This window comes from Microbulbifer sp. ABM4_008 (assembly GCF_056311705.1).
The window spans coordinates 2,117,744-2,175,414 of the sequence record NZ_CM149970.1 but is presented as its reverse complement, the minus strand read 5'-3'; the positions used below and the strand labels follow the sequence as shown (position 1 = coordinate 2,175,414).

Annotated in this window: 43 protein-coding genes (2 of these 43 running past the window's edge); 14 read left to right on the top strand and 29 right to left on the bottom strand. The window is 47.4% G+C overall.

What is annotated here, in order from left to right:
- Positions 1-1,039 carry the 3' portion of an asparagine--tRNA ligase gene (gene asnS / locus ACYX4J_RS09430; RefSeq protein WP_444897139.1) on the top strand. Its footprint begins 368 nt before the window's first position, so the window shows 1,039 of its 1,407 coding nt (coding positions 369-1,407); the start codon falls outside the window, past its left edge; its stop codon occupies positions 1,037-1,039.
- 46 nt (positions 1,040-1,085) lie between these two features.
- On the opposite strand, the gene ACYX4J_RS09425 is transcribed toward asnS, so the two are convergent.
- On the bottom strand, positions 1,086-3,047 hold the full coding sequence (locus ACYX4J_RS09425; protein WP_476178453.1) for a GMC family oxidoreductase: 1,962 nt from the start codon (positions 3,045-3,047) through the stop codon (positions 1,086-1,088).
- A gap of 682 nt (positions 3,048-3,729) precedes the next feature.
- Between ACYX4J_RS09425 and ACYX4J_RS09420 the strand changes: the two genes are divergently transcribed.
- Positions 3,730-4,107: a Tse2 family ADP-ribosyltransferase toxin gene (locus ACYX4J_RS09420; protein ID WP_476178452.1), complete on the top strand. Its 378-nt coding sequence runs from the start codon at positions 3,730-3,732 to the stop codon at positions 4,105-4,107.
- Positions 4,108-4,190: 83 nt separating this feature from the next.
- On the opposite strand, the gene ACYX4J_RS09415 is transcribed toward ACYX4J_RS09420, so the two are convergent.
- Entirely contained in the window at positions 4,191-4,874 is a 684-nt protein-coding gene (locus tag ACYX4J_RS09415; protein WP_444941879.1) for a hypothetical protein, read from the bottom strand.
- A 616-nt stretch (positions 4,875-5,490) separates the two neighbouring features.
- Between ACYX4J_RS09415 and ACYX4J_RS09410 the strand changes: the two genes are divergently transcribed.
- On the top strand, positions 5,491-5,745 hold the full coding sequence (locus tag ACYX4J_RS09410; RefSeq protein WP_444933074.1) for a DUF1330 domain-containing protein: 255 nt from the start codon (positions 5,491-5,493) through the stop codon (positions 5,743-5,745).
- Between the two features lie 168 nt (positions 5,746-5,913).
- Here ACYX4J_RS09410 and ACYX4J_RS09405 read toward each other — a convergent pair whose 3' ends face one another.
- Complete coding sequence (locus ACYX4J_RS09405) at positions 5,914-6,468, bottom strand: RNA 2'-phosphotransferase (RefSeq protein WP_413665628.1); 555 nt, start codon at positions 6,466-6,468, stop codon at positions 5,914-5,916.
- Positions 6,469-6,505: 37 nt separating this feature from the next.
- Positions 6,506-7,006 (bottom strand): GNAT family N-acetyltransferase, encoded by a 501-nt coding sequence (locus ACYX4J_RS09400; protein ID WP_476178451.1) that lies wholly within the window; start codon positions 7,004-7,006, stop codon positions 6,506-6,508.
- 224 nt (positions 7,007-7,230) lie between these two features.
- Between ACYX4J_RS09400 and ACYX4J_RS09395 the strand changes: the two genes are divergently transcribed.
- Entirely contained in the window at positions 7,231-9,348 is a 2,118-nt protein-coding gene (locus ACYX4J_RS09395; protein WP_476178450.1) for a TonB-dependent siderophore receptor, read from the top strand.
- Between the two features lie 287 nt (positions 9,349-9,635).
- On the opposite strand, the gene ACYX4J_RS09390 is transcribed toward ACYX4J_RS09395, so the two are convergent.
- From ACYX4J_RS09390 to ACYX4J_RS09375, 4 genes are all read right to left on the bottom strand, one after another.
- Complete coding sequence (locus ACYX4J_RS09390) at positions 9,636-10,028, bottom strand: DUF3224 domain-containing protein (RefSeq protein WP_444897130.1); 393 nt, start codon at positions 10,026-10,028, stop codon at positions 9,636-9,638.
- A 603-nt stretch (positions 10,029-10,631) separates the two neighbouring features.
- Positions 10,632-13,769, bottom strand: coding sequence for an efflux RND transporter permease subunit (locus tag ACYX4J_RS09385; RefSeq protein ID WP_476178449.1), 3,138 nt, complete (start codon positions 13,767-13,769; stop codon positions 10,632-10,634).
- Positions 13,766-15,127 (bottom strand): efflux RND transporter periplasmic adaptor subunit, encoded by a 1,362-nt coding sequence (locus ACYX4J_RS09380; RefSeq protein ID WP_444957529.1) that lies wholly within the window; start codon positions 15,125-15,127, stop codon positions 13,766-13,768. Before ACYX4J_RS09380 ends, ACYX4J_RS09385 begins: the two co-directional genes overlap by 4 nt.
- Positions 15,117-15,809, bottom strand: a complete 693-nt coding sequence (locus ACYX4J_RS09375; protein ID WP_444957528.1) for a TetR/AcrR family transcriptional regulator — start codon at positions 15,807-15,809, stop codon at positions 15,117-15,119. Before ACYX4J_RS09375 ends, ACYX4J_RS09380 begins: the two co-directional genes overlap by 11 nt.
- Before the next feature lie 558 nt (positions 15,810-16,367).
- Here ACYX4J_RS09375 and ACYX4J_RS09370 point away from each other — a divergent pair.
- Positions 16,368-17,189 (top strand): alpha/beta hydrolase, encoded by an 822-nt coding sequence (locus tag ACYX4J_RS09370; RefSeq protein ID WP_476178448.1) that lies wholly within the window; start codon positions 16,368-16,370, stop codon positions 17,187-17,189.
- Positions 17,190-17,386: 197 nt separating this feature from the next.
- Here ACYX4J_RS09370 and ACYX4J_RS09365 read toward each other — a convergent pair whose 3' ends face one another.
- The 3 genes from ACYX4J_RS09365 to ACYX4J_RS09355 form a co-directional block, all read right to left on the bottom strand.
- Positions 17,387-17,770, bottom strand: a complete 384-nt coding sequence (locus ACYX4J_RS09365) for a hypothetical protein (RefSeq protein WP_413665620.1) — start codon at positions 17,768-17,770, stop codon at positions 17,387-17,389.
- Between the two features lie 504 nt (positions 17,771-18,274).
- On the bottom strand, positions 18,275-19,162 hold the full coding sequence (locus tag ACYX4J_RS09360; RefSeq protein WP_476178447.1) for an AraC family transcriptional regulator: 888 nt from the start codon (positions 19,160-19,162) through the stop codon (positions 18,275-18,277).
- Between the two features lie 873 nt (positions 19,163-20,035).
- Positions 20,036-21,070, bottom strand: coding sequence for an IS481 family transposase (locus ACYX4J_RS09355; protein ID WP_476178446.1), 1,035 nt, complete (start codon positions 21,068-21,070; stop codon positions 20,036-20,038).
- A gap of 481 nt (positions 21,071-21,551) precedes the next feature.
- Here ACYX4J_RS09355 and ACYX4J_RS09350 point away from each other — a divergent pair, with 481 nt between their 5' ends.
- Entirely contained in the window at positions 21,552-21,878 is a 327-nt protein-coding gene (locus ACYX4J_RS09350) for a hypothetical protein (RefSeq protein ID WP_476178445.1), read from the top strand.
- 1,702 nt (positions 21,879-23,580) lie between these two features.
- On the opposite strand, the gene ACYX4J_RS09345 is transcribed toward ACYX4J_RS09350, so the two are convergent.
- The 4 genes from ACYX4J_RS09345 to ACYX4J_RS09330 form a co-directional block, all read right to left on the bottom strand.
- Entirely contained in the window at positions 23,581-23,781 is a 201-nt protein-coding gene (locus ACYX4J_RS09345) for a hypothetical protein (protein WP_476178444.1), read from the bottom strand.
- Positions 23,782-23,791: 10 nt separating this feature from the next.
- The gene (locus ACYX4J_RS09340) at positions 23,792-30,928 is read right to left on the bottom strand and encodes an FG-GAP-like repeat-containing protein (RefSeq protein WP_476178443.1); all 7,137 of its coding nucleotides are present in this window, start codon (positions 30,926-30,928) and stop codon (positions 23,792-23,794) included.
- Positions 30,929-31,580: 652 nt separating this feature from the next.
- Positions 31,581-31,946 (bottom strand): VOC family protein, encoded by a 366-nt coding sequence (locus ACYX4J_RS09335; protein ID WP_476178442.1) that lies wholly within the window; start codon positions 31,944-31,946, stop codon positions 31,581-31,583.
- A 65-nt stretch (positions 31,947-32,011) separates the two neighbouring features.
- Entirely contained in the window at positions 32,012-33,235 is a 1,224-nt protein-coding gene (locus ACYX4J_RS09330; protein WP_476178441.1) for a CaiB/BaiF CoA transferase family protein, read from the bottom strand.
- Between the two features lie 276 nt (positions 33,236-33,511).
- Between ACYX4J_RS09330 and ACYX4J_RS09325 the strand changes: the two genes are divergently transcribed.
- Positions 33,512-33,829 carry an Mpo1-like protein gene (locus ACYX4J_RS09325; RefSeq protein WP_282932610.1) on the top strand — a complete coding sequence of 106 codons (318 nt, stop codon included), beginning with the start codon at positions 33,512-33,514 and terminating at the stop codon, positions 33,827-33,829.
- A 5-nt stretch (positions 33,830-33,834) separates the two neighbouring features.
- Here ACYX4J_RS09325 and ACYX4J_RS09320 read toward each other — a convergent pair whose 3' ends face one another.
- Positions 33,835-35,262, bottom strand: coding sequence for a TyrR/PhhR family helix-turn-helix DNA-binding protein (locus ACYX4J_RS09320; protein ID WP_476178440.1), 1,428 nt, complete (start codon positions 35,260-35,262; stop codon positions 33,835-33,837).
- Between the two features lie 196 nt (positions 35,263-35,458).
- Between ACYX4J_RS09320 and phhA the strand changes: the two genes are divergently transcribed.
- From phhA to ACYX4J_RS09305, 3 genes are all read left to right on the top strand, one after another.
- Entirely contained in the window at positions 35,459-36,262 is an 804-nt protein-coding gene (gene phhA / locus ACYX4J_RS09315; protein WP_108733440.1) for a phenylalanine 4-monooxygenase, read from the top strand.
- A gap of 268 nt (positions 36,263-36,530) precedes the next feature.
- Entirely contained in the window at positions 36,531-37,001 is a 471-nt protein-coding gene (locus ACYX4J_RS09310; RefSeq protein ID WP_108733441.1) for an Lrp/AsnC family transcriptional regulator, read from the top strand.
- Between the two features lie 96 nt (positions 37,002-37,097).
- Entirely contained in the window at positions 37,098-38,267 is a 1,170-nt protein-coding gene (locus ACYX4J_RS09305) for a cation:proton antiporter domain-containing protein (RefSeq protein ID WP_413665614.1), read from the top strand.
- Positions 38,268-38,336: 69 nt separating this feature from the next.
- Here the strand turns inward: ACYX4J_RS09305 and ACYX4J_RS09300 are convergent, their stop codons facing one another.
- From ACYX4J_RS09300 to ACYX4J_RS09290, 3 genes are all read right to left on the bottom strand, one after another.
- Positions 38,337-39,140, bottom strand: coding sequence for an amidohydrolase family protein (locus ACYX4J_RS09300; RefSeq protein WP_413665613.1), 804 nt, complete (start codon positions 39,138-39,140; stop codon positions 38,337-38,339).
- Positions 39,141-39,241: 101 nt separating this feature from the next.
- Positions 39,242-39,889, bottom strand: coding sequence for a signal peptidase I (gene lepB, locus ACYX4J_RS09295; protein ID WP_413665612.1), 648 nt, complete (start codon positions 39,887-39,889; stop codon positions 39,242-39,244).
- Between the two features lie 209 nt (positions 39,890-40,098).
- Positions 40,099-41,010, bottom strand: coding sequence for a LysR substrate-binding domain-containing protein (locus tag ACYX4J_RS09290; RefSeq protein ID WP_445358475.1), 912 nt, complete (start codon positions 41,008-41,010; stop codon positions 40,099-40,101).
- 119 nt (positions 41,011-41,129) lie between these two features.
- Between ACYX4J_RS09290 and ACYX4J_RS09285 the strand changes: the two genes are divergently transcribed.
- Entirely contained in the window at positions 41,130-41,816 is a 687-nt protein-coding gene (locus ACYX4J_RS09285; protein WP_445358476.1) for a sterol desaturase family protein, read from the top strand.
- 437 nt (positions 41,817-42,253) lie between these two features.
- Here ACYX4J_RS09285 and ACYX4J_RS09280 read toward each other — a convergent pair whose 3' ends face one another.
- The 9 genes from ACYX4J_RS09280 to ACYX4J_RS09240 form a co-directional block, all read right to left on the bottom strand.
- Entirely contained in the window at positions 42,254-42,727 is a 474-nt protein-coding gene (locus ACYX4J_RS09280) for a hypothetical protein (RefSeq protein ID WP_413665609.1), read from the bottom strand.
- Positions 42,728-42,865: 138 nt separating this feature from the next.
- Positions 42,866-43,444, bottom strand: coding sequence for a hypothetical protein (locus ACYX4J_RS09275; protein ID WP_476178439.1), 579 nt, complete (start codon positions 43,442-43,444; stop codon positions 42,866-42,868).
- Positions 43,445-43,880: 436 nt separating this feature from the next.
- Entirely contained in the window at positions 43,881-44,282 is a 402-nt protein-coding gene (locus tag ACYX4J_RS09270) for a hypothetical protein (protein ID WP_476178438.1), read from the bottom strand.
- A gap of 204 nt (positions 44,283-44,486) precedes the next feature.
- Complete coding sequence (locus tag ACYX4J_RS09265) at positions 44,487-44,945, bottom strand: hypothetical protein (protein WP_476178437.1); 459 nt, start codon at positions 44,943-44,945, stop codon at positions 44,487-44,489.
- A gap of 540 nt (positions 44,946-45,485) precedes the next feature.
- Complete coding sequence (locus ACYX4J_RS09260; RefSeq protein ID WP_476178436.1) at positions 45,486-45,788, bottom strand: hypothetical protein; 303 nt, start codon at positions 45,786-45,788, stop codon at positions 45,486-45,488.
- Positions 45,789-45,889: 101 nt separating this feature from the next.
- Positions 45,890-46,240, bottom strand: a complete 351-nt coding sequence (locus ACYX4J_RS09255) for a hypothetical protein (RefSeq protein WP_476178435.1) — start codon at positions 46,238-46,240, stop codon at positions 45,890-45,892.
- A gap of 319 nt (positions 46,241-46,559) precedes the next feature.
- Positions 46,560-47,024 carry a DUF2489 domain-containing protein gene (locus tag ACYX4J_RS09250; RefSeq protein ID WP_282932600.1) on the bottom strand — a complete coding sequence of 155 codons (465 nt, stop codon included), beginning with the start codon at positions 47,022-47,024 and terminating at the stop codon, positions 46,560-46,562.
- Positions 47,024-47,953: an AEC family transporter gene (locus ACYX4J_RS09245; RefSeq protein WP_282932599.1), complete on the bottom strand. Its 930-nt coding sequence runs from the start codon at positions 47,951-47,953 to the stop codon at positions 47,024-47,026. Before ACYX4J_RS09245 ends, ACYX4J_RS09250 begins: the two co-directional genes overlap by 1 nt.
- Before the next feature lie 6 nt (positions 47,954-47,959).
- Positions 47,960-49,336: a DNA recombination protein RmuC gene (locus ACYX4J_RS09240; protein WP_476178434.1), complete on the bottom strand. Its 1,377-nt coding sequence runs from the start codon at positions 49,334-49,336 to the stop codon at positions 47,960-47,962.
- Between the two features lie 257 nt (positions 49,337-49,593).
- Here ACYX4J_RS09240 and murI point away from each other — a divergent pair, with 257 nt between their 5' ends.
- From murI to ACYX4J_RS09225, 3 genes are all read left to right on the top strand, one after another.
- Positions 49,594-50,427, top strand: coding sequence for a glutamate racemase (murI, locus tag ACYX4J_RS09235; protein WP_476178433.1), 834 nt, complete (start codon positions 49,594-49,596; stop codon positions 50,425-50,427).
- A gap of 98 nt (positions 50,428-50,525) precedes the next feature.
- A complete protein-coding gene (locus ACYX4J_RS09230) occupies positions 50,526-53,225 on the top strand; it encodes a PD-(D/E)XK nuclease family protein (RefSeq protein WP_476178432.1) in 2,700 nt (899 codons plus the stop codon).
- A complete protein-coding gene (locus ACYX4J_RS09225; protein ID WP_476178431.1) occupies positions 53,222-56,680 on the top strand; it encodes a UvrD-helicase domain-containing protein in 3,459 nt (1,152 codons plus the stop codon). The genes ACYX4J_RS09230 and ACYX4J_RS09225 overlap by 4 nt, the downstream gene beginning before the upstream one ends.
- A gap of 319 nt (positions 56,681-56,999) precedes the next feature.
- Here the strand turns inward: ACYX4J_RS09225 and ACYX4J_RS09220 are convergent, their stop codons facing one another.
- Positions 57,000-57,671, bottom strand: partial view of a hypothetical protein gene (locus ACYX4J_RS09220; RefSeq protein WP_413665594.1) — the 3' portion only. The gene runs 219 nt beyond the window's last position; 672 of the gene's 891 nt are visible here — the last part of the coding sequence; the start codon falls outside the window, past its right edge; the stop codon is at positions 57,000-57,002.

The following is a 57,671-nucleotide window of genomic DNA, read 5'->3' as shown; positions in this document are numbered from 1 at the left end:
GCGCGAACACGCTCACCTGCGCCCGCGCACCAATGTCAGTGGTGCCGTAGCCCGCGTGCGTAACTGTATCGCCCAAGCAATTCACCGTTTTTATCACGAGAACGGCTTCCTCTACGTGCACACCCCAATTCTCACCGCTTCTGACTGTGAAGGTGCTGGCGAGATGTTCCGGGTCAGTACCCTGGATATGGAGAACTTGCCGCGCACAGATAAAGGTGCGGTGGACTACAGCAAGGACTTCTTCGGCGAAGAGAGCTTCCTCACTGTATCCGGCCAGCTGAATGTTGAGAGCTACTGCCTGGCCATGTCCAAGGTGTACACCTTCGGCCCCACCTTCCGTGCAGAAAACTCCAATACCACTCGCCACCTGGCAGAGTTCTGGATGGTTGAGCCGGAAGTTGCCTTTGCAGACCTGGCAGATGTAGCCGATCTCTCTGAGCAAATGCTGAAGTATGTATCCAAGGCGGTACTGGAAGAGCGTGCCGATGATATGGCCTTCTTTGCCCAGCGCATCGACAAGGAGGCTATCAGCCGCCTGGAGAATATCATCGACAACGATTTCGCCCGCATCAACTACTCCGAAGCGATTGAAATCCTGGAAAGCTGCAAAGAGAAGTTCGAGTTCCCCGTATCCTGGGGTATTGATCTGGCCTCTGAGCATGAGCGTTACCTGGCAGAGAAGCACTTCAAAAAGCCAGTTATCGTGATGAACTATCCGAAGGACATTAAAGCCTTCTACATGCGCATGAACGACGATGGCAAAACCGTTGCCGCAATGGACGTTCTGGCACCGGGAATCGGCGAAATTATCGGCGGTGCTCAACGTGAAGAGCGTTTGGAGAAGCTCGATGAGCGTATGGATGAAATGAATGTACCTAAGGAACACCTGGACTGGTACCGCGACCTGCGCCGCTACGGTACAGTGCCTCATGCGGGCTTTGGCCTGGGCTTTGATCGCATCGTGTCCTACGTAACCGGCATGGGCAACATCCGCGATGTAATCCCCTTCCCGCGCACACCGAAGAACATCTCGTTCTAAATAAAAAGCCCCGCAACGCGGGGCTTTTTATTTCACATACAAATCTTCAAGCGCTCAGCCCAGTTGCTGTAGCAATGATGTCATCGCTCGCCTTTTCACTGATCATATAGACCGGCACCACAATGAAGAAACCGGGGATTCGGGGGAACACCGAAGCATCCACTACCCTTAAGTTATTGGTGCCGTGAACCCGAAATTTACTGTCGACAACTGCCATAGGATCACTGGCAGGCCCCATTTTATTGGAACAGGAAGCGTGATGCCCCCAAGCTTGGTTCTTAACAAACTCACCAATTTGCTGATCTGATTGAACCTCATTACCGGGCAATAATTCCCTGGAGACCTGCTTGCTCACAATAGGGCCCGACATAATATCCCTGGAAATTTTTACCCCCTCAATAACTGCCTGAAGGTCTTCTCCCAGAGCATCATTACCCTCACCAAAATAGTGGAAGTTGATTTCCGGTGTGTCCCTGGGATCAGCAGATTGCAGGGTCACACGCCCGGCGGTATTGTTCGTATGGCCTTTCAGTACAATCCAGGAGAAACGGTCTTTGTAGTCCCGCAACGCCTGGGAGTACCCGGGAAAGTATCCGTGGAAATCGGAGGGCACTCCGAAAATAAACAAGTCGGGATCTTCCAGCTCCGGTTTGGAACGTTTGACCAGAGACAATACTGGACCATTTCCACTGTAGGGCCCCTGATTGAACCAGCCATAGCGATAGCGATTTAAGCAGGGATCATTCCCCTCCCCCCAAGTGCAATCTTTAAGAAGGGCAAGATCCTCACTCATCTCACTAACGATTCCGACCTCATAGCGATCCTGGAGGTTCTCTCCTACCCCAGGCAGATCTACCAGGGGCTCTATGCCGTGATCTCGGAGCTCATGGGCGGGACCAATTCCCGACAACTTGAGAAGTTGCGGGCTATTGAAGGCCCCTCCAGACAAGATAACCTCACGATTTGCCCGCACTTGCCTCAAGACTCCGGCAGTACCACTTTCGTCATGGTAAGGGTCTGCCTTATACAGGCTCGCCCCCTCTAAAAACTCCACCCCAACAGCAGTATTCCCCTCAAACAACACACGAGTTGCCAGTGAATTTGTACGAATATGAAGCAAGTTTGGGTAAATTGACTGGGTATCCAAGAGGTATTCGCGCACACTGGTACGGCGGTTTCGGCTATCTGCTGCCATAGGGGCGATAAAAGGCCCTTCCTGGCCACCGGCCACGTCCCAATGATTGATATCCAGGCGAAGATTGCCGCTGATAATTTTTTCCAAGGCCCCTTCGAGCCCATACTTGGCCAGCGCGGCCTGGGCAACTTTCAAGATCGCCGGGTCTTCCAGCAATAACGCGGGGTTGCCGCGATTCGTAGGCAGCCAACCATCAAAACCGTGGCGGGATGGGTTAGAGAAAATTGGGCGGGGCACATATTCACAACGCTCTAAACGCTCAAAATATCGCCGCATATTTGCGCTATCCCAGGAGATATCCCCTGTATCCCGAGCTATGCGGTCAAAGTCATTATTATGTGGATAGACTGTAATCAATGCGTGGTGCGTGGTACAACCACCGATTGTACTCGCCCGTGGGTAGAGGATTCCCTTCCCAGAAACATATTTTTCGTCCAGTTGCTGCTGATTGATATCCGCATAATGCTTAACAAAAAAGTCCCAGCTCAATTTGGGGTCTTCAGACGCAAAGGGGTGCCATGCTGGAATATTATGGGTGTCATCACTGGGGTCATCAGCACCAGCTTCCAACACCAAAACAGAAAATCCCGCCTTTGCCAAATTTACCGCTAATGGCCCTCCACCCGCACCCGACCCAATAATCACGTAGTCATATTGATCATAGAAATTCCGATCCAACATTGAGAGAGCGGAAACCAATCCTGTTGAAGCCGCGCTGGCAGCAATACCCAGTTGCATCGCCCCTTTAGTGAAATTTCTACGGCTAATTTTTTTACTCGACACTTTTTTGTCAATCGAATCCTTCTCTTCCATAGTGCTTATCCATTTTTATAGGTTGTATCCGAGATAAGCATTATGCACGCCAGCTTTTGCAATTCTGTCTTACAGGAATTGCTTTAATCTAAAACTCGACCTACTTACCAGCGCCAGGATGTATCACATGCCTAAAAGATATATCGACGCAAGACTTCTTAAATGAAATTAAATAAACCTCTCCCATTCTACCTGGAGACCCCAGAAGAGAAGCACCTGTGAGGCATCAAATAAAAGGCAACCAAGTTTTAAAGCTGGCCAAAACCAGAGTTCACGATTCAAAATTCAATCAACCAGATAAACCTTCAAGCACCACATCAAAAAGGAAATATAAATAAATTTGAATAACTGCAAGGCAGTTTATTATTTTAAGCATTACGTCAACGCTTAAAATAATAAATTACCCAGTCCGGCAAGTAACAAACTCAACTCACAATGGCGGTTTTCGTGAATTTTCTACACAATCAGTCGCTGGAATATTCTTAGCCCCCCTATTGAGAGCTTAAAACATTGCCCAAAGTATCAATCTGTCTATATGATGCAATCATCGAATTTGATTGCGATTTTTGGAATAACAACTAGATTAATAAACACTAAAAAATAAAAGCGATCCGATTCAACCCAAAATGCTCAGGAGCATCGGGCACAAGTTTTAGTTGATGACCGTGAGAAGGAGATCAGAATGTCTGGAAAAGAGCTCTATATCACCTACGAAGAACTTTTAAAACTCGAAAGTTTTAGAAAACCTAACTCAACACCAAGAAAACCACAAAACATTGATACCACCCACCTTGATGATATCGAAGTAATCATTGCCAACGGCAAAGGAATTCAAGCTCTCGATAGAGAAGCTATCAACAAACTACCACTAACAGGCTGGGTTTGTAGATTTCCCGCCCACATCCACCCCCCCAAAGGGTTGAAACTCGTTCAAGTCAGCGAGCACCTATTGAATATTGCTCCGGCTAGAAATATGCCGTTGCAAAAATTTGAGACTTTAGTCAAGGAACTCACTATCAGCGCCATCACAATATTCAAGAAGCAAGGTCGAGCCGTCTGATATATGACCCTGATCACGGCCGACTGCAAAACGGTATGCTATTGAGCTGCCGTTTTGCTATCTCTCCACTAAGTACTTACCCCCTAGCCTATTAATTTCTGAAATGCGATTAGCTTCCTGATGTAAGCTCGCATTTCCGGAGTATCAAATTTCCCCTGATAACGATCAGGATCGTTGACTGAGCGCCCCTTAATACCTGGACAGCCGCCAAATCGTATTAGTGTGGAAAAAGCAGGCATTAACTGCAACTCCTCTACCGAAGCCTTGATTTCTAAATCCAAATGATCTGAGTACTCTTCAATATATCTGGAAACCGTCCCCATACCTGAAAGTGTTTGTGCACAAACCATATTCCCAACTGTCCCAAACTTGGGGAATCGATGAACTTCTTTAAAATCCACTTTATCAAAACTGGCCAATAGATTTTCCTTCAATACTAACTCGGCAAACTCCAGGTGCTCCCCCTTTTTGGGTTTCAAGCCTGTCACCTGGTAGTGGAGCGCCTCAAAGGGAACAAAAAGATTGCTCCACCCCTTTTCAATTTTTGAAATTGCATATTCCTTATAAGCAGCTTTTTCCTGATACTTATCGATAGTCTGAAAGATTGAAAGCGCCAGACCAACAACTGCCACCCCGGCTGCAACACCGCCTATCCTGGTTACCCTTTTCAGGCCAATTTGGGTTTCATCCCATGTCTTCCCATGAATTGCCAAAAGAGCCGCGATAGCTGTAAGTGCATGCCCTAAAATAGAAATAGTCAGATCCATAAGCTCTCCCAGAAAAAGCTCAAATTTCAATATGCACTAAAAATCAAATCTTGGTATCACTATCTACCGATACCAGAAAATTTCAACACAGTAGATACACGCCACATTGCGAAAATCACCGCCAAACTATCTATTTTCATTAATGGGCAGGAACAAATAGAAAGATACACTTACTCAGAAAAGCTAATCAATAAGTTAAAATTACTATTTTTAGACTGGAGCCTTATAAGAAACCCAAAACAAAACAATCGTACCCATTTGAATTCACCTCATCGCACAGAATTAAATAGCAATATACGGAGCTTGTACTTTTCCTGTGGATTTAATTAGAAAGTAGGCAGCGCAATAAGGGGCTAAGGTTGACTCACAAGATAGCGCTTTACTAACTATACTATTTAAGTCAAACCCCCTGACTCCATACAATTAATAAATTTAAAGGCCTATTATAACAACCGACCCCCAACTACCCGCCAAACATCTCCTTTGCGACCCAAAGGCTACTATTGGGAACCTTTTTAAAACTTGACCCTGAATAGCTAACTACTATAACTATTCACAAGGTTGTATAACACGCAGCATCTACTGACCAACTGGTATCCATATGATACATCTATTTATGCACGCGAATGTTAAGGACTTCAACGAATGGCACAGAGTGCTAGAAGAGTTTATGCCTATAGTGAAGCAAATGGGCGCTACAGCTACATCTGTATACCGAGAAATTGACAACCATCACAATGTAACAGTGATCCATGAGTTTCCTTCGAAGGAGCATGCTATCAAGTTTGTCAATAGTAGTGAGCTTGAAGAATCTAGAAAAAAGGCTGGCGTGCTTGTGACTCCAAAAATTTGGTATACAGAAAAATTATAATTATTCCTTATTTTGGCATAGAAATTTATAAAGCTATCTTCACCCCCCAATAGGCCTATCCATTCAAGGGGTGTATCTTGATCAATGGCTCTTCCTTTACAAATAAGCTGACTCTAGAGTATCTCTCCACTAACAGTACCCATATAACAATACTGATAACCCCTGCCTTTAAAGTAACTTCATATACTTGACTGGCACATGATCAACCAACCACACATTATTAGCAGAGCGATAAAAATCAAAACCATCTCGATGCATGGATTTAGCCTCCACCCTTAACAGTACGGGCTTGCCATACCTGGCCCCAACAGATCGAGCAACTGCCTCGGATTCTGACAGGTGAACATGGTGCCTTTGCATTTTCTTCAGTCCTTGCGCGAGGATATCTTCAACAAAACGCTCTGCAGTGCCATGGAGAAGCGCACCTGGTGGCTCAAGGGGGCTTAAATGTAAATTAATATCTACAGAATGTCCCTGATTGGCTCTGATAGAAAGACCATCATCACTTATAGAAAACCGCTGCTTATCATTGGTTTCCACAACGACAGAAACCAAATCCCTGTTTAGCTCAAAGTCTACAGTTTTCTGAATCAACTCATCAACTGCCACCCATCCATTCTCATCCATAAACAAGCCGATGGCTTCAGGCTCATGCCTGAGCAGGTAGCTGAAGTATTTTGATATCCTACTCAGCTCTCTACTGAATTCAGTATCTCTGTTCAATTCTAATATTCCACAACTAAGAATATAACTCGAAATTTTATGATGGGACATTCACCTTGGCGAAAATGTACTCATCAAAATAAATACCCCCTTTTTTTACTGAGCAGCTTAAAGTCCCTTCATGCTTATACCCCGCCTTCTGTAAAACCTTCATTGATCCGACATTTCCAGAAAAGACAGAGGCATAAAGCCTAACAATATTTAGTGAAGAAAAAATCTCACGAGTAAACTGAGTCAAAGCAATAGTAGCAATTCCTCTCCCCCAAAATTCTCGCGCAACCCAATATCCAACCTCACCGGAGTGAGAATGCTCAAACAGCTGCTCGCGCATACTTATAATCCCGCAAAAGGCCCCTCTGTACTCTATTGCCTTTACAACCCCTTCCTTCCCACAACCTTTATCAACCCACCAAGCAGCATCTTCCAATGTATAAGGGTGAGGAATTCTCGATGACAAATACTTAAGCACTGACTCATCATTTAAGTACTCAACCAGTAGTGCTTCATCATTCTTTTCAATGTTTCTTAATTCAATCATTCGGACAAACCATCAATTCCTTAACCTATTACTGACACCCTTTCAATGAAAATCAATGCTTTGTTGAAAGCTAGGGTTATCAGCTATCAACTATTCCTGCCTACTCTCCAATCGGCACAATAGCTTTTTAGCTTCCTGCGACTGCTTCACATTTATTACTACATCTCAAAAATGACAGCCATTATCAATTATAATCGACCCTATTTGTACGGAATTCTATCAATATGTACCCTCAACAACTCAACTTGGCAGTATGGGCCTCACTAGCCCCTGCTGCGTTGGTGTCTGCCCAGGAAGTAACTCAAACGGTAGAAGAAGTTGAAGTTATTGGTAGAGCCCAACAATTTTATCTGGACTCTCATACACAAGTTGGAACTAAAACAGACGCAGACTTATTAAATATTGCGATGTCTGCTCAAGTACTAAGTGAACAGCTTATTGAAGACCAGGCTGCCCGCGATATCACTGACTTGTACCGTTCCATCGCAGGAGTTAGTGAATTCAGCTATTCCGGAGTCACATTTCGGGGATTTCGAGACAATAAAAATATATTTTACGATGGAGTCCGCGGCGATCCCTATTCGGGGTTTAGTGTTCCTCAAGTATCAAATGTAGCGCGCATCGAGGTACTAAAAGGGCCATCCTCCGCCCTCTATGGCGGCGGTGAGCCCGGAGGAATGATTAACTACACCTCCAAGAGGCCAACCTTCGATGAAGGCCGTGAATTGACAGTCACTTCCGGAAGCGAATCGCTAAAAGGAGCTTCTATCGAGCTAACAGGCGGTGTAACTGGAAATATCGCCTATCGTTTAGGAGGCTTCTATGAATCTCAAGATAGCTTTCGCAATAATGCGAATAGCGAGAACATTGAACTTGCCGGGGGACTACTATTTGACCTCTCAGCAGACACTCACCTGACAACCACCTTCGAGCACATAGAACAAAACCTAGGCGGTAACCGCTTGCGCGGCGTACCCGTTAATGATGACGGCAAATTCCTGGTAGATCCCTCCTACAACACCAACGAAAAATCTGATTATCAAAACCTAAAAGCCTTGGTTCTTCGAACTAAAGTCAAGCATAAGGTGACAGATAGCCTGAACTTTAACGCAACATTGCGTTACATGGAAAATGAAAGGGAGCAGGCTTATCACGAATCACGCGGTTGGGTAGACATCAATGGTGATGGAATGGCCAATGCTGAAGATGGAACCATCCGCCGTGAGTACCGCGATCAGTACCGGGCAAATGAAGAGCTGAGCCTTACTTTGGACTTTGTGTATGACACAGACATTTCAGGTATGAATCATCAGATTTTGCTTGGTGGTGACTATCATGATGTTGATACAAAATATGACTATTGGCGAGCGCGCCCTGGAGCAGACGGTGTTACAAACCTCAACATCTACGAACTCAACTACGGCATAACTGACCCGTCAACTTACAACCTTATCAATATGAATAAGGATGGTACGGCCAGCATCCGTACCAGCATTTATATCCAGGATACTGTGGAATTGACCAATCAGTGGTTCTGGATGCTAGGTGCGCGCCTTGATCAGTTCGACGAAACTGAAAAAGAAAGCGGCAATAGCTACAAAGATAATGATGCAAGCTACCGTACAGGCATCACTTATAAGCCCGTAGATACACTATCCCTCTATGCAAATTACTCCCAGAGCTTTAATCCGGTGAGCGCAGACGACTTTGAGGGCGGCGCCGAGGAGCTTGAACCCAGTACTGGCAGTCAAGTGGAGATTGGTGTGAAGAAGGAATGGCTGGATGGGCGTATCCTGACCACTCTAGCCTTCTATCAGATAAAAAAAGCAAATATGGCCCAAAGTAACCCCGCCTATATCAGTGCCGATGAGACCCCGAATGAAGCCGAAATTATCAACCTCGGGCAGGTTCAAAGTGGTGGAAGCGAGTTCACCTTAGTCGGTGACATAACTGAGAGACTCAGCATAACAGCTAATTATGCGTACAACGATACGTATATCGCTGAGGGTGACTCACGCAACGTGTCAGACTCAGGTCAGTTCGTAAATGCACCCAAGCACCAAGCAGGCTTGTGGGCCCGCTATGACCTCAGTATATGGGACTCAGCATTTGCCATTGGTGCCGACTATGTGAGCGATCAAATAAGCTTCGATGATCAAAAAATAAAGGCCTACACTGTACTCGATGCCAGCTGGGCAACTCGCTGGGATGATATTCAGCTGAGTATTAACGTAAACAACCTTTTGAATAAAACGTATGCAGTGAGCGGTTTTAATGAGCGGCAAGGACATTTTCCCGGCCAACCACGAGAGCTAATCGCCCAGCTTTCCTATGACTTTTAGCAACCTAGTAATTTATCGTCAGCGGATTTCCACTGGCGATATCATCTTGTTTTATACAGGAAGGAAGTTCTTTGACGATACACTCACCAATATATCCCCGCAGATTTACCCACCTGTTCAGCCCCTCTTCTAAACTTAGATATTATGAAAACGACACTGATCCCCCAGATTGAATTTCTATTGGCAAATATTCAATCCGAGGTAGCACCTTCAATCAAGACGAGCACAGGCCGTATAAATTTCGATCGAACAATCTTTCCCTAACGCTATACAGGCAAAAACTACGATTAATCAAGTTGGTATTCAAGGTCGTAGTAATGAACTCCACCATCCATCTGAATAGACATTTTCCCAGAGAGTCCCACTAGTTCTCCAGTGCCAGAATCAGGCACAACCTCTAAAATAAGGAAGTCCTCTCCCTTCTTCATGGTCCCAAAGTGCTGTAAAACAAACGTGCCTCGCTTACCACCTAGAGTACCGGCAACTTGCTCTATGGCTACATACCCCGCAGATCCTTTTACAGGAGTCATTGCACTTAGCATTTCTCCTCGACTTTCTCCTGAAAGATCACCGTAAAAGACTTTATTAATTGACATACGCCCCAAGCTGTTTCCTTCACTACCTTTCGCATACGGATCCATCGGCTTTACAGTAACCTCGAACTTTCCTGAAATTTTCATATTTGCTCCTTTGCGAATTTAGATTGAAGTAGTACGTGTCTGGCTTTACCAGTAACAACTTAGGCTCTAAGGGAGTCTAAAGTGCTACTTATCGGTTTTCCATTTTAATATACAAAACTGTACATTTATACACCCAAGATAGCATAGTAAGTGACTATGGGTTGAGATGTTTATGAAGGTGCGCAATTAACACTCAAAAGTACTAATGTCCATTAAGCGGTTAAGAGACATAAGCGAGAAATATTGGAACCCACCGAAGCAGTATGGGCTTTTAGCACTTCCAATCTCGTCGAGAATATAGTTCATTATTATTTGGGACCAAGTGGAAATACGCTTGTCGATTCTACACAGAGAGAAATTAAAGAAATCGGTAAAACGGGATTACAAGAGTTCAGTGAAGCAAAGCCGAAATGACGATGCCCCCAAAACTATTTTGGAGGCTATGAGTTATTATTTTTTCTACACTAGTATTGGCAAAACGATAGATCGTAGATCTGTGGATTGATTAGCCCAAAACACTGACTACCTAACTTATTAGCACCATTATTAGATGTAATAAGCTAGGCATATCCCAGGAAACCAGCTTCCCTTCGCATAAAACGATCAACTACTCGGCGCAGTTGCCATAGGCGCCGGTACTAATACGTCTTCGCCATCACTCTCTTCTTGAGGTTCAGTAAACCCAAAGTCCTCCAGTATTCCGTAGAGCGCCGGTAGCACCAGAAGGATCAGAATAGTAGAACTGCTGATACCAAATACAATACTGGTAACAAGCGGCACCAACACCTGTGCCTGCAGACTGGTTTCAAATAACAGTGGCAACAGGCCTGCAACTGTGGTCAGCGAGGTAAGGAAGATGGCTCGGAAACGATCGCGGCTGGCTTGGCTCGCCGCGCTATGCACATCCATTCCTTCACGCACTCGCCGCTTCACAAACTCCACTAACAATATTGAGTCATTGACCACAATTCCGGCGAGAGAGACAAAACCCATCATGCTTGGCATAGACATATTCTGCCCCATGATCAGGTGCCCCCAGATAACACCAATCAGCGCCAAAGGAATAGCCACCAATACAATCAACGGCTCCACATAGCTGCGGAATTGCATGGATAGGAGAAGGTAGATACCAATGGCACCTATTAACAGGGCGCGACCAATGGACTTACCTGTAACCTCACTATTTTTCATTTCCCCTTGCATATCAACGCGCAATCCTGGGAACTCACGGGTAAGCTCAGACAGGAACTTCTCCTGGGTGTCACCTAGTACCTGTCCAGCATTCGCTTTCTCAGTGAAGACATCAGCAAACACACTCACTACCCGCTCGCCGTCAATACGTTGAATTCGCGCATACTCCCGATTCATTTCTATATCGGCAACGGCAATCAGCGGAACTCGTTGCTTGGTAGCTGGATGGATAATGACTAATTCATCGAAACGGCTCAGTGCTCCGCGGGAATTTGCATCCATGCGAACCTGAATCTCGTAGGTTTCCCCCCGATATTGAATTTCATCTATCTCCATCCCCTGGTAAGCAGCTCGCAACTGATTGGCGACATTGCTGGCATCCAGGCCGGAGGCATAGGCGCCTTCACGCATTTTGACAGTGAGTTGTGGCTTGCCGGGACGCAAGTCATCCACCACATTCACAACGCCGTCGTATCCACGCAACCAATTCTGCAAGCGAATGGACGCTGCCTTTAGTTGATCCAACTCCAAACCGGCAAGGCGCAAGTGGATAGCACGGCCGGCAGGGCCTAAGGCCGGTTCTTTGTAAAGAATAGCGATTGCCCCTGGTGTGTCGCCGGCGGCCTCACGCCAAGCATGGCGCAATTCATCCATGCTGGTATTGCGGCCTTCAGCGGCAAGCAGATCGACATTAATTGTGGCCACATGGGGCCCCGATTCAAAGGCATCTCCGTTAACACCAAAAGTGACACTCGTATGGTTTACCAAAGGTGCTCTTTCATTTTCAGAAAACTCTGAGGCAACTTGATCCAACGTCTTCAACTGCTTATCGACTAATTTCTCCATATCGACCAAAGAAGTGCCTTGAGGCATTAAGATCCGAGCTTGCAATAAATCGCCCTCCAAGGTGGGAAACCCCTGAAACTTGACGATCCCCGATGTCATCAAACTAATAGTGACCAGGAACAAGCCAAATACACCCCCGACAAAGGCATAGCGATATTTAACAGCCCAATCTGCTGCGCGCCCCATATTTTCTCGCCAACCATCAAAACGTTTGGCAAAAGCCTGCTTCCAGGCGGGGGTGCGACTTTTATGCTCAAGGGCATGACGCAAGTGTGCCGGCAAAATCAGGAAAGCCTCGATCAGACTAATGAGCAATACAGAAATCAATACAATGGGGAGCACCTTGAGGACCTGCCCCATATCCCCCTTAATAAAGACCAGTCCTCCAAACACCATTACCGTAGTTGCGAATGAAGACAGTACTCCACGAGCCACTCGCTTGGTGCCATTGATAACCGCTTCCAACGGCGACCTTCCCTCACGGTGTTCACTGGCAATACTCTCCGATAACACAATGGCGTCATCCATCAGGATACCAATGGCAATCAGCAGTCCTACCAGACTGATCATATTAATGGACACGCCCATGGCCGTGATCAGTGCAAACGAACCCAGGAATGAAACCGGCAAGCCCATGACCACCCAAAAGACGTAGCGGCCACTGAAAAACAGATAGAGAGCCAGCGCTACCAAAATCAGGCCCTGCCAGGCGTTAGCCATAATCATCTGCAAGCGATCCGCAACGATAGAGGCGCTGTCCTGGGTTAGCGTGAGTTTCATACCCTCAGGCAGATTTTCATTTTCACGGTCGACAAAGTCCCGTACGGCTTCAAGCACACGCAAGCTATCATCCACACTATTCTTCTCGACATTGAGAAGCGCTGCACGATGACCGTCAAAAGTAATTTTGTCTTCAGCCAGCTCAAAGTCATCGTAAATTTTTGCAATATCCCCAAGTCGAACTTCCGCTCCATCACCACCTTTAATCACCACTAGGTTTTCCAATTCTGCAACCGTGCGGCGCTCTTCGGTAAAACGCACCTGGTATTCTCGATCCGGCGTGGATACCTTGCCGGCGGGCATGTCGATCGCTTGCTGGTCAATAATATTGGCCAGGTCCATCACGCTGAGTCCGTACTGGCGCAAGTTATAATCTGAAACTTCAATCTGAAGCTGGTGGTCAGAAAAACCGGAAATGCGCACAATAGGAATAGCGGGATCGCGGAGTAATTCGCGGCGGTAGTGCTCCGCCAGCTGGTTTAATTGGGGCAAAGGAAGGTCAGCACTGATAGCAATACTAACCACCCCCTGAGTGCGGCCCAGTTCTTCGATCACCGGGCGCTCGCTTTCTGCAGGAAGCGAATCGATACTGTCTACTGCGGACTCCACATCAGCAACAAACTGGTCCATATCACCCGCTTCTTGCATCTTGAGGGTCATCAGGCCCAGATTATCTTTTGCCTCACACAATCGCTCATCAATAAAGCTGATTCCATCGGTGGCCTCCTCCAAGGGAAGACAAATACTATCTTCCACTTCGGCTGCCGCAGCGCCGGCATAAGGTACCGTAACCTGAACCTCAAACTTATCGATTTCCGGCATCGTTTCACGCTTCATACCAGGCAGAACAAAAAGCCCGCTTAGCATCAGCGCAACCATCAATAAATTGGCCGCCGTTGGGTGACCGGCAAAATAACGTATCACTGCTGGGTACCTCTAGCACTCGCCGCAACGGATTGCTCATCACTGACGACGGAAACTGCCATTCCATTAATCGCAGGAATTACATCAGTCACAATAACCTGCTCACCGGGATTCAATCCCTCGCGGATCACAGTGGTGTCGCCTTGGTGGTAGTCAATCTGTACAGGGCGCACTCTTAGTTGACCATTTTGTACCAGATAAACCTTGCCTTCATGGAGGGCGCGGCGGGGTATAGCGAGTGCTGGTGCGGCGGGAGCCAATAACTCTACACGGGCATACATACCGCGAAATAGCGGTGGTTTTTCACCGGTCACCGCTTTGCCATAGGGGTCATCCACAGCTACAACAACGGAGAGTGTTCGACTGGTGCTATCCAGGGTTCCACCCAAGCGCACTACCCTCCCCTGCCACTCACTATTCCCCGGGCCACCCACCAGGGTGATCCGAGCTTCCAGCCCCAACAGCATCTTGGGTAGATCATCAGGAGTCGGATTGGAATCTATGCCAGGCCTTAAATTGCGCAAAAGTGGAGCCACATGAACCATAGGAAGCTCTGCTGCAATTTCTACTTGGGCAAGGCCGCTTGCATCAAATAAACGGGCATTGCCAGCAACATATTGGTTTTCTTCAACATGAACTTCGCCAATACGAGCATTAAATGGCAGGATCACCTGGGTGCGCTCCAGATTGTATTTACTGTCTCGTACCTGAGCTTCTGAGCGAGCTATCTGGGCTTCAATCACTTTGCGGCGGGTCGGGAAAAGGGAGAGCTGGCTGCTCTGGTTCTGCACTTCCTGGCGCAAGCGCAGCATATTTTGCTCTTCAGTATCTACGGTCGAGCGGGAGACGGTTCCCTTGGCAACTAACTTTTGCTTGCGAGCGAGTTCTTTCTCACCCAATTTGAGGGTGCGCTCGGCGATGTCCAAAGAGCGTTTACTATTGGCCTCTTCCACGTCCAGCTCTTGCAAGTTAGCGCGATTTGCCGCCAAGTCACTTTCAGCCTGCGCCAGGGCAAGCTGGTAGCTGGTATCATCGATCTTCAGCACCAATGTACCGGCAGAGATAATATTTCCCCGCTCCAATTCCGGAGCTGTATACACCACCCTACCACTGACTTCTGCATTGGCTTCCAGAAAAGTACTGGGTTTCACCTCCCCATATGCAATGGCTTGGGCTCGCAACGGTAACTCCTGCACCTTTATTGCATCTACCATCGTTATGGGAGCCTCTATAGCATCGTGTTTAGGCTCACCTTTAGTGGCAACCAGGGCCATAGATACAACTAGCCCTGCCGCAATCAGGGCCGGTAATGCCAGCCGGCGATTCATCAGTGCTTTCATATGAGTCTTAATTTCCATTGCCGACATCCTCGCCTTCGGTCACAGATTTATTGGAAACGCCACGGAGTAAGAGTTGAACGGTATGGTTAATCCATCTCTCCCGGTTTTCCTCCCCCAGAGCAAAGCCAAACCCCTCCTTCAAGGGGTCGCCAGCGATGAAGGGAAAGGCAATCAGACTGATAAAAGAGACTGGCATCAGGTCAATATCCAGGTCCTCTCGCAACTGGCCGCTGGATTGGAGAATTCCCAGCAACCCGCGCAGCTTTGGCACCAGTTGTGAGGCTAACCTGTCAACAAAGAGTTCGCGCATTCGACCAGATTTGGAAGCCACTTCATCAGCAATCAGGCGCGGAATCCAGGGCTCCTTGATGTATAGGCGTATCATTCGACTCATTGCTTCTTTCAGCAACTCTAAAGAGGGCTCCCCTCCATCCAGCCCTGCACTAACAAACGCGGGGCCATACTGCATGATTTGGCTCCGAACCACCTCGATAATTAGCCCCTCCTTACCGCCAAAGTGGTAACTGATCATCGCAGAATTCACCCCTGCTCCCTGAGCAATCTCCCGAATCGAAATATCACGGAAGGCCTTATTCCGAAGTAGAGAGTAGGCTGAGTGCATAAGTGCCTCACGCACCTGGGATTCACGCTCAGGATCTTTTGGGCGCCCGCGGCCTCGAGTGGATGGATTGTCAGTCACAGGCATTTATCCTTAATTAATCAGTTGATTAATTAAATAGGAATTACACCCATGCAACAACCCCAAAATCCGACCAGTCAGTCAGGTTGTGCCGGGTTAATTTCTGATTCACAAGCTAAGCATCTCGGGACGCAATACGTGCCAATGATCAAGGGTTTGACGGGGCTAGCAAAATAGGTTGTAAAATTGACCTCCTGCAAGTGGCCACCTTTACTAAATTCAGCAGTACTTACCGGGAAAATTCCAACCACTTAGATTGGTACATTTTCAGGCCAAATATCCAAATTTCTACTTAAAGCGGCCTGAATGCGAAACCAGGAAAGCCATTCAGCTAGAGCAGAAGAAAAACGTCGCAATCTCATCCTCTTCCATATCCGAACGCCAATCCCAACAAGACTTTCTGTATAAATGATGAGTGATGAATAATTTTAAGCTTTAAATAAAGCATTACTACAACCAACACCCTCCTCAATGTTAGTATTAGGCCGTTTCAATATGAATATTCTACAGACCCTATCTATTTCAAGAATAATTTAACCTTCAAAGGGCATATAACTTATGGTCAAGTATTTGGCTCTCATCTCATTTTTTCTTATGGCTACTTTCGCAAAGGCTACAGACCTTAAGAGTTCTCCCCTGGTAATTGGCGACTCAATTAGTTTTCAGTCAAAGATATTAAAGGAAAAGCGCACCTTAAATGTCTACTTACCCGAGAGCTACCATCGTGAACCTGAAAGAAACTACCCCGTAATCTATCTTTTAGATGGCTCCTTATCCGAAGACTTTATCCATATAGCGGGAGTGCTCCAATTCGGCTCATTCTCATGGATTAATATGCTTCCAGAATCCATTCTTGTAGGCATAGAAAATATTGATAGAAAACGCGACTATACATTTCCATCCAAAATAGCTTTAGATCAAAAAGAATTTCCATCATCAGGCGGATCAAAGGAATTTATTGATTTTTTGGACAAAGAGGTTCAACCCATTATTGCGAGCAATTTCCGTACAAAAGAAAATTCCACACTGATAGGTCAGTCTCTGGGAGGACTTGTAGCTACAGAAATCCTGATAAAGCATACGGACCTTTTCGACAACTATATTATTATCAGCCCAAGCTTATGGTGGAGTGGAGAATCTCTTCTGACAAGCATCCCTGAAGACTGCTGTGAGGACAAACAGATCTATATTGGAGTTGGAAAAGAGGGGGAAGTGATGGAGCGCCTAGCGCGAACACTATACAACAAGCTAGATAATAAGAAGAGCAACACAAAAATACACTTCGGCTACTTTGAACAACTAGACCATGGTGACACTCTGCATCTTGCTGTTTACGATGCGTTTGGAAAGCTGTTTTCAGACAAATCCCCTAAAAACTAGAAACATTTTTCAATTTAAAACTGGTTGCTTTCGTTTCAGGAAATAGAATACAAAACCTGCGGGAGCAACACACCACTTACCTCACCATCAATCAAGTACACAATTACCATAGCGTCAACCTCATTTCAGCGACGTTCTGAAAGAGAGGCGGTGTGATATTTACAGTAAACACCGCCAACACCCTACATTTTCTCAACCTACGTCAAGGCTGCACGACGGAAGTTGTACACAGCCACCTGGGACAGAATAAATAGTGTAAATGTCACCACCAAACCAGTCAGCATTACGGGCTCGTAGCCCTCAACCAATACAGAAATAAGCCGCGAAGAACCATTAAATAGAAAGTACATCGAGGCAGGAAGTATTAATAACCACTCTTTGCGAAAGGCACCAATTGCCGTAATAATCGCTAAGCTAAGTGTGGGGGCACCGAGAGTACGTAGGTTAGTGAAACCGTAATTAGTTGTGGCATCAAACCCTGCTGGACCATTAACAACTTCCGGGAAAAGCATGGTCACTAAGCCAGCCGAACCCAATATAAGTACAAATATACCGGAAAGAAATTGTGCGAAACGAATCATATTAAATATTCCATCTGGTTGATTAAATGAACAGAATGAGAACTCAAAGATCCCCTGAAAAATTCCTTATCATTTCTGCGAGACCTCAAGAGGCCCTTAGCCCGGATAACAGACCAAAGCAGTGCTACTAATTGACTGTATTAAGTCTCACTATTTTTGATTGCGCAGGGGGCAGAGTGATTAGCATTCAGGCTTCCAGCAAACATGAGCAAGTAATAAAAGTGACTGATTTATAGTCTTCAGCGGTATCAGCTATAGTTTGCCCTAGGAGGGTTCTAATCAAACCACCAGGACGATAACTAATGCTCATCGGGCTAAACGTAAAACCAACATCACCATTAGCACCTGCAATGAGCATGTATTCATTCTTTAGCCCCTCAATAACAAGAGGGTTTAAATATAACGACATATCGTTAGAAAAGTACGCTGTTAAGACAAGGACTAGATTAACCAGCAAGCCAACACTTTACTTGGAACATCCAGTCAAGGATTTGTACAAATCCGTCAAATCGCCTTTTTACGCATTTGGGAAGGGGCTACTTGATAGTGCTGCTTGAACACCCGGGAGAAGTAACTAAGCTCATCAAAACCACACTCCAAAGCAACTTCAGTCAGGCTAAGATCGCTATTGAGAATCAGCTGCTGTGCTTTCTCCATCCGTTTCGAGGTAATATATTTCGTGGCACTACTGCCATAGACTTGCTTAAATTTACGAGTAAATGTTGACTCGCTCATATGGCATAGAAAAGCTAAATCCGCCAGCTTCAGAGAGGAGTATAAGTGAGCTTGCACCACTTCCTGAAGTTTAGGCTGTTGCCTGATGAACAACTGCCCCAACATCTTCACAACCGTTCCACTGCTATCGAGCCTGGGGATGAGCTCTACTAATTCTCTAACTTTTAATACCACCAGTGGCTCACTGAATACTTCTGGCTGCTGGATATAGTCAATTATGCTACGCATATAATTGGAGAGCAGTACAGATTCCTGCAGGCGCTCAGCCGAGGGGGGCTGATTATTGCACTTATTATCCTCCTTAACAGCAGCCCTACTTTCGCCATTATTACCAAAGACATCAGGCATACCACTTGGGTAGAGTCGCTGTAATAGCTCTGACGTTAACCGAAAACCGATGAAATTAATTTCATTGTTTATTCCATCTTCATGCCACTGATTAATAAAATTATCTGTCTTCATTAGCACAGTGGCACCTGGACTCAAGGTGAGGGTTTCATCACCACAAACCAGGGTTGAACAGCCACTGATAACGTAAACCAGTCTTGCCTCATCAACTAAACGGTCTTGATAACTTAACGGTGCCCTGAATTTACGCTGACCAATTACCATTTTCCCTTGTATTTTAAATACAACTGATTCTTCACTATCTGGCATAAATTATTATCTTTAACAGGAGATATTTATTAGCAATAAAACATGAAGTCCATCAATTTTTCAACCTGTAAAAAAAACAATCGCAGGTGACACCTAGTACTTCCCAGGCAAATAATCAAGTTAAAATGGGTGTCCATAAAGAATGTGTTCTAGCAAAAATTCCCGAAAACAATAGTCTAGGGAGACTCTGAATAGTTGCTTAATATCTTTACGTACCTTGCTGACTGCAAGTGCACAAGTTGACGGTATAAGCAATTTGTCACTGGAGTTTACTCTCCACGTCTTTTTGGCGCCCACAACCCCAAGCGAGTGACCAAGAAGTCATTGTTATATACCTTTGATTACTTATATGGCTAATTAAATGAAAGTTCACCTGGAGGTGCAAGCCCAGCCTTAGACAGAATAGCCATGGCTTGCTGGAGGGGAATGTAAACTTGCAAGCCAAGACCCCTTAATGTGGTATTAATCAGAGTCTTAAACCTGATAGATTATGGCTTAACCCACCTTTTACAAAACAAGCACCTGTACTGACACGCCATCTCAAGAGTAAAAATTTTCTCGAAATGTCAGACAGTCAAGACTAAATTACTGCAAGAAAGAGGATCATATAAAAAATCTATATCATCGATGTTCGACTAGAACGCTATATTGTGCAATAAAATTTAAAAAACAACCTTAAGATTCCGCAAGCAAAGAATTAGCTCACCCACAAAAAATACATATAATTAAATTAACCTAGAACAATATTATATTCGTACAATTTCTAGCATCACAAGTATAAGCAACGCAAAGTTATAGAATTTATCAACTGTAGTAGTTCAGACTTGATCTGACAGTTACCAGTTTTTCAGAAGGTACTCTGTCAGGTCAAATTCAGTTTACGAGTTTCTCCTTCCAGATACTTTTACCCTCTTCAAGGGTTACCATCGGTGTGCGACCACAACACTTTTTACCCTGATGAGTTCGATCATTATTGTAATATACGAGCCATTCGTCCAGATCCTTTTGTAGCTCTTCTATTGATCCATAGATCTTTCGTCGTAACGATGGCTGGTAGAACTCTTGTAATATAGTTTTATGGAAGCGCTCACAGATACCATTTGTTTGTGGGTGCCTGGCTTTTGTCTTGGTATGTTCTATCTCGTTGATGTTCAAGTACAACTGATAATCATGCTGCTCCAGCTTACCGCAATATTCAGTACCGCGGTCAGTCAAAATACGCAACACCGGCAGATCATGCATGGCGTAAAACGGTAATACACGATCATTCAGAAGATCTACTGCTGTGATTGGCGTCTTAGTGGTGTACAACTTGCAATGGGCTACCTTTGCATAGGTGTCGACATAGGTTTGTTGGTAAACACGCCCAACCCCCTTAAATGTTCCTACATAGAAGGTGTCCTGAGAACCTAGATAGCCGGGGTGTTGAGTATCAATTTCCCCGCAGGCTTCATCATCATGTCGCTTTCTTTCCAAGGCCTGAACCTGCGACTCCGTGAGGATTAGCCCCTCCTTAGCCACCTTGGCTTCAAGTGCTTTTAATCGTAACTTGAAGTTAGCCAGGTCGTTCCGTAACCAGATACTCCGAATACCACTGGGGGACACGAATACGCCACGTTTACGTAGCTCATTGGAGACTCGAACCTGTCCATGGGCAGGCTCTTGGAGGGCATAAGTCAACACGGCCTCTTCAATTGCTGTGTCAACACGGTTCTTGTGGTTAGGCACCCGTCGACTCTTTTCAAGAAGGGCGTCCACACCGCCACTTGAAGCAGCTTCCTTGTACCGATAGAAAGTGTCTCTCGATACACCAAGCATCTTGCAAGCTTTTGAGATGTTGCCAAGCTCTTCTGCAAGATTGAGCAATCCGGTCTTGTGTTTGATGATACGATCATTAGTATGGATCATGGGGTTTATCCTTGGTTTTGTTTTTAGGTTTAGGCACCTTCATCAAAACCGGTAAACCCCTCTTTTTCAAGAGGATGTGTCAGATTTGGTCTGAACTAATACATATCAACTCAACCTCATATACGAGATAATTGAGCTTTCTGAAGTCGCTCTGCTAGCTCCTTGATAAGTTCAGCGCAACTTTTAATGATCTAAATCGTAAATGAGGGCTTTTACCAATCTGGCAATTTGAAATATAGAACGCCCCTCAAAGAGGCTTTATTTTACACCCTACTCTGCCCATTACCTGACACGTTATTCAATCCAAATCTGATATCGACATCAGGCCAAAGGATGCTATTGAGTAACGAATTCCACTTGGGCAATCCGTGTAAAACAGCTTCCCTAGAAAGGACAAAAGATATACAATTCACTCTTCTGGATAGGATTCCGATCACATTATCCATCAAGGATTATTAATTATCTTTTCGTGATTTTTACCATGAGAACCATTCTAGTTTTATTGTTTGCCCTGACCGCACAATCTGCCTTTGCAGGTATTGAGCGATCCCCATCCTCTAAGATTAAGCGTATTACATCCTACCACAATCAAGTTATCTCTATAGTTCTTGAAGAAAATGGTGATGATTGTTCAGGAGGATACTGGATCGATGAAACTAGACCGGGATACTCTTCCAATCTAAGCTTACTGATTTCCGCCTATCATGCAGGGCTTGCAATCACTATTCGCGGCTACGATGATGATTTGTGGAGCGGATCGTCAAACAGCTACTGTAGAATTTATGCGGTAGAATATGGGTATATTTAAAATTCTCTACTAAATATTTTGTTATTTAGTAAAGATATACTTGCGGCATGACTAATTAGCAGCTAGCTTGCCGCCCTCCCCCAAATCAGCTGAAACATATATTTTCATAAAGAATATACTTTTCTTGCCAGTAATATTGGTCCTGGCGCAAGGCTTTTTTAAACACCGCCAACCCTTTACTTCATATAAAATGGACGTCTAAACCACTAAAAATGTAGTAGCCACTCTCCATCCAGCTACTGCCTAGCTCTAAAGCAACCAGGTAATGTTTTACCGAACCTCATATAACTTTGAGCATTTACATATACAAAGTCTATACCTGTTACTATTTTAATAAATTCTTGGCAAATTTGAGAGGGTAGTAGACCTTGTATTAACACATTGTAAAAAACCTATAGCACTGAGTCGAACAGGCACATTATTGCTGCATCACCATTACTTTCTATTTACACCCCAAAACTAAGCATAAATAAATTTTCAGCGTACATTCGATCATTGATCGGTAGCTGCTACCTTTATAACTTGTTTGTGAAGTCTCTTTGCACCCAACAGAATACGAAACCATGAATTCTGGTCGTAGAAAGGTGAAAATCGCCAACCAGCACCCTTTGAAACTTTAGCCAAGAGGAAATAATGACTATCGAGGTGCTCTTATTCTCCTCTTAATCTATGGGTGTCCCAGTTTGGGCTATCTTATCCAAGCTCACCATTTAAAATTACCCCTTAATCCATCTCAAGTAAAAATATCTGCCCGCCAAAAATGGCTTCACCGGACCCTACCAGTTTGGTACACACACGAATTACTTGCAGGGTATCTCAAGTTCAGAACAAAAGATATCAACACATGCGCCAGATCAATTAACCCCGAAGACAATAGTTACTCGCAGAAAACGTACTTCTATCTGCCACCTTCCTTATCACCCAACAAAATCGGCGATATAAAATCATGTTTTCGGAGCCCAATACTGAGTCTGCGTTTTCCCCTGTAAACGCTTAACGCTGACCGTTTCCGGACAGCACTCTCGGGGCCCAGCAGTTTAATAGACCTTATCGGATAAAGTGCTTTTATCTCCAATCCCTGCCGATTTATCTCGGAGCACTGGGAGTTCTGCATCATTAAGCCAGTACCTAGCCAAATAAACGTTGGGTTCGGTATAGGCGACTATCGGCGCCTGCTCTTACCTACTCCTTGCTAATCCAGCTCTACTCCAAAAACTTGACAGCACAATGTCCAATTTTTTATCTAAAAACAGTGCTTTCCAAAGCCTGAATACAAATCCCCAGATTTTCAATCTCCCTTACCCCTAAATCAAAAAGGAAAAGAAGCCAGAACTGATACTAAAAGCGTAACTGGCTCACCCGTACAATCTGCGGGTATCAAGAGTAATCATTAGATTGGCAATTAGATCCCAATTCTCTATTTTTAAGCGTTTCTCCCTCCTAGGCATTAATTAGAATTCCATTTTGTGCACTTACAAAATCCTAACAATGCAATAAAACTGGCAAAAATCAAAAATGCTAAAACAGAAAAACTAGGAACTTTTGACTTATATTTTTACAAAACCATTTTCGAATCTTAGACTACATTAAAACAATAAAACAACCGTAATAGAGCTGACTGTATGGTAAGCCTCAATGCACTAAATAGCTTTGAGGGGCAGCTTTATCGGCATATCTCTCACTCATTTATGGCGCTATCGCACTAGCGATTAATTTTTCTAAGAACACTAAAAATAGCCAATGCGCCTATACCCAAGATGACAAAACCAATCTCTTGGTGATATCCACCAAAATTTACAGAACCAAAACGGAAGCTTTCATACTCTGGATGAAGAATGATTTTCACCCCAAATACAGATACCGCAATCCCCATCAGCAAAAATAAAATGTCATTTGATTTCATTATAATCAACCTATTCAGATAAAACTTCACTTGTTGCCGACCCTAAAATACCCGCTGGCGTTAGAGGGGGGGGGCCAGGAACCAATAACCCCTCAGTAAAATCAAATACATTTTGCTGAACCGTTGGGTTCAATATAATAGGAACAGTAACTGAAGAAGTCGTTACAGCTGCATCCGCAGCCAACATCTGAACAGTTTTAGCTGCCTGCATTGTCTTAGCTTGACCAGCTGCAGCCACTGTTCTTGCTACTGTTTGACCTTGAACAGATAGTTGAATCACTTTCCCCGTAGTAGTTAATAGAGCTAAACTGCCAGATACAGGAAAGGTAATTATTACAGCAGCACCACTATACAAAAGGGACTCTTCCGCTGGCGTCATCGCCCTACCCGGCGTACCATCATAACCGTGACAGCTACCTTTACAGATGCTTTGCTCTCTAAAAGCCTCATTTTGTGTATTCTCTTTCAAGTCTGAACTTAATGCATTAAATGCATAAAGGAAAGCCCCCGAAGCAGCACCGTTCGCAAACTTCCCACCAGTTATTTCCGAAATCGTCCCCCCTACTACACCGGATGCCAAACTTTCTGCTACGACATTATCAAAACTTAAAACCCCAGGGGTTGCGAACTTAGTAAGACCAGCACTTGCAAAGCCATGCCCAAATTTTCCTCCTTGAAGGATAGACATCACACCACCCACAGCCCCTTGAGCCAAAGCCAATTTAGAAAAATTTGTCGGTGAAAGGTAAAGGTTTTTACCGGCTCTTAATGCGTATTGCGTGTCTTTTGTAACTCGCAGATGCTCGAACCCTTTTGCTACCCCATAGAAGGCCATAGCACTGACACCACCCATTAGTGCTCCCCTAAAAACATTTCCTCCATTGACTCCAGCGCCAATCCCCCCAGCAATAGCACCATACACGAAGCTCTGCCACAAACCTGGACCTAACCATGGCTGCCAAATTGTCAGTACAATACCTGCAACCGCTCCTATGTATGGCTTTACCTCCTTCCACAGCTTATCTAAGAAATATCCACTGGGATCACTAGCATTCAACGGATTATTCCGCACATAACTATAGCGGTTGTACATCTGCGTATCCGCAGCAGCCTGAATAAATGGATCAGCCTGCATAAAGCGTCCTAAACGCGGATCATAGATGCGGCCATTCATATGAATCAGGCCCACCTCATCCAGCATTTCATGGCCGGTGTAACCACGGGTGGTTCGGCTGTGATCGAAGCTCGATAGCGCTGTGAGAGAGAGTGCATTCCAGCTAGTCGTATCCCTACGTTGCCCCCAGGCATCGAAGGACATCTCCTGCACTACAGTACCAGCCTCATCGGTAATCAGATCCATGGAACCCAGATGATCTTTGTACAAGAACAGCTTGTCCGTGGATAGCACCTTATAATCCAGATCCGTTTTTACGGTATAGATAGCTGTACCACCCAAGTGCCGCTTCCATTCAATTTCATTGGGAGTACTGGACTTTTGGACACGCTCGATACCACCGATATACCAGGTCTCCGTCACTTCGCCATTATTACTATTGCTGTCCTTGCGGTAATACCGACTATGGTTAGGACCATAGAGGAACTCTGTGGTGCTGTTGCCCTTTTTGATCAGGGAGGCTTTATCGAAAGTGGTGTAACTAATAGTCCGACCACCGTCGAAACCATCTGCGGTCATATTGCCATTGGCATCGTAGTTGTAGCTAACGCCGCCGGCTGTTGTCACGGCATGTGGCCCTGCCCCATTCTCACCGTAGACATAATCCCCTACGCCAGCCTTATAAGTGATATTGCCGATCGCGTTATAACGAATATCCTGTTCAGAGGTACTGAGACCACTGCAACTAAAGCTACTGCTACCGACATGGGTTTTTATCAGGCGGTTAAGGTTGTCGTAACAGAAACTCTCACGCAGATCCTTCTTACCACTTTGGTTGTGGCGGCTAGTAAGGTTGCCCAGGGTGTCCCACTGATAAGTGATATTTTGAATGCCAAAGGCGCCCAATACAGTGGAGGTCTGGTTCAGCAATCGACCGGTCGTACTTTCGTAGCTGAAGCTCGTGGTGGCTCCGTTGCCAAGCAGCTGTTCTTTCAACTGACCACGAGCGGTTTGGTCTTTCGCCTCTTGGATTAGGTCTCCAGTAGCCAGATCTACGATCTTGTAAAGATAACCATAGGTGTTGTAAAAATTCTGAGTGCCTGACTTACCGCCATCGAGCATACTGTCCAAGGCATCATAGCTGTATTCAATACGCCCATGGCCATCAAACACAGTGGTAGAGATATAGGAGGGTTGGGAGCCATCCCCATCAAAATCCACGGCCTGAATATGGTTTCGACCAACATAGTCATACTGATACACCGCCTGGTAACCTGAGACGCTGTCCATGACCATCTCTACCTGTCCCAGGCCATTGGTAGCGCTGTCATAGAACCAAGCGACATCGCTGGTTGGAGCAGAGTCACCCTTCGACTTTTCGGTACGAGTCGACTGCCGACCCAACTTGTCATAGGTGAACTCTACAGTATGGCCATTTGCATTGGTTTGCTTTTTAAGCTCACCGTAACCCGTATATTCGTATTGCCAGTCTCCCTTATCAGGGTCATCCATGCTGATTTTACGGCCTAGATCGTCATACTCGATGGTGACCACAATGGGATAGTTGAGATCATCGCCTTCATCAATATGACTACCGGCACTATTCACCTTACCCCATGACTTGGCTTTATGCAGATTACCCTGACTGTCGTACTCATAAGTAAGGCGGCCGTCTATAGCATCGACAACTTCAATCAGTTCTCCAGCGACATTTTTTGTCTCAAATTTCTGCTGACCTTTATCATTTGTAGTAATGGTCTTAAGACCTGCATATGAAATAGTCGACTCAGCATCATCTGGAGTAGTTACTCGGGTTGGACGGCCGAGCAGGTCATACTCCATCTCAGACCATAGTCGTGTATCACCAGAGAAGTAAGGTTCGCTGGTAAATTTCACCCGACCTAGATTGTCATACTCTTTGTCGGCGTAGATTCTCTGGTTAAACCCCTTGGTTTCAGTACGAATAGAACGGCCTAACGAATCAAAGTACTCCCTGCTCCAGCTGCCAGTACTACTACTGATGGTAACCATATATTGGCCACCAGCTGGGCACCCGATTACACAGCGCTCATATTCAGTGATTTTGTCAGCACCAGTATTGCTTCGGCTAATCGTCTCCCGACCAAATTGATCATAGGCAAATACCGTTACCAGACCATTCATTCCCTGAATTTCCAGTGGAGCGCCAAATTGATTGCGAGAAACCACTTTCTCTGTCAGGTGGCCGAGCGCGTTATAGCTTTCCGATACAAATCGACCGGAAAGGTCATACACCGTAGTTGCACTACGCTCTTCTTCACCGGAAGCCGCTACTGTCTTTTTATTAACATTGCCAAAATCGTCATATTCATAGGACGTTGTCTGCTTGTACTGTGATTGATTTGGCTCAATGATTTCAGTCTTCAACAGCCCTTGGTGGATACCTGATGAGTAATAAGTAAATGCCGATTCCCGTATATGGCTAGACATGCCAGGGCGAGTGTTTGTCACTTTTGAGCTAACAAGTCGGCCTTTCTCTTTTTCCCAGGTAGAGCTTCCGTAAGTATTTTCTGTTTTCTTGGTAAATTGCTCACCAGAGACACCGTCTTCAGTGACTAAGGTGATACTGAGCACATTGCCATAGGCATCATAACTGTTAGTAGTGGTAACGACTTGCAGTAAGCCTCCCTGAGCGGTACCTTCGTCTTTAAGATCGTAGGTTTCTTCTACCGCCTCATAAATATACGGCTGGTAAGGTGCTTGCGGTTGACCACTGCCACTCCAGCCCTGCAAACGCCAGTTGTTCTCAGCCTTACTTAGAAGTTGCCCCTCTTTTGAGCGGGTTTCTGTTTGCAGCGGCATACCTACAAATGGGAAATCCTGACGGTATGTAGTTTCCGTGACCACACCTGTTTGATTATCGGTGGTACTGATTTTCTGGAAGCCCAGCATACCCCGGCCCGCTGCCTGGAGCTTCATTTGATGGTAGTGATAGGACACCGAACTTAGAGAAGTCTGGTTTACTGAGCCAGGGGTGGCGCTGGCGACTGGAGCGGAACTCTCAACTTTAGAAACCAGATACATGGGACTCAATATATCTAATACCGGCTTATCCTTACCCAGGGTATGACTGCCACTAGGCAGTGTCCATTTTCCATTTAGCGCAGTATAAAAAGCATCAATACTGCCTTCTGTCGATACATCCAGGCGAGAGTAGACCCCATCGCTCACCATGTTTTCATAGGTGACTTGGGTGATATTTCCTAGGCCATTATCAATTTTATGAATAACGTTTCGCGGAGTAGTTTTGTATTGGGAGTCAAGGGTATTATCCAGTCGGGTATAGACTTTACCACTAGAATTGTCATATCGGTGGTAATCAGGCTCTCCGTCGCCGTCAGTGTCTGCAAACCAAATTAAATCATTATCTTCCAGGCCGCCGCAGGCAAGATTAAGTTCTTTGAGTGAAGAGAAACAGGGGGGGACGGAATCAAATTTCTTACGATCACCTAACTCAACAAAATCGCCAGTATTTTGATCGAAGAATCGAGCATAAACCGTATCACTACTGGAAGAAGGCCAGACAAAATCTTGATAGCCATCGTTATTAAGGTCTACAAAAGTACCTCTACTACCGCCCAGATAGCCCAGGAAAACAAAGCCTGTACCGGTGCTTAACTGGCCGTGTAAGCTACCTGAATCCGAGGTATAGGCAATATCAGTAAGGCCATCACCATTAATGTCTACTGCGATTGGACTTTTGGTCGTATTGGTAGTTGAAAGGATGCCCATGGAGTTGAACTCCCCAGCATCCTGATCAAAAGTTGCAACCTCAAACCCCTCAGAGGTTGCCACCACAATATCCATTGCACCGTCGCCATTAAAATCCCCCAGGGTATCTGGAACACGGCTGCCGGAATTCATACTGCTAGCGCCAGAAATATTTAATGGATAGGTGATGTAATCATCACTGAACTTATAGAACTGGTCAGATGAAGCCGCCTCTCCAGAAGCCTCGAGCAAACGAACGAGTACTTTTGCTCCAGAACTACTACTGTAAGAAACTGAGATGTAGTCCGCCAAACCATCTCCATTGAAGTCGGCAAAAATTACATCTTTATTGGATCTTCCCGTACTGATTGGCCTTGAATCCAGTTTCCAGCGCTGACTCCCACTATCGTAACGGCTTAAGAAAATATGCCAGTAATTACCAGAAATCCCATAGGCTGTACGGGGGTTATAAATTGCTAAATCATGGCGGCCATCACCATTGTAATCTAATACTCGAACGGCAAAACCCTTACCAACATTAGAGCTGGTATAGTATTCAGAGCTAAACACTCCACCGGTAAAACTCTGCTTAACAAACGTTGAACCGTATGAAATTGCGTATTTAACACGGATATCAGTGTCACTTCCATCGTCACTGTATCCCTCAATCCAAACGATGTCCTGCTTACCATCGCCATTAAAGTCTGCGTATTTATAATCGCTTAGAAAACGATTTTTAGTTGGGGAGAAGTCTATTGCTTCTGATTGAGGGCCATATTGTCGCCACGGTGCCTGCAACCAATCGAAACTGATTGCCGGAAGGCATTTAGAATTTACGCACTCCTGTAATGACGTTAGTAATGAGGTTCTATCGTCATAATTATCGACAGGAATAAAAGGCAGAACCGGTTTATACTCCAGATTATACTCGCGAATTACACTCTCACTGGATTTTGAAATAATTTTCTCCAGCCGCTTAGTGGTAGTTAATTCAAAACCTGAAGTAAAGCCCCGGAGGTACTCAGGACGAGCTTCGTAGACAAACTCTATTTCTGCCTGATAGGTGCCGGAGCCATAAGCATAACGGATGAACTTAACGCGATGCCCTGTTTCCGAACTACCCTCATAAACGAACTCGATATGATTACCGACACTGTCTTCAAAACGACTTTGCGCCCAGGTAAGAACGTGATCTCCCACAAGTTGTTTCGAATCACTGCTTTCCCCATAGTAGCTAACTGATCCGTCCTTACGCTCCACCTTGAAATAAGCTGGCTTGCCAAGACTGCCACCAATAGAGGTAATCTTTGCAAAGGAGTCCATTTCTGTCTTATAAACCGCACCCTGAGCACCATATTGCAAATTGCTTACATTTATTAAGCGCTGCCCATCAAGGCAAAACCTATCGGATTCGGTCCAGTTAATTGGTCCCACATTGCCATCAATAGATAGGGTTTGTCGACATCGGGAAATACCCGAAAGACCACCAATAGCCCAGCCCTTACCAACAAGACCATTGCCCCCGCTACTGCTATAGTTCAGCGAAACCTCAGGTACAACACCAGCGGTGCCCGCTGCGGTGACTATCGGAACAGAGTAAGTAGCAGCACCAGATTCATTCACCCTAAACTGACCGCCAGAGGCACCTGCCATGTTGGGAGTTAGAATATTGTCTGGTGTCGTATAGCTACTAAAAGTGCCACTCTCATCCGCTTCAAATATAAAGTTTCCAGCAGAAATATCATCCCTACCGTCACTATTATGATCCTTAACAGCTATAGAATTCGGGTTTACATTAGTAAGGATTGCAGCAGCATAAGAGATGTCATCATCACGATTCTCGATAGATAAGACTTGAACTAGCTCAGGTAAACCATCCCCCTCGGCATGGATAACCAATGGCATGGTTGTTAGCACCAATAAGTCGGAAAGACCATCACCATTAAAATCCCCCACCACAGAAAGATCATCATCTAAGGGCTGGAGATCCGCGACCTCCGACTCCGATAATGTTATTTCTCTCGGATCTTCATAATCTTCACTACCAAACTTTAAGTACAGAACAAAATTCGGCAACTGCGGCATCACTACCGGAGTGGAAATGTCCCCATGTAAAAGAATTACCGGACGATGGTATTCAAAATATAGATCTTCGCGTCCGTCACCATCAATATCTCCGAGGTAAATCTTATAGCCATTCTCCCGTATTCCAGTTGAAGAATTTGCAGTAACAGAAAGCATACCTGTAACTAATAAGCACAGGAGACCAATAACGGAACGCATAGAGTCAAACCCGGAACAACCGGCCCCAAAACATATTTTTATGAACTAACAAGAAAAAGTTAGCTCTAATCGTCAAAGCCGCGCAATGTACGAAATACATCCAGCTGAGGCAAGCACATTTATAACTATTAATTCCCTCAGGCTCGTGACCAACAAACCTAGTAGAGTATTTACTAAAAAAAAAACCCGTCTTAATATTTAAGCGCAAAAAAATAATTCACAATTAAATTAGTGGTGAGCACTTTCAGTCTATTAAAGGCGAAATATACAAGACACAAAATTTCGCATTAGTGAATGGCAAGTCTAAACTCAAGCACCGATCAGAGTTTTTAGGTGAGGTATTAAGATCTAACAAAACCCTACAAAAAGGAACATATTACCCATAAAGATATTACCCCAAAAAACAGAGCAAATTGAGAATTTTTCTATTTGATAAGTTTTATAATATACAAAATAGAAACTTCAGAAGATCATTTAAATATTAGATTGCTGCAGCTTTTCATTAGTTATAACGATAGCTATTTGGGGTACTTTTTAGAGCATTAGCTTTACCCATAAAAAGCGCACTATTCTTGAGCCTAATAAGTACTCATATAGTCAACAAATACTGCTAAGAACAGATGCAATAGCGATTAGTATATCTCGGACATGATCACACTTGAGAATTAACCTCAACTTTAATTCCTACCGGATCAAAAAATACCAATTGCCGTACATTGCGTCCGGGCACATCCATTAGGTGATTGGAGACTCCCAATGCATCCAGACGCTGCTTAACCGGCTCAAGCGCATCTGTACGGAAAGCTATGTGATCCAGGTAGGGTTTCTCAGGCTGGTCACCACTCACCTCACCATCTATTAAATGCAAAATAGCCCTACCATTGCCATAGAGCCAAAATCCATTACGCTTGAAATTTGGCCTCTCACCCTCGGTCAGACCGAGAACCTGGGCATAGAAGTCCCGTACCCGCTTTAGGGTTTCCATAGGAGCAGTAATATTGACGTGGTCGAGTTCCATCTGTTTTCCCTAATTTACAAGGCACATCCTTGTGCCTGATTATCAGCAAGTCATCTATCTATAACTTACACAATACTCTTGTTCCGCAACTCTTCTACTTGCTCGTCACTTTTGCCAAGCAAATCTCGCAATACTTCCTCAGTGTGCTCACCCAATACTGGCGGCGCCTGAGTGTAGTCGAGTGCGGACTCGGAGAAGATTACAGGGTTGCGCACGGTCTTCACCTTTCCAGCTTCCGGATGATCCTGCTCAACCACCATACCTCGGGCCTGTACTTGAGGATCAGCAAAAACCTCCTCCAATGTATTGATAGGCCCACAGGGAACATGAGCATCACTAAGATGCTGGAGCCACCAAGCGGATTCGTGCTTACGAGTCGCAGCTTCAATCTGAGGCACCAATTCTTCACGGGCCATAACCCGCGCTGAATTAGTCCCATAGGCGGGGTTTTCTGCCAGATCCTGTACACCAGCGATTCCACAGAAGCGTTTAAACTGGTCATCATTACCCACTGCCAACATAAAATAGCCATCTTTTGAGGGGACTGCCTGGTAGGGGACTATATTGGGATGGCCGGTACCCTGTCGCTCAGGGCTTTTACCAGAAGTGAGGTAGTTTTGAGCTTGGTTAGCCAACCAGGATACTTGGGTATCCAACAAGGCGAGGTCAATATGCTGGCCAACACCCGTATGCTGTCGGTGAATAACAGCCGCCAATACAGAAGATACCGCGTACATCCCCGTCATCAGGTCCGCTACTGCCACCCCCACCTTTTGCGGGCCCGCACCCGGTTGCCCTTCCGGCACACCGGTAATACTCATCAGACCACCCATCCCCTGGATCATCGCATCATAGCCTGCTCGATTTTTGTACGGGCCAGTTTGCCCAAAACCTGTGATCGAGCAATAGATAACACCAGGATTGATCGCCTTGATGGACTCATAATCCAGGCCGTACTTTTTCAGCCCATCTACTTTGTAGTTTTCAAGAAGAATATCGCATCGGGCTGCCATCTCCTTGATCAAGGCCTGGCCATCTTCAGTAGTGATATCAACAGTAACTGATTTTTTTCCGCGATTGGCACTTAGGTAGTAAGCGGCATCAGCCGTGTCATTTCCCTTCTCATCTTTTAGGTAGGGAGGGCCCCAGTGGCGAGTATCATCCCCTCGTTCCGGCCGCTCTACTTTAATAACCTCAGCCCCAAAATCAGCAAATACCTGCCCAGCCCAGGGTCCGGCGAGAATACGACTTAAATCGAGTACCTTTAAGTGTGCGAGTGGACCTGCCATAACTTCCTCATATCGCTTACTTGCGGGTTAACCGCATATTTTTGCGGCAGCCTAACAGATAATTTGTGCCCGCGCCCTGATTGGCGTCTGTAGATATTCGTCTTAAACTTAGGAGTCTCTGAATAAACCCGCGATACGTCTAGCTTACGGAGCGATTCATAGTTAAGGCGCGACCTCGCAGCAATGCCTGGACCTTGCAAGAATTCGCAACGCAGAGATGTTACGGATTTGTTCAGCGGCTTCCCTGATTGTGCAATAAAAATAAGGAGGCACAGCATGGCCGCAATAGAAGCTCAAAAATTTGAATCTTTTCGCGAGTTTTATCCATTCTACTTACAGGAACATAGCAACCTCACCTGTCGTCGGCTGCACTTCTTTGGTACCAGTCTGGTGTTCGCGACAATAATTGCGGCTGTAGTAACTTCCAATATGTTGTGGCTGGCAGTTACTCCTGTCGCAGGCTACGGGTTTGCATGGATCGGGCACTTTTTCTTTGAAAACAACCGCCCGGCAACCTTCAAGTATCCGTTCTACAGTTTTATCGGGGACTTTGTCATGTTTAAAGATATGCTGATCGGACGAATCGACCGCTAAACAAACTATTTTTTATTGGCCGACAAGCCGTATTTCCGCAATTTGTTGGCCACAGCGGTATGAGAAATACCCAGCTCCTTAGCCAACTCCCTGGTTGAGGAGTGACCTTTGATAATATCCGCCAGCAACGCCCTCTCCAGCTGCTCCATCATTTCCTTATAGGTAAGTCCACGGCTCCAGTCCCGCCAGGGAAGTTCCGCCTTAACCATTAAATCCGGCACATCCGCGCAACTGATCGACGCCGCCCCTCTAATCAAGCATTGACTGGATGCGGCCATTAAATAGTCCCTGAGGCCGTTGAAGTTATCCGGCCAGTCATGGAGTTTGATCAACTCCATCACCTCGCTATCAAAATTGAGCTCACTAGCCTCTGGAGACTCCTGGCGCATTAAAGTACTGGCATAGCGCGGCAGAACCGGTCGCATATTTCGCAACGGGGGCAAGGACATCGCTAACGACGAAAACAGCTGTGCAAGTGGCGGCGCAATAGATTCCCTATCAATAGCGGTGGCCACCAATCTCAGCGATGCCGGCAAATTGCGGAGTTTTCTCAATAAATCAACTTGAGCTTCTGTTTTGAGAGTATGTATATCCTCAAGAATCAAAGTACCCGTTCGACGAAGATGTGAAGGCAGCTGCATAGTGCCGTCACGGGGGATAATTCGATAGCAATCAGCCCTTGAGGCCGATGGGGAGAGGTAATGCACCGCACAGGCAAACGTTGTCTTTCCTGTGCCCCGCTCACCCAGTATCAACAGAGGTGCACTGAGTTCAGATAAGTCCTGTAACTGGAGGCAACTCCTTCGACGCAAATCAAAATCCCACAACACCATCGGTCTTGGCAGCTCAGTGACAAACTCGCTGCTATCCCAAGGCTGTAAACGCAGTACCGCCCCAGCCAGTGAGTCAACCGCTCCGGGATTTCCCTCCAGAGTGATCGGGGACCAGTCCACACGAAAGCTCTGCCCCCTTACCACCAGAGGCAGTCCGTAGCGAGGCACTGCAAAATCCCGCAGCAATTCTGCGACCTGCATAAGCGGCAGGAATCTCTGCAGCTGTAGACCAGGCACCTTGTCCAAGCTCACACCGAAAGCCCTTGCCGCTGCCAGATTGGCAGCGACCACCCTGCCCTCGCGATCCACACTAAGAACCGGATCAGTCACATGACTCAGCAAAGTGTCCAACTCGAAATGACGTCGCTCCAGAGGCAATAGAGAGATCCTCCGCACCCGCTTAACTCCAGGAACCTGGTGCAGGGACTTCTCGATAGTCTGGTATTGAGTGGCAAGCATCCCGGGCGCTATCAGATAGACCTTATCTCCACTGTCCCCCCCGAGCTCACCAGAGGTCACATTTATCCGATATTTTCCGAAAATTTGCATTATTTCGTGCAAAATGCCGACACGATTTGCACAAGTAATCTCTACCCGCACAGCGTCACCTGTAAAGAAATATTTACAGAAAGTGTAATTTGAACTCCCCGGAAGGCGCAATAGCTCGCCGCTACCTCTCCCCACCAAGGGCACGCCTGGCTAAAAATAGAGGTCGAAACATAACAACAACAGGTTCAGCGGCAGGTGCTGGGCACTGGGAATCAGCGAGAGCTACCGAGCCGCAGGAGAGACATTCATGAAGAAAGAAGCAAAGAAGGCAAGCAAGTACGTTGCCCGTGAGCCCAATGAAGACGGCTTTATCGAGTATACCGACCTTGAACACCAAACTTGGCAGCGTCTGATTGAACGCCAACTGGATGTCTTACCTGGCCGCGCCTGCGATGAATATATGCACGGCCTGGAGCTGTTGGACCTACCGAAAGACCGCATCCCCCAGCTCGAAGAAATCTCCAGCGTGCTGCGCAGGGAAACTGGCTGGGAAGTCGCCCGGGTTCCCGCCCTTATCGGCTTCGAAACCTTTTTCGGCCTTCTAGCGGATCGCAAATTCCCAGTTGCTACCTTTATACGCACTCCCGAAGAATTTGATTATCTGCAAGAACCAGACATCTTCCACGAGATTTTTGGCCACTGCGCCATGCTCACCAACCCAGCATTTGCAAACTTCACGCAAAAATACGGACAACTGGGCCTTAAAGCCTCGCCTAAAGAGCGCGCCTATTTAGCCCGCCTCTATTGGTTTACAGTGGAGTTCGGCCTGCTGAACACCGACGATGGTTTGCGCATTTACGGTGGCGGCATTCTGTCTTCCCCGAAAGAGACACTCTACGCACTGAGTCACCAACCAGAGCGCTACGATTTAGACGCGGTTACCGCACTGCGCACCCCATATCGCATCGATATTGTTCAACCCATTTACTATGTTCTCAACAGCTTGCAACAGCTGCAGGAACTGACAGAAATTGACCTGATGGCCAAGGTCCGCGAGGCCATTGAGCTGGGACTATTCGAACCCCGCTTCCCGCCCAAAGACGCAGCCTGATCTGCATTCAAGATTGGGCGGCCAACTTCCGCCCAATCTTACCTCTACTAAAAAGCTCCCCCAGAAGCGTTGCACATCTAGGGAAATTCCACTACCAGCACTCTCCCCCTGAGCCTATCGTATCTGCAGTAGGTGTGATGGTAGTTCGATGACTTTCATCCAATAGCCCCCACACCCACTCGCCCAAATACCGTTAGGGGTAGCCAGGGAGGCAATGCAATCAGCGCAAGGACACAAAACCCCTACCTTATAGGGAGCGCATAGCACTATGTCCTCACTTGACGCGATTGATAGAAAACTTCTTGCGATTCTGCAATCTGACGTCAGCCTTTCGATCGAGGAGCTGGCGGAGCGTGTGGGCCTGACAAAAACCCCATGCTGGCGCAGGGTGCAGAAACTGGAAAAGAGCGGCATCATTCGACGCAAAGTCGCCTTGCTTAATGCCGAGATTTTAGGACTTCCGGTCTCAGTGTTTGCCCAGGTTAAAACTGACCAGCACACACCGGAGTGGGCCGACAACTTTGCCGAACATATGGCACAGCTGCCAGAGGTAGTGGCTTGCTACCGTATGGCAGGCGACTACGATTACCTGTTGCGAGTGGTAGTTAGCGATATCACGGCCTACGACCGCTTTTACAAGGAGTTAATCCGGCATGTCGGCATCAGCGATATTGTCTCCAACTTTGCCTTGGAACAGATCAAAAGCACTACCGAGTTACCGATTCCATCCGGTGAATAAGGTCTCAGCACAACCACTTGGTAGGCACATAGCTCTTTCAGCTGTTCGCACATCTATGGATAATGGTTAAATCTCGCTCACACACAAGGATGGCCTGTGGCGGACAGCTCCCTTTTCCAATCATTCTTCTTGATCTTTAGTGGCGCAGCAATTGTTGCCTCACTGGCTCTTTTTGGACGACAACCGCTTCTGGTCGCTTACATCGCTCTCGGTGTTTTACTCGGCCCATCCGGCTTTGCAGTAATCGATAACCTGCAACTTCTATCCGATATGTCCAGCGTTGGGATTATCTTCCTGCTCTTCCTGTTGGGGCTGGATATGCAACCTCAAGCGCTGGTAGCTGTATTACGCAAAGCTACATTTGTGGGAGTTGTAAGCTGTGCGATCTTCCTCGGCCTTGGCTTTGGCATAGGCTTGCTGTTTGGATTTACTACCGTTGAATCCTGGGTAATCGGCATGGCGCTGATGTTCTCTAGCACCATTATCGGTATCAAACTGCTTCCCACGACCGTACTTCACCACAAGCACTTGGGTGAACTTATGGTGGGACTTCTTCTTTTTCAGGACTTTGTGGCAATAGTCTGCCTAATGGTACTGCTGAGTGATAACACCGGCGACGAACAGATCTGGCAATTGGCTCTCTCCTTTGGATCGCTACCACTGCTGATACTTTTTGCTTGGCTAATAGTAAAATATATTTTATTACCACTTTTTACCCGCTTTGACCGCTTTCACGAATACGTATTCTTAATGGCACTTGGATGGTGCATGGGAATGGCAGAGCTGGCGGAAGTTGTTGGCCTTTCAAGAGAGATCGGCGCATTTATTGGTGGTATCACGCTGGCTGCCAGCCGGATTTCACAGTACATCGCCCTCAGCCTTAAACCTCTGCGAGACTTCTTCCTGATCCTGTTCTTTTTCAGCCTCGGAGCGCAATTCAAGCTGGCCATGCTGCCCGAAATTCTACTTCCTGCCCTGGTCACAGCCGCCGCAGTTCTGGTAATAAAACCCGTTGTATTTCACTTCCTGCTTGGAAATCGCAGTGAGCACAAAGTGCTCTCGTGGGATATTGGATTTCGACTTGGGCAAATTAGTGAATTTTCCCTGTTAATCGCCCTGCTCGCTTATACACAAAACCTGATTGGCAGCGCAGCATCACATTTAATCCAGGCAACCGCGATCCTTACATTCCTGGTGTCGTCTTACATTGTGGTGATGAACTTTCCCAATCCCATTGCAATCAAGGATGAGTTGCGAAGAGACTAAACCTCTTAGTCTCTTCCTGTAGCGGGATTTAGCAGACCACTGCAATCGACTAACAATGGTGACAGCTTATTAAAGCTTAAACACTCTCTCTGCATTCTTATACAAGAAGAGTTCCGCAACCTCATCCTCCAACTCCAGAAGGTGCATTTCCTTTAAGCACATCTCCGGTGTCAGCATGGGATAATTAGTCCCGAACATCACCTTATTCTTACCGTGAGACTTGATAAATGAAACCAACTCACGGGGGTATCTTTTTGGCTTATAAGCAGAAGTATCTATGTAGACATTGGGAAACTTGGTCGCAAAAGCAATCATTTCATTGTGCCAAGGATACCCAATATGGCCGCAGACAATCTTTAGATCGGGAAAATCGAGAGCAATCCGCTCAATATGGGCAGGACGGCCAGAATCAGAGCTACGCAACGGCCCGGTAAGGCCCACTTGCAAACAAACTGGCACCCCCAGCTCAACACAAGCCGCATATAGCGGATAATACAAAGGGTGAGTACAAGGCAACTCCCAGAGCCACTGCACAATGCGCAGCCCTTTAAAGTCATGTTCCAAAACGTACTTGCGCAGGGTTTGCACAGCCTCTACTGGCTTTCGCAAGTCCACTGATGCCAGACCGCAAAACCTGTCAGGATGAGTTAAAGTAAGATCCAGTACTTCATCATTGCTTATCAAGGCTCCGCTCGGCCCATGCCAAGCAGAAATCAATGACTTGGACACATCTGCCATATCCATAGCTGACAGGGTCCACTCAAGGGGCACTTCTTTAAAATCCTGCCCCATCCAACGCTTCAAAGTATCAAAGAAAGGTTCAGCAAGAAAACGCTCTGTAGGATGCTGGGCCCAAACATCAATCACTTTCATGTTAGCAACTCCCTGCTATTGCAAGCCTTCCCTCTATTCTCTGGTAGCACAAGTATTACCAGTGAACAGCTGCACCCTTTTAAAGAAAATTTATTGGCTATTTACTTGAGAGGCATCGCCACACTACTAAAGAAATCTCTCTCCTTAGAAAAGGAAAACGCTAAAGATGTAACTTTGCCCATAACCCTATCACGGTCAACCAAGCCCCAATATCTCGAATCCAAGCTATCGTTGCGATGATCTCCCATGACAAAGTACTTACCTTCAGGGATCTCAATAGTCTTCCCAATATATGGCAATTTCTTATTACCACTAAGCTTGAACTGATGCTCCCTGCCATCAATGACTTCCCTACCCAGGATGTCCGAACCCACCCCACTTTCCAGGTGATACTCAAGCTGAGCTCCATTAACAAACACATTCGCCCCTTCAATACGTAAGCTATCACCAGGGACGCCTATTACACGCTTCACATATAGTTGATCAGTGTGAGGTGGCAAAAAGGTAATAACATCTCCTCTGGAAGGGTTCCCCCATTGAGCAACTTGCTTATTGAAGAAAAATAAACTTGGCCCATAGCTCGTCTTATCTACCCACAAAAAATCACCAGGATGAATAGTAGGCTCCATAGACCCACTTGGTACTGGAGACCAATCGGCATACGCTGACTTGAAAAAGTACATAAGAAATAGAAACAATATTGCACCGCGGTTGTTTCTTACCGCACCCTTAAAACTAAACCCACTCATTCCCTAAACTCCTTTCCCAGGGCAACGCACCACTTACAACTGATCACTCAGAAATAACAGAACCTCTGAAAACTAAAAAATCAGCCTCTAGCCTTCATTAGGTGGGACATTATCCTTATCAGAACGTTCGAAAAGGATTACCCTATTTGCAGCACATCCGTACTAAAAGGGAGCCATAAATATCAAAGGGCACTCGTATTACACAGCGTTTATAAACTCGGATAAAGCTCCAAAATTTTTTCCCTTAGCCATCGATGAGCTGGATTTGTTGTCTGCGACTTATGCCAGGTGAGCTGAAGCACTACCTTTGGAAATGCCATTGGCAGTTTGAGCATACGTATGGGAAGCTCTTTATAATAGCTTGAAATCATCATTCTTGCTGGTACAACGCCAATTAAATCGGTTGTGCAAACCACATAGGGGAAAGACGAGAGGTGTGGGACTCGTAAACAAATATTACGCTGTAACTTTCTGGGCCTGGCTAGCCTTTCCATTGGAGAGCCCATAGGGTTTCCTCTTAATAGGGATACTTGTGGCAGCGATTGGAATTTTTTTTCACTGATTGTCTCACCCACATTTTTATTATGTTTGCTGACAATAACCACAAGCTCTTCTTCTGCGATAGGCTGGTTAACATAGCTGGGGGAATTGACAGGTAGGTAGTCAATGATTAAGTCTACTTCCCCATTACTCACCATTCTGGCTGTCATTTCTGACTCATCGGGGAGTACAGTAAGCCTTATGCCGGGTGCAAATTCTCGAAGCCATTTACAGAAGCCGGGGATCATCAGAGTTTCCACCACATCGGGCATAACGACGGAGAATTCCTGCTCTGCTTTCCGGTAATCAAAAGACGTTTGCTGGAAGCCTGAACGGACGGTGTTGAGTGCCTGGTGAATAGAGGGGTGCAGTACCAGTGCGCGTTCAGTGGGGCGCAATCCCCTAGCGGTCCGTATAAAAAGCTCATCTTCATAAGTAGCTCTCAACCGCTTGAGGGCAGCACTAACGGCCGGTTGGCTCATATGCAGTTTTACTGCAGCTCTGGTCAGGTTTCGCTCAATCATAAGTGCTTCAAAAACGGGAAGCAGATTTAAATCCAGTGATCTAAGGTGCGTAGACATTATCAACCTGATGAATAATGCATTTAATAATTATTTATTAGACGATACATGATGTCCCTGATTATATTTATCGTCAATAGCATGAAAAACCGTAAATACTATAAAAAGTCAGGTGAAATATGTCGAACATGCATGATACGGCGGCTTTCAGAGAGCAATATAGAGCCTATGCCCAAAGCCGCTATAGCGGCTGGTTCCATTTAGGGAGTATTCTACTGATCAGCCTAATCGGTGCTATTTACTGTAGTTTTCAGATAAGTGAGCTGAGGGCGCATGAACTGCTAATAATTCCACTGGGAATTCTTGCTTACAACGCTGTAGAGTATGCCGCCCATCGCTGGTCTGGGCATAATAAGTTGAGATTTACCAAACTGTTTTACAAGAGGCATACTGGCGATCACCACAGTTTCTTTTCTGCACCTTTGCTGTCTTTTGAGTCAACTCGTGATTGGCGTATAGTACTGTTTCCAATCTATCTAACAGCTGTTATCACTTTTATTCTGGCACCACTTTGTGGTTTTTTTCTATCCTGGGTGGCTTCAGGTAATATGGGATATATCACAGCAGCAACCATGATATTAAATCACCTGGCTTATGAGCTAATGCATATCGGTTATCACCAGCCCAAGAGTCACTGGTTTCATAAAGTGCCAGTGTTTCGTGAGTTAGCCCACTTACACAGAATTCATCATCACCGTAAACTAATGAAAATTTATAATTTCAATTTAACTTTTCCGCTATTCGATCTTTTATTAGGCACTTTCTATTGGGAGCCGCAGGATTCCTTTGACGATTTTCGCGACTGATAGTTTGTAGATTACTTGTACCTTATTACGCACTAGGTTCTGCCTTTGATCTTGATCTTCTTCCTGTAATCTTGCCAGCATTAACTCTCGGATAATTGGCACTGGCGCATTACCAAAACTTAGAAACTCCTCATGGAAGACCTTGAGATCAAACTTTTCCCCAGGACAACGCACCACTAAACTGATTGCTCTATTTAAAGCACATCCGTACCAGAAAAAAGGGGGCCATAAATACCAAAAGGACAATTACATTATACAGCGTTGACTTGGCCAGCATTCTTATACCAGCCAAGAAATTCAACAATAAAATCTGAGAAACTAAGAGCTGTGATAATTAAGCATTGAGTTGCCTCCTACACTGGACAGAACACCTCACCAAAAGGTGTTCCGCCTTGTAGGCTTATCCAGCAATAGAGGGACCATAGAAGCTCGTACCACTATGTATAGGCAACATTCACATCAAAGCGATTGGTAATAAACTCGGAAAGTTGCTTAACTGAACAATTTGACTGCTTGATCGTAAACTCTTCTGCAATTTTCCGCGGATACTTAACCTTCATCCTTTGATCTTTTTCTGAGCTATATTGAAACGTTATTTTCTCTACCTTATCAAGGTCTACAGTCTTCTTTATAAAGACTCCGGTATAAACCGTTAGTGTATTTCCATTAATTTCTGCAAGTGGAAGTAATCGTATCAAAGAAAGGTATATATAAACGATAACACCTAAAGAACCTAAAATCACAAAAGTCCAAAAGGTAAGATCTGACTCACCACTCTCGGCTGAAGAGCCAAACATACGCGTAAAGATAAGAGCAACTAGTAATGCAATACCTATAACACCAAGATTGACAGTTAAGATTTTTTTGGCAGACTCACGTGAACTGAGTCCATTTCTATAAATTTTTTCCATACATCCCTCTAAAATCATTCCGTTACTTACTAAAGGCATCCACCAATTATACATGCCCAAAACCAGTATCAGTAGTGGCAGCCACCCCCAAAAAATATCAACAGAACGAATGAAGCTGCCAACCAGCAAAGTAAGGGCTTAAGAGGGAACTTCTATTTCCCGGAGGGTCCTATTAACAGCATCAGTTTTATCCAATAAGGACAACATCTTATAATCAGATACATCCCCTTTCTCCAAGCCCTTCTCTCGAACTTCAAGTGGAGCTGACCGCTTCAAAGGCGCAGGGATATCCAGATATTCAATATCCCGTCTTTGCATAGATTCTAAACAATCAACATCAGGACTAACGCTCTGCTCAATATCAGCAAAGGGATCACTCAGTGGCATTGCCGCAGGAACTGCCGGGCTAGCAAAGCTGATCTTCCTTTGCAGCATTTCAGCCTCTGACTGGATGGATGCTATCCGCTGCTCCATAATTGACTCAAATTGAGAAAACCTTTCTTTTTGATGGGTAATCTCTAACTGTAGGACTTTAATTTCCTTTTTGTGGATCAGATTGGAAATCATCCAGGATAACGCAACCCCGCCACTTAGTAACGCAAAATAAATACCTACAATATATTCCCAGTTATTAACAACACTCTTGCCTATAAATGTTATTAACTCTTCATCTGTCACGTATAGCACTCCATTTCTACACAACTCTTTATCAAGCAAATACAGCTAAGGGCCTTTAGCTCCACTCCCCCCTTGAGAGATTAAGTTTACAGCGGTAGTTGACTCAACCCTGCAGTTCGGCACCTAAATCCATTAGCCATTTACTCTTATCACCTTATCAATATGAGGCCTTGCCGATAAAATTTCTTTTACTAACTTGTATTGGCTCCGCCACTGATCTGATTCTTTAAAAAATACCACTCCCGGCATATCAGCCTCACTCTCACAAAAATCGGAAGTGTCAACTGAGTCTTCACATTGATGGAGCTTACGAAGGTAGGCAAGAAGTCTCTCAGTTGAAAGCTGCTCAAGCTCCCCTAAGCTAAGCAGCTTAACATACCTAGGCATCATTCATCGCCCCACACCACTCTATTGATCATTCCTTAATCGCTCACACAAATGATAGAAACAGCAAAGAGGCTCGTCTGACCACGACTTATCTGCTGCTTTTACCTATAACAATGAAACGCCCTTCATAGGCATAATCTATAACTTCTAATGCTCCAAACTCACCTGAAAGACTCTCACCCTTCAAGTTCCACCTCCAGCCTTCTTTCTGCCAATCATAAAGATCTTCATCTTCGCAAGAAATCACTTGATCCTTGATCTGAAGCATTTGGCAATAACCGGAAGCACTCCACAAATGATGTTTTGATGGCATCAGATAACTATTTTCTCGTGTAAGCAAGAGAAACACTCTTACCTCGCCCCTATCTTTTAAAATCAAATACGAGTGCCCCCAATAGCCATCAAAGCCACTATCTATAATTACAAAGCGCTTTTCTTTCAGCTCACCTATGTCGAACCTTAGCAAATGCTCACCAGCATTGGCAGGCATACTCCACGATTCTATTAGTGGCTTAAAGCTGAAACCAAAACCAACAAGAAGCAGAGATATCACTAAAGCAACTAAAACCCTCTTCCTACACATGGAGGCTCCCTCTCCCAAGAACCAACAACACTACTTACAAAAGGCACGGGAATCATTCGAAGCTTTCCGACCATCTAACCCACCCTTGTTAAACAAATAGCAGAACCTGTGCTAGACCTCCCTAGCACGGTCAACCCTATCGATTAAATCTACAACAATAGGACTTTTAGAGAAAAAGTTAAGCCTCATTGGGGGAATAAAAGCCAACCCCTTTCCAATATCCCCCTCCGTGCGCACTTGCAAAACAATTCTCTCGGGCGCGTTCATTTGCGCATAGTTGACATTAATAATATCTTTGAGCTGAACTCTTTGCCGCTTACTCCCTTTTTGAAAGAGCAATGATTCTCCCTCATCGTATACTTCATCAGCCAAACTCCACAACAGCTTCTTAAAAAAGAAAAAGCCAAATACAGCCATAAAAATCGGCATGACTAAAAACATAAACGAATCTTTAACTGCACCTCCAGATATAGAGACAGCCACAAAAAGCACCAAGAAACCAAACCATATACTTGGAAAAATTTTCTTAAAATAGAATGTAGATCCTGATATCTTCTTCATTTTTCTCATACTACTCTACACGCATTTAACTCTAAACATTATCTTTCGGTGTGGATTACGCCATCTCCCAGCGAGCACTCACATTCCACTTAACCTCAGACAACCCCCATTTAATATTACAGGAACTTATCGTGATAAACTCTAGCAACCAAACAACTACAAACCCCACAAGGAAGTTATACAAACCTTGTCATTATCACGCTTCAATCGATACAGATGATTTATCATTCGCCTCGAAAGTAAAAATAACGTGAGACATACAAGCAAAACAGCAAGTCTCAGAATAAGCTCATCCACCCCTACAACCACGCTCATACCATCGGGAGAAAATTGAAAGATTCCAACAGCTTGGCTAATGCCAAATAAACCTATAGCGGCACGTATAACTCTAATTATAATTATCATCTCACCATCCGATAGCTACCAAACAATATCCAATCAAAAAATAACATCCCCTTTAGCTTTTTCACAGCTTACCGCCTAAAAATATAATCAGGGATATGAGAAACATGCCCCAGAAATAGAATTCGAACCAGGTAGCATTTAAATTTATGACATACCATTCTTAAAACTATACCATGCTGCCCATATTTCTTTAGCCGTCACATAGAGCTCATCAAGATCCCTATCGCAGCCAAACCAATAACTGAACTCTTCTAATAACACCTGCTGAATATCTTCTATCGTTTCAGTTTCAGGTAGGCGGGGTAATATTGTCCCAACTTCTGACTCATATTCATCTTGATTTATCCCGAAGTTGATACCTTCTATATCATTTTCAAACAGTATTCTGGAAATACAATAGTAAAGTTTTTCATACCTGCCCGATATAGTTCGCTTATCTACACTCATACTTATGCAGTTATTGGCTCTCTGGTGCCTGCGCATACTCACATAAACCACGTCGCACCTGCCATATCTATTTATAATTGTCACTTCAGTGACGATATCGATTAGGATCTTTTTAGGTCAAAATAACACCCACCAAAGTTAACCCTAGAATGATAAGTCTTGAATTTTTTACCACTTGGTTTTAACTCGATATGAGCCTCCAAAGGCACCTGAAAAATATTATCGGCCCCCTCAGGACCTATCCGTACTGAGCCGCTGAAGCGAATAGCTCTCTTACCAGCAATATGTATATCTTCGAACTCAACCCCATCACACCACATGACATCAGGGCAGCATCCTGTTTTTAGCTTCCAGGTAAGTAGAAATTCAAGACTGGTCGCAAAGCGACAATCATCAAGTGATCTTTCCTTAACCAGCAGAAAACTAAGTCTTCTCGCTGCCAGCCGCTCCATTCGCAGCACTCGTCGCTTAATTCTCAGCTTGCTGGAATAAATATACTTCCAGTACCGATCCTCTCTCGATCCAACTTCTTCCGTCATAAGTCAGGCTTCTATTCGAAGCTAGTTGAAGGGGTAATGGTTAGGCAGGTAGCTAACTCGATAAAAACAATACTATAAGTCGATACTTATAACATTCTAAAGGTGAGCAGGCGAGGGAGAAGTGATATGAAGGGATCAGGAGGAAGGCTGGCGATACGATACTATCCAATCAGCAGGCAGCCCCCTACCCGCTGATCCAAAAAGCCACCCCCAAACAGGAAATGATTCAGTTCTAAAAAGAACGCCCCAAAATCCGCTTGGCGGCATCCATCGCAAAATCCTTATAGTCCGCCTCTACTTGCGCCATCTCCAACTCATATTTGAACTGTTCTTTACGCGGCAGTTCTTTCCAGTCTTTGAGAATTGGGATATGACTGGTTTTCTCTGCGATGGTGTAGAAGGCCACAAACTCTTCACGGACTTTATCTTCCACCTGAAGCGCATCCAATAGAACGCGAATACGAATCGAAGCTTCGGTAAGCCCTACTCCATCATCCAACAGGGTGCGGGCAATAATCTGGATGCTGTCGTTTACTCTTTCGCGCTGATCTTCGGCAGCTTGCTCTAGCTCCGCCAGTTGTTCGGCCTGTTTCTTTTGCGCTACTGATAGTTTGCGCAGATAGTAGCCAGCCACAATAGCGAGAGCAAAAATGATTACTGCTGCAAGAATAAGCAACCAGGTTGGGAAAACGGTCATTAAAAGTACACCTTAAGCAATGCCAGCCCGATACTGGCAGTAACAACAGAAAGCAATGTGCTGAGCCCCACAATATTCGCCGTAAGCTGGCTGTTCCCGCCCATCGCATGGGCCATTACAAAGGCCGAGATCGCACAGGGAGCACCCGTCATCAGGATCAAATATCCCAAGTACTCAGGGCTCATACCCAATGCCAAACCAATCAGCAGGCAGACAATTGGAGCAACGACCAGTTTAAGTAATGAGGCCGCCAGCGCCGTAGGGGAACTGCGCATCAGTGTTCGCATTTTCATGCTGGCACCAATACAAATAAGCCCCAGTGGCAAGCCCACAGATGCAAGATACTGAATGGTATCGTGCAGCACCTCCGGCAACCTTACAGCCAACAAACGGCACACAATGGCTGCGATTACACCGAGGATAAGAGGGTTCTTGACCAGCTCCCACAGCATCACCCGCCAGCCAAATTTTCTGTCCTTATTGTAAAGCACGAAAAGAGCGACGGCGATAACATTAAACTGAATCGTAAGTGCCGCGACCAACCCTGCGGAATTGGAAACACCCTCACTTCCGTAGGCTTTTTCGATCCAGGCAAGGCCGACAATCGCCACATTTCCACGAAAGGCGCCCTGGATAAAAGCACTGCGATCCATTGGCGCTACCGGCCGCGCCAGCAACCATGCCAACGGGAGCATTACAAAAGTGCCGAGAACCCCTGCTACCAGTAGGTCTATTTCTTGCGCGGGGCTGGTATCCGAGGAATAGATATTAATAAAAAGCAGTGCCGGCAAGGCTACGTGGAAAACAAGCCTTGAAGCATCATCAATAAAACTGTCCCGAACTATCCCTTTATACTTGAGCAGGTATCCGCCAATAATCATCAGGAAAATCGGCCCTGTGACTGATAGCGCGAATACAAGATTTTCCATAAAAAGTTATTCTTCCGCAGCAGTTTCCTCAGCCTGTGGCAAACCCTTTACCTCGGGCTGATCCGCTCGCTCCCTTAAGTCCGCAGAGATCTGTTTACGGGTTTTAGCACCCAGCTTGCGCAAGCTGTCGATACGCTTCACCGCATTACCACGCCCTGTCGCCAGTCGCTTGTAAGTCTGCTGGTAAGCGTCATCCGCTTGGCGCAGGCGGTCACCAAGAACATCCAGTGACTCCAGCACCATAGCAAACTGATCGTGCAGCTTGCCGGCTTCGTCGGCGATTTTTTCCGAGTTCTTGTTTTGTTTCTCATAGCGCCAGATATTCTCGACGGTGCGGAGGGTCGCCATCAGGCTGGTGGGGCTCACCAGGACAATTTGCTTCTCATAAGCGAAACGGAACAGGTCCGGGTCCGCCTGCATAGCCAACATATACGCAGCCTCAATGGGCACGAAAATAAAGACGAAATCCAGGGTGCGAACACCCTCCAACTGCTCGTAGGCCTTCTTGTTAAGGCCGGTGATATGGGCGCGCAGGGAATTCACATGCTGCTTCAGGGCCTGAGTGCGCTCCTCATCGGTTTCCGCCGAGCTGTAGCGCTCATAATCCACCAGGGAGACCTTGGAATCGATAATCAGGTCTTTGTTTTCCGGCAGGCGCACAATCACATCCGGCTGGCGCCTGCGGCCATCACTCGTCAGCGTTACTTGTGTTTCGTATTCGCGGCCCTTCTGCAAGCCGGATTCCTCCAGCAAGCGCTCCAGCACTACTTCACCCCAGTTACCCTGGATCTTGCGGTCTCCTTTCAGGGCCGAAGTCAGGTTCAGGGCCTCATCGCTGATGCGCTGGGTTTGCTCGCGCAACGCTTTGATCTGCCCAAGCAGACTGTTGCGCTCGGCATTTTCGCGATCGTAGACATGCTCTACTCGCTTACGGAAATCCCCCAGCTGGCGCTCCAGCGGATCGAGACTTTTGCGCAGGCTGTCTTCACTGCGGCGCACGAAGCTCTGCTGCTTCTCTTCAAAAATCCGGTTGGCCAGATTCTCGAACTGCTCACCCATGGCTATACGCATTTGCTCCATCAGCTTGCGCTGCTCCGCCAGGGCCGCCTCCCCTTTTTCTACCAGCACCTGGCTTCGCGTGAGCTGTTGCAGCTTGTCCGCCAACTCGGTACGCAGGGATTCCACCTCAACCCCAAGCTGGGATTCCCGCTCGCGGCTGCTATCGATACGCGCCTGAGCCACCTGCAAAGCGGCTTGACTCTGCAATAAAGCGCGGCGGCTACTGGCTCGCGCCAACCAAAACACCAAGCCCAACAGAAACAAGATGGCAACAGCCGCCATCACCGCATGATCGGCATTCAATTGCAGCGGAAACGCTGGCATAGAGTGGTACTCCCAGACCTGGAAAGAGATGGATAAATCAGGATTTTGCCAGGGGCCTCGCCCGCTGGCCTGCCCGGGATACCACCCAGGCGAAGGCGCCATTCTACCAGCTTGCCCCTGGAAAGTACCCCGCGCCAGCCCGGCCGATAACCTCAGTAACAAGGGATAGGTTTGCGCCCGAGAAGACCCAGCGGGAATTTTTACGGGGTTTTAGGTATTCTTGGAGGATTGGTTTCGATGTTGGTACTCCAGAACGCATGCACAAACACAGCGCCCACCCAGATAGCCCAACCCCCAGCGCCCTGATCTTTGATTCCGGTGTGGGCGCCGTCAGCATTGCGCGGGAAATCCGCCGCCTGATGCCGGGCCTGACCTTGCACCTGGGTGTGGACAACGGCTTTTACCCCTACGGCAATAAAAGCGAAGAGGAACTACGCCCCCGCATCGTCCAGCAGGCCCAAGCCATGATGGAGCACTGCGGAGCTGATATTTTGGTGGTGGGCTGCAATACCGCCAGCACCCTGGCCCTGCCCCAGTTGCGCGAATCACTGAAGAAACCGGTAGTGGGCGTTGTACCCGCCGTGAAACCCGCCGCTGCCGCCAGCCGTTCCCGCACTATTGCCCTGATTGCCACCGAAGGCACCGTAAACCGCCGCTACACCCGCGAACTGATCGAGCAATTTGCCAACGGCAACCGGGTAATTAATGTGCCCGCACCGGAGTTGGTGCATCTGGCGGAAAGCAAACTGCGCGGCGAAACCATCACCGCAGAGGATTTGGAGCCGGTCTTGCACCGCGTATTCCACACCGCCGGCGGTGACCAAGTGGATATTGCCGTATTGGCCTGCACCCACTTTCCCCTGCTGCGAGAAGAACTGGACCAGTTCGCCCCTCGCTCAATCCAATGGCTAGATTCCGGCGAAGCCATCGCCCGGCGAGTGCGCTGGTGGCTGGAAGAACTTGAGCTGATGCTGCCGGATGCCCCAAATACTGGCCGCCTGATCACCAGCACGGTTGACCTAACCGGCAATATCGAACGGGCCTTCCGCGAGTTCGCCCCGGTTGCCGAACCCCTCGCATCCAACACCTAAGATCGCCAAAATGATGAGAACTGCGCACTTGGGTTGACAGTTCCGTCACAAACCGCGACCGTTCCCCGAATAACAAGCCCTAACCGGTACCCGAATTCATGCTGAAGCCGGCATTTCCCGCTCTCGAAATATTTGCGCAGCTGCCCCCCGGAGGACTGCTGCTCACCCCCAACAACCGTCTGCGCAACCGCTGCCAACAGGTGTTTGCCGCGCAGCAGTCGCCCTGTGCCTGCTGGATGCCGCCGCCGGTGGAGTCCCTGCGAAGCTGGCTGGACAAGCTCTGGTTCCAGCTGCAACAGCGCAACTGGCAGCCCGCCTTGCAGCAGGTATTGAATCGCGAGCAGCGGCAGTTACTCTGGCAGCGCGCCCTGGATGAATCCCTGGATCGGCAACTGCTCAACAGCCAGCAGTTGTGCCGGGATGCCGATAGCGCCCTGGCGCAGCTACTCCAATGGCAATTGATCTCCGACCTCTCGCAAATAGATGAAGCGCTAACTCCCCTACTGGAACAGTTCGCACTCTCTATGCGCAGCGACGAACTGCCGCTGTGCGCCATGATCAAGGCCTTTGCCTCTGAGCTTCAGGCCCACAGCGCCATCACCCCAGACCAGCGCGATCAATTGATCCTGCTCGCATTCCAAGAAGGCATTCTGGAACCCGTCGCGCAAATTGATACCGCCGGCTTCGCCCAGATTTCGCCCCTCGCCAATGCCCTAATTCACGCAGGTGCCGCAGCTGTAAATGAAAGGCCGGGAATCACCCAGCAAAGTGAATTATCCGTAGCCGCCTGCGCCGATTTGGATGAAGAACTCTACCAAGCAGCTCTTTGGGCCGGACAAAAGCTCGCCGAAAATCCCGGCCACAGCGTCGGCATAGTGGTGAATAATCTGGGCCAGTGCCGCGCCCAAGTGGAAGCGGTATTTTCCCGGGTACTCGAACCCCAATACCTGGACCCGCAGCAACCGCGCTACACACTGCCGTTTAACTTCTCCGCCGGTACGCCACTGGCGCAAACACCGGTTGGCAGCGCCGGCCTGCAATTGCTATCGCTACTGCAAGACGAATGGGATTACCCTCAATTGCAAAACATCCTGTTCAGCCCCTTCTGGGGTGACGACAGTGAAACCTGGTTGCGCAGCGCCCTGTTCCGCCGTTTACAAAAACTGGAACTTCGCCGTATCGACGGCGCAACCCTGCGCTACTGGGCCGAGCGCACCACAGAAGTCCTCCACTTGGAATCACCGCAACTGCCCCGCCAACTGGAACAAATGGCCGAACGCGCCCGGCGCTGGCAGCGAGCCCCCGCAGAAATTTGGGCCGCGCGTTTTTCCGAAACACTTACCGCATTAAATTGGCCCGGCAGCCGCAACCCGGACAGCCAGGAATACCAGCAGCTGATGCAATGGGAGTCCATCCTGGAAGAGTTCGCCGCACTCAGCGCCTGCGGTGGCAACCTTACTCTCACCCAGGCCCTGCAATTGCTGCGTCAGATTGCCAGCCGCACCCCCTTCCAGGCGGAAACCCGCGATGGCCCCCTGCAAATTCTCGGGGTACTGGAAGCTGGCGGCCTCGCCTTCGATCACCTGCGCCTGGTCGGCTTCGGCCAACAGCAATGGCCACCGGCACCGGCGCCCAATCCGCTGTTGCCGATTCAATGGCAAAAACACTGGAAGATGCCCCGCGCCAGCGCCGAGCGGGAATTGGAACTGGCCCGCGAACTCACCGCCGACCTGCTCAATGCCAGCGGCGATATCGTCGTGAGTTACACCTGTGAAGAAGACGGTGTGCAGCAAGGCCTGAGCAGCTTGTTTGAAAGCCCGCAACAAGCCCAGCACTTTGCCGAAGGCGCCCTGCACAATCACTACAGCCAACTGGCGCAAGCCTGTCAGCTGGAAAAAAACGAAGACAAAAAGCTACCACCACTCACCCCCGCCGAATGCGAACGGGTGCGCGGCGGTGCCTCGGTGCTCAAGGCCCAGGCCCTGTCCCCATTAAATGCGCAATTGCGCTTCCGCCTCGGCGCCAGCAATTTTACCCAACCGGATATCGGCCTCGGCCCCTCCGAGCGCGGTAATGTGGTGCACCAGGTGCTGGCGGAATTCTGGCAACAGTGCGGCACCCTCGCACAACTGCAAGCTATGGGCGACGAGCAACGTCAAGCGCAAATCGAACGCGCAGTGGAGCGCTCCCTCGGCAGTGTGCGCAAAAAATACAATCACCTGCCGATCGGATTTTGGGCCATGGAAAAGCAGCGCCTGGAGCGCCTGCTGCAACAATGGCTGTCCGTGGAACTGGACAGGCCCAATTTCTCCGTAGAAAAAGTCGAATGGGAACAAGCCGTGGAAATCGGCGGGCTGCACTTTAACCTGCGCCTGGACCGACTGGACCAACTCGCCAGCGGCGAACAACTGGTAATCGATTACAAAACCGGCATTCCCAGTATTCGCGACTGGCTTACCCAGCGTATCCGCGAACCCCAGCTGCCCCTCTACGCCCTATTCCAACCGGACGCCCACGCCATCGCCTTCGGCCAGGTGCGCAACGGCGACTGCAAATGGAATGGCTGCGGAGATCTGGAGCACCCCATCACCGGCATTAAAGCCGTGGGCGATACTGAAAAAGAATCCCCTTACGGCACCTGGAGCAATCTGGTGGAGCACTGGCGCTACAGCCTGGAATCCCTCGCCACCGAATATCGCAGTGGTGTAGCCACCCTCGCCTTTGATCGCTCCACCGATAACAACAGTGAACTCTGGCCCCTAAACCGCTGGCCGGAAAGGGAGCAAATAACCGAATGAACGAAGTCGTGACCACTCCCGCCCTGCGCCGCCCCATCGATGCCGACGCCCGCAGCCAAGCCCTGGATATCAGCCGCAGCTTTGCCGTGTCTGCCCCGGCGGGCTCCGGTAAAACCGGCCTGCTCACCCAGCGCGTATTAAAGTTGCTCGCCGCCTGCCAGCAACCGGAAGAAGTGCTGGCCATTACCTTCACCCGCAAAGCCGCCGGTGAAATGCGCGAACGCCTGATCGATGCCCTGCACAGCGCCCGCGACCAAGCCCGGCCAGACAACTCCCACGATGCCATCACCTGGGATTTAGCCCGCGCCCTGCTGGAGCGGGATCGCGAACTGGAATGGGAACTGCTGCAAACACCTCAGCGCCTGCACATTCAAACCATCGACAGCCTCTGCCGCAGCCTCGCCAGCCAACTGCCGATCGAAAGTGGCCTGGGTGCACCGGGCGAACCCCTGGAGCGCACCCAAATCGCCTTTGAGCTAGCAGTGGTGAACCTGCTCAAGCACCTCGATGGCGAAACCCCAGACGCAGACCTACAGCAACTACTACTCCATCTGGACAACGACCTGGGCCAACTCAATAAGCTGCTGCGTATTTTATTGGACAAGCGCGAGCAATGGCTCGGCCCACTTTTGAGCGTCAACTTTGACGGCGCCCAGGATTATTTTCATTTTGTCATCGACGAATTGGTAGCAGAAAAGCTGCAAGACCTCACCACAGCCCTCGGCAGTGTCGCCGGGGAACTGCTGGAGCTGGCCAGTTATGCCGGCAGCAATTTACAAAAGGAAAACCCCAGCCACAGCCTGTGTCTCTTCGCCGAACTGGACGATTTCCCCAGCGCGGACAGCAGCGGTCTGCCCGCCTGGCTCGCCCTCGGCGGCCTGCTCCTCACCACCACCGGTGATTTGCGCAAAGGCGGCGGCATCAATAAAAAACTCGGCTTTGGCCTGCCGGATAAAAAAGATCCCGACCGCCCCATCGCCGAAGAATACAAACAGCGCATGAAAGACCTGCTGGCAGAACTGGCCGGCAACGAACCGCTACTCTCCGCATTGCGGGAAGTGGGCAAGCTTCCCAGCGGACTGCAACAGAGCCAATGGCAACTGCTGCAAGGGCTCGCCCAGGTACTGCCCAAGTTAGTCGCAGAATTAAAACTGGTCTTCCAGCAGCTGGGCGCCACCGACTATACGGAAGTGGCCCAAGCCGCACTGATCGCCCTGGGCGATAGCGATAACCCCACAGACCTGGCCCTGAAACTGGATCTGCAAACCCAGCATATTCTGGTGGACGAGTTCCAGGACACCTCCCACACCCAGCTACAACTGCTGGAAAAACTCACTGCCGGCTGGCAGCAGGGAGACGGCCGCACCCTATTTTTTGTCGGCGACGGCATGCAATCCTGTTACGGCTTCCGCAATGCCAACGTGGGTATTTTCCTGGATGCGCGCAAACGCGGTATCGGTGAAGTGCCCCTGGAAGCCCTCGACCTCCAGGTAAATTTCCGCTCCGAAAGCGCGGTGGTGAACTGGGTTAACGAGACTTTCCAAAGAGCTTTTCCGCAAGCGGACAATATCGGTCGCGGCGCCGTGCGCTATCTGCAATCCGAAGCGTTTAAAGGCTGCAAATGGGCCGAGCCCTCGGTGAATTTTTACGGCTGCATTGATGACGAAGACCGCAACCGCGAAGCCACCCAAGCGGTTGAACTGGTGCAGCAATTACAAGCGCAAGATCCAGAAAGCCGCATCGCCATTCTGGTGCGTAAGAAAAAACACCTGCAAAAAATTCTGCCGGCCCTAAGTACTGCCAATATCTCCTTCCAGGCCCCAGAGCTGGCGCCACTCGCCAGTAAAATGGTGGTGTTGGATTTACTCAGCCTCACCCGTGCCCTGCTCGACCCCAGCGACCGAATCAGCTGGCTGGCCGTACTCCGCGCTCCCTGGTGCGGACTGCAACTGCCAGACCTTTACACCCTGGCCAACTGGGGCAATGGGGATATCACCGTAACCGATACCAGCGCGCGCCCATTATTAATGGCCTTGCAGGAAGTAGACGATATCGCCCTGCTCAGCGATGAAGGGCGCACGCGCCTGGCCCAAGTGGCCCCCAAACTGCTGCATGCCTGGCAACAGCGCGGCCGCAAACCCCTGCGCACCTGGATTGAAAGCCTCTGGCTGGAACTGGGCGGCCCCGCCACCGTAGCGCAAAAATCTGACCTGAATAATGTGCAGGACTTTCTGCAATTATTAGAAGCCTTCGATACCGGCGGAGCCATTACCGACTGGCAACAGTTCACCCTGGCCCTGGAACAGCTCTATGCCCGCCCCGCCCAGGATGCCAAAGTGCAGGTGATGACCATTCACAAATCCAAAGGGCTGGAGTTCGAACACGTACTGATCCCAGGCCTGGACCAAGGCGGCAAACCCGGCAGTGATCAACTGCTGCGCTGGAGCGAATGGCTCAGCCGCGAAGGCGAAAGCCGCTTCCTGCTCGCCCCCAAAAATGCACGCGGCGGCCGCGACCCAGTTTTTGAATACCTGAAGCACGACAACAGCGAGCGCGAACGTCTGGAAGGTACGCGCCTGTTGTATGTAGGCTGCACCCGCGCCATCCGCTCGCTGCATCTTTTAGCCTGCATCAACCGGGATGAAAAAAAGGGCCACCTAAAAGCCCCCGGCAGCGCCGCCCTACTCGCCGGCATCTGGCCCAGTGTTTTGCACCACCAGGAAAGCGACTGGTGCCACTGGCTGGAAGCAGAAGAACCCCTACTCAACCAGAACGAAGCCAGCAGAGATCACGACTACCTGCTACGCCTGCCCAACCAATGGCAACCCCAAGCCATGCCCCGTCAGGAATGGCTGGCCCAATACCGCATGCCAGACTACCAACCCAAAACAGAGGAAGAAGACAATATTCCCGAACTGGGCCAGGTAGCACTGCGCTGGCTCAAACACGCCGGCACCGTAGCCCACGAAACCCTCGCCACCATTGCCGAGACCAATATCAACGGCTGGACACCCAGCAAACTGGAAGCCCAACGCCCCCTATGGCAACTGCGCCTGAAACAATTGGGGCTATCCGCCACCAGCCTGGACCGCGCCGCCGAGAAAGTGGAAATTGCCGTACGCAACAGTCTCAACTGCCCCACGGGCCGTTGGCTATTGGATGGCTCACTAAGGGAATCCGCCTGCGAACTGGAACTCCACAGCGGCGGCCGACAGTTACGCCGCTCCATTGTGGACCGCACCTTTATTGATAACGAAGGCACCCGCTGGATTGTCGATTACAAAACAGCTGAGCCCAGTGGCGAGGAAAGCCAGGAGGAGTTTATTGCGTCTCAGCTCGAGCAGTATCGGAATCAGCTGGAGAATTACCGCAAGCTCTTTTATGCGCGGGGGGAGCGGAATATTCGGTGTGCGCTGTATTTTCCGTTGATGCAGAGGTTGGTGGAGTTGGGTTAGGGGAAGATGGGTATAGCTCCGAGATTCATATCAATTATTTAAGAGAGCAATACTAGGTATGTAAAGGACAAGAGAAGTCCAATCTCCATATTTTAAAGTAGCTCAATGTGATGCGATTAAGTAAACAAAATATAGATACATCACATCGAGCCAGCTCTAGGGGCTAAGTAAACCGGTAATGCAGTCAAAAAGTGAAAGGAACCTCATCCAAGCATTATCCCAAAAGAGGTTTTGGGGTTCACTGGGTAAGCCCACAACAAATACAACTTGACCCAATATAGCTGGCAGTACAAAGCATCTTAGACAGAGAGACTAATTCCTACTTCGACCAGAGCCTACGGTCAACCACCTTATTGATTTTAGTAAAATAAAAACACGGATCATTTAACAATTCATAATTACTGAACTTGTTTTTTGGCGCATCATCAAATCGCAATACGGGCATTTTTTCACTGAAGTTCCGAAGACCAGATTTCGACAATGCTTTAATTTCTTCTGCAATCGAATCAGTTAATACAATCTCAACACTATTCAATATAAAGTTTGAAATTTCTTTGAATAATCCAAAAGCACCAGAATCATAATCATCAGTTGTGGCTCTAAATGAGAAAACCAATTCATGCTCAGATGAAATTGCAGCACGAACATAATATTTGATTAGATCACCTTCCTGGCAGCTTAAATCTTGCACAGCGTAGGCAACCCATTGAACACCATTCGTATTAGGTAGCTTGAAGGTTTGCCAGAACAGCGGGAAAAGATAGAGCCATTCCTGGAAAACAGACCCAGTACCTGGGGAGTAATAGGCTTTAATATCACTATCAACCCAATGCTCATAGTCACTGGCTTTAAGTAGATTTAAGTCATTGCCTATCTTCCTAAGTGAGGCAGTAAATTCCATCCCTCCAACATCAGGATTAATGAACGGCGGGCCATGATATTTATACCGCTCCTCTGCAAGCAGTATGCCCCATGCATTGTTGCGAATTTC

Excerpts from the sequence above, each read along its gene's own strand:
- ACYX4J_RS09425 (WP_476178453.1), bottom strand. The coding sequence starts at position 3,047 with ATGGAAGAGAAGGATTCGATTGACAAAAAAGTGTCGAGTAAAAAAATT.
- ACYX4J_RS09400 (WP_476178451.1), bottom strand. The coding sequence starts at position 7,006 with ATGATTGAATTAAGAAACATTGAAAAGAATGATGAAGCACTACTGGTT.
- ACYX4J_RS09355 (WP_476178446.1), bottom strand. The coding sequence starts at position 21,070 with ATGATCCATACTAATGATCGTATCATCAAACACAAGACCGGATTGCTC.
- phhA (WP_108733440.1), top strand. The coding sequence starts at position 35,459 with ATGAAGAAAGAAGCAAAGAAGGCAAGCAAGTACGTTGCCCGTGAGCCC.
- ACYX4J_RS09335 (WP_476178442.1), bottom strand. The coding sequence starts at position 31,946 with ATGGAACTCGACCACGTCAATATTACTGCTCCTATGGAAACCCTAAAG.
- ACYX4J_RS09340 (WP_476178443.1), bottom strand. The coding sequence starts at position 30,928 with ATGCGTTCCGTTATTGGTCTCCTGTGCTTATTAGTTACAGGTATGCTT.
- ACYX4J_RS09345 (WP_476178444.1), bottom strand. The coding sequence starts at position 23,781 with ATGAAATCAAATGACATTTTATTTTTGCTGATGGGGATTGCGGTATCT.
- ACYX4J_RS09255 (WP_476178435.1), bottom strand. The coding sequence starts at position 46,240 with ATGGAGCGGCTGGCAGCGAGAAGACTTAGTTTTCTGCTGGTTAAGGAA.
- ACYX4J_RS09260 (WP_476178436.1), bottom strand. The coding sequence starts at position 45,788 with ATGAGTGTAGATAAGCGAACTATATCGGGCAGGTATGAAAAACTTTAC.
- ACYX4J_RS09360 (WP_476178447.1), bottom strand. The coding sequence starts at position 19,162 with ATGCCAGATAGTGAAGAATCAGTTGTATTTAAAATACAAGGGAAAATG.
- ACYX4J_RS09395 (WP_476178450.1), top strand. The coding sequence starts at position 7,231 with ATGTACCCTCAACAACTCAACTTGGCAGTATGGGCCTCACTAGCCCCT.
- ACYX4J_RS09310 (WP_108733441.1), top strand. The coding sequence starts at position 36,531 with ATGTCCTCACTTGACGCGATTGATAGAAAACTTCTTGCGATTCTGCAA.
- ACYX4J_RS09325 (WP_282932610.1), top strand. The coding sequence starts at position 33,512 with ATGGCCGCAATAGAAGCTCAAAAATTTGAATCTTTTCGCGAGTTTTAT.
- murI (WP_476178433.1), top strand. The coding sequence starts at position 49,594 with ATGCACAAACACAGCGCCCACCCAGATAGCCCAACCCCCAGCGCCCTG.
- ACYX4J_RS09300 (WP_413665613.1), bottom strand. The coding sequence starts at position 39,140 with ATGAAAGTGATTGATGTTTGGGCCCAGCATCCTACAGAGCGTTTTCTT.
- ACYX4J_RS09415 (WP_444941879.1), bottom strand. The coding sequence starts at position 4,874 with ATGGATCTGACTATTTCTATTTTAGGGCATGCACTTACAGCTATCGCG.
- ACYX4J_RS09250 (WP_282932600.1), bottom strand. The coding sequence starts at position 47,024 with ATGACCGTTTTCCCAACCTGGTTGCTTATTCTTGCAGCAGTAATCATT.
- ACYX4J_RS09420 (WP_476178452.1), top strand. The coding sequence starts at position 3,730 with ATGTCTGGAAAAGAGCTCTATATCACCTACGAAGAACTTTTAAAACTC.
- ACYX4J_RS09410 (WP_444933074.1), top strand. The coding sequence starts at position 5,491 with ATGCACGCGAATGTTAAGGACTTCAACGAATGGCACAGAGTGCTAGAA.
- ACYX4J_RS09390 (WP_444897130.1), bottom strand. The coding sequence starts at position 10,028 with ATGAAAATTTCAGGAAAGTTCGAGGTTACTGTAAAGCCGATGGATCCG.
- ACYX4J_RS09270 (WP_476178438.1), bottom strand. The coding sequence starts at position 44,282 with ATGCCTGCCAATGCTGGTGAGCATTTGCTAAGGTTCGACATAGGTGAG.
- ACYX4J_RS09265 (WP_476178437.1), bottom strand. The coding sequence starts at position 44,945 with ATGAGAAAAATGAAGAAGATATCAGGATCTACATTCTATTTTAAGAAA.
- ACYX4J_RS09225 (WP_476178431.1), top strand. The coding sequence starts at position 53,222 with ATGAACGAAGTCGTGACCACTCCCGCCCTGCGCCGCCCCATCGATGCC.
- ACYX4J_RS09245 (WP_282932599.1), bottom strand. The coding sequence starts at position 47,953 with ATGGAAAATCTTGTATTCGCGCTATCAGTCACAGGGCCGATTTTCCTG.
- ACYX4J_RS09330 (WP_476178441.1), bottom strand. The coding sequence starts at position 33,235 with ATGGCAGGTCCACTCGCACACTTAAAGGTACTCGATTTAAGTCGTATT.
- ACYX4J_RS09365 (WP_413665620.1), bottom strand. The coding sequence starts at position 17,770 with ATGATTCGTTTCGCACAATTTCTTTCCGGTATATTTGTACTTATATTG.
- ACYX4J_RS09240 (WP_476178434.1), bottom strand. The coding sequence starts at position 49,336 with ATGCCAGCGTTTCCGCTGCAATTGAATGCCGATCATGCGGTGATGGCG.
- ACYX4J_RS09285 (WP_445358476.1), top strand. The coding sequence starts at position 41,130 with ATGTCGAACATGCATGATACGGCGGCTTTCAGAGAGCAATATAGAGCC.
- ACYX4J_RS09370 (WP_476178448.1), top strand. The coding sequence starts at position 16,368 with ATGGTCAAGTATTTGGCTCTCATCTCATTTTTTCTTATGGCTACTTTC.
- ACYX4J_RS09230 (WP_476178432.1), top strand. The coding sequence starts at position 50,526 with ATGCTGAAGCCGGCATTTCCCGCTCTCGAAATATTTGCGCAGCTGCCC.
- lepB (WP_413665612.1), bottom strand. The coding sequence starts at position 39,889 with ATGAGTGGGTTTAGTTTTAAGGGTGCGGTAAGAAACAACCGCGGTGCA.
- ACYX4J_RS09290 (WP_445358475.1), bottom strand. The coding sequence starts at position 41,010 with ATGTCTACGCACCTTAGATCACTGGATTTAAATCTGCTTCCCGTTTTT.
- ACYX4J_RS09380 (WP_444957529.1), bottom strand. The coding sequence starts at position 15,127 with ATGGAAATTAAGACTCATATGAAAGCACTGATGAATCGCCGGCTGGCA.
- ACYX4J_RS09350 (WP_476178445.1), top strand. The coding sequence starts at position 21,552 with ATGAGAACCATTCTAGTTTTATTGTTTGCCCTGACCGCACAATCTGCC.
- ACYX4J_RS09280 (WP_413665609.1), bottom strand. The coding sequence starts at position 42,727 with ATGGAAAAAATTTATAGAAATGGACTCAGTTCACGTGAGTCTGCCAAA.